We start from the raw sequence: 57,671 nt of genomic DNA, 5'->3' as shown, positions 1-57,671 counted from the left end.
TAATACTACTTTTGATGAATTACAATAAAAATTTTTATAAGTTTATCTTTTTTATTATTGTATTGTGGTTAGTATAAATACAAATGTCTGCAGCTATTTTCATTGCTTTTTTAGCTTTATCTTCAAGCTTCAAACCTTTTACATCATCTAAAGCCTTTGCAGCTGCAAGTGCATAATTACCCCCTGATCCAATTGCAGCAAGCCCATCTTCAGGCTCTAAAACATCACCATTTCCAGATAAAATTAATGTACTTTCCTTATCTGCTACTATAATCATAGCTTCAAGTCTTCTCAAATACTTATCTAATCTCCAATCCTTAGCTAATTCTACAGAAGCTCTCATTAAATTGTTTGAGTATTTCTCTAGTTTTTCTTCTAATCTGCTAAATAGCGTAAATGCATCAGCTGTAGCTCCTGCAAATCCAGCAACAATACTGTCGTTAGCCAATGTTCTAATCTTATTTGCAGTATTTTTTACTACAGTATGGCCTAAACTAACTTGTCCATCACCAATGATAATAACTTGTTTATTATCCCTGATACACAGGATGGTAGTTGCATGCCAAGTAGGTTTTTGACTATTATTTAGCATAATTAATAAATATTTTATTTTATTGCAGATTAAATGCTCTTGATGAATTTGTAAATAGAATTTACAGCTTATCCATCCAATTCTCTCTAACTTTAATAAATAAGTACAAATGAACCTTCTTATTTGTCAATTTTTCAATTCCAGCTTTTGATCTAATACTAATTTTTTTAATATTCTCCCCTTTTGTACCTAAAATTATCTTTTTTTGACTTGCCTTTAATACAGTTATAACCTGATGAATAGTGATTACCTCTTCCTCCTCTTTCCAAGATTCTGTTTCAACTTTTAAATTATATGGAATTTCTTTATTTAAAAGTTTATATAGTTGTTCAATAGTTATGTCTTCAGCAAGCTGCTTAACGCTTCTATCTGTAATATCATCTTCATTATAATGCCAAATTCCACTAGGTGACTTGCTAATTAAATACTCTAAAAAATCCCCAACACCTTTATAGTTTATTGCTGATATCATAAATATATTATCGAACCCTTTATCATTTGCTTTTTGTGCTAAATTTAATAATATTTTTTTATCTTTCACTAAATCAATTTTATTAAAAATTAATATAAGTTGTTTTTTAGAATCAAAATAAGTCGTATCAACTAATGCATTCTCTAAGCAATTTTGTTTAGAAACATCAATAACTATACAAATAAAATCAACATTTTTAATTTCCTGTAATGACTTTTTTGTAATAGATTTTTCTAATCTGTATTTAGGATTTTTTAAGTATCCTGGTGTGTCAATAAATACTAATTGAGTATTATTTTTCGTAATAATGCCCTTAATGTTATCTCTAGTTGTGTGAACTTTATGCGTCACAATTGATATTTTTTGATTAAGCAATGCATTAAAAAGCGTAGATTTACCAGAATTAGGTGCACCTATAAAGCAAGCATATCCTATTTTCTTACTCATTTAAATTACAGTTTATAAAATTAAGCATTTCTTTTGCTGCATTTTGCTCAGCTTCCTTTTTGCTTTTTCCTTGTGCTTTAAATTTATATTTATTTTTAATAGATACTGAAATAGTAAAGACAGGACTATGAGCTTCACCTTCTTTTAAATCAATTTTATACTTAGGCAGTACTTTATATTTTTTTTGCACTATTTCTTGCAATTGAGATTTACAATCTCGTTTAAATAACTTGTCAGCATCTTTAAAAAATTCTGACCACCATTTCATAATAATTGTTTTTACAGTTTTAAAGTCACTATCCAAATATATTGCACCAATAATAGCTTCAAGAGCATTTTCTATATTATTAGGATTATTTCTTCCACCACACTGCTCTTCACCAGAATCAAGAACTATTTTTTCAGCCAAATTTAATTTTTCAGCTACTTTAACTATTGTTTTGGAGTTAACCAAATTAGCCAGAATTATTGATAACTGCCCTTCAGAATAATCAGTAAATTTATTATAAATAATATCTGCAATCACTGCATTTAATATACTATCACCCAAAAACTCCATTCTTTCGTAACTATCTAATTTATCTTTTTTTACTGCACTTGGATGAGTCAAAGCTATTTCAAGCAAATCAGAATTTTTAAATTTATAATCTTCTAATTTCACAAAATACTACTGTATAGTTTTAAAAGCTCTATTAGTTTGTAACTTTGTTATAAAATCTAACACCGAAAAATCTGAAGTCCAAAATAAAAATTTCGCCTTACCAAGCAAGTTATCTTCTGAAACATATCCTACTTTTTTTATAAATCTGCTATCAATGGAACTATCTCTATTATCACCCATAAAAAAATAATAACCTTTTGGTACTGTATAAACTGGAGTATTGTTATGGTCAAAATTATTATGATAACTTGATCTAATATGATCCATATAAATCTCATATTTTACTCCATTTGGTAGAATTTCTTCAAATATGTCTTTGGTATATTTAACCTTATTTTGCTCTATAATAATTTTTTGCCCTTTATATTCTCTTTTTACAGGCACTTCATTTATATATAACAGCCCCTCTTTAATTTGTATTTTATCTCCTGGCAACCCTATTAATCTTTTAATGTAATGCATACTCCTATCTGTTGGAAGCAAAAAAACTACAACATCGCCTCTTTTAGGCTTATTAAACATAAAAGTACCGCTGAATAAATTGAACCTATTTAACATAAATGAAAGTGAGCTATTATTATATCCATATGCAAATTTTTCAACAAAAAGATAATCCCCTACCTGTAACCCTGGCTTCATTGAGCCTGATGGAATTTTAAAAGGTTGATAGATAAATGTTTGAAAAATAAACGCAAAAACAAACGCAAATATAAGAGAATTAAATAGCTCTTTAATATTTTTAGATGAAAATATAGATCTTAAAAAATTAGTTAATGATTTATCCATGATTATTGTTTACATTCATATTTTCCAGCACATACTTTTGCCACAGGTATTCTAAAAGGTGAGCACGATATATAATCTACTCCTATCTGATTGAGAAATTTTATTGATGCAGGATCACCTGCATGCTCACCACAAATACCAATTTTTATTTTTGGATTAGATTTTTTACTATTTGTAATAGCAATCTTCAATAATTCACCAACTGTTTTTTCATCTATTGATGCAAAAGGATCTTTAGTAAAAATTCCCTTATCTACATAATCTCTTAAAAACTTACCAGCATCATCTCTTGATATTCCCAAGCATGTTTGAGTTAGATCATTTGTTCCAAAACTTATAAAATCCGACTCACTAGCAATCTCTCCAGCATTTATAACTGCAGCTGGCAACTCAATCATACTTCCAATTTTATAAGAAAATTTTGTTTGCAATTCTTCTTCCAATAAATTTGCAGTATCTTTAATAAGTTTTTTCATAATATCAAATTCTGACTTATTAATCACAAGTGGCACCATAATCTCTGGAGCAACATTAATTCCTTCTTTTATACACCTATGAGTCGCTCTTAAAATAGCTTTAACTTGCATTTGGTAAATCTCAGGATATGTCATTGCAAGCCTGCACCCTCTATGACCTAGCATCGGATTGATCTCTTTTAAAGAACTAATTCTATTTTTTATATCCTTAACATCTAGCGATGTTAATTTACTAATATACAATAGTTCTTCTTGATTATCTTGAGGTAAAAATTCGTGAAGCGGAGGATCTAATAGCCTAATCGTTACTGGCAGACCATCCATAACTTTAAATAATTGATAAAAATCTTCTTGTTGATAAAATAGCAACTTACCTAATATCTTTAAACGATCACTTTCTTTTAAAGACAATATCATTTCTCTAAAAATATTTATCCTGTCTTCTTGAAAAAACATATGTTCAGTTCTACATAAGCCAATCCCACCTGCATTAAAATGTCTTGCCATATCAGCATCTTTAACTGTCTCAGCATTTGCCATAACCTGCAGCTTAGAATGTTCATTGGCAATATTTAGTAAGTTTTTAAAACTACTATCTAATTTAGTTTGAACAGTACTAACTTTTCCTAAAAAAATTTCTCCACTTGAACCATTTATTGTTATTAATTCTCCTTCTTTTAATACCTGATTATTTATTTTAACAACATTACTATCATTATCCACTATTACTTCAAATGCACCTGTAACACAAGGCCTACCCATCCCTCTAGCCACTACAGCAGCATGCGAAGTCATACCACCTCTTGAAGTAAGAACTCCAGAAGAAGCATTAATACCGCCTATGTCCTCGGGACTTGTTTCATTCCTAACCAATATCACTTCACCATGTGCAGCCATTTTTTCTGCCTTAATTGATGATAAGGCAATTTTACCAAATGCAGCACCAGGAGAAGCAGGTAAACCTTTACTTAATAATATTTTTTGAGCTTTAGGATCAATAGTTGGATGCAATATTTTTTCTATTAATTCAGGCTCTATCCTCTTTAAAAGCTCTTCTTTAGATATTATGCCCTCATTTAGCATATCAATAGATATTTTTATTGCTGCAGATGCAGTTCTTTTTCCAGATCTAGTTTGGAGTATCCAACATTTACCATTTTCAATAGTAAATTCTACATCCTGCATATCTTTATAATTAAATTCAAGTTTACGAAGAATATTTTTCAACTCTTTATAAACCTTAGGCATAGATTCTTCAAGAGATAGATCGTTATTAAAACATTGTTCCTTGGATTTAATATTAATAGGAGCAGGAGTTTTTATTCCAGAAACTATGTCTTCTCCTTGAGCATTAACAATATATTCACCAAATATCTCATTTACACCTGTTGACGGATTTCTAGTAAATACCACACCCGTTGCACAATCATTACCCTTATTGCCAAATACCATAGATTGAATATTAACAGCTGTTCCTATATTATTTGCAATATTATTCATATTTCTATATTTTATTGCTCTATCAGTATTCCAAGACTTAAATACAGCAGATATAGCTTGCCAAAGTTGTTCTAATATATTTTGAGAAAAACTTTGACCTGATACATTTTTGATTAATTTTTTATACTCATCAATAATTTCTTTTTGATCGCTTGCCGTAAGACTTTTGTCTTCCTCAATATCTAAAATAACTTTTTTATTATTTAAAATTGCTTCAAATTTAGACTTATCTAATCCAAGAACTACATTGCTATACATCTCAATATATCTTCTATATGAATCATATGCAAATCTATGATTATTTGTAACTTTAGCAAGTCCCTCTACTGTTTCATCATTTAATCCTAAATTCAAGACCGTTTCCATCATACCTGGCATTGAAATTTGTGCACCAGACCTAACAGATACTAATAAAGGATTTTCTTTATTTCCAAATTTTAATCCAATTGTATTTTCTAGCTTCTTTATAGATTTTATAACTTGATCTTTTAAAAAAAGTGGCAATTGATTAGAATTTTTGCAGAATTCATTACAAATTTCTGAGGAAATTGTAAAACCTGGCGGAACAGGGATTTTCATTTTACTCATTTCTGCGAGCCCAGCTCCTTTATTGCCAAGTATATTTTTCAGATCATCACTCCCATCTGCTTTACCATTACCAAAATGATATATATAGTTTTTCAACGAATTTTTATCTTTATTCATTAATCTGGAGTATTTGTAGAAATGTCATCTAACTTTTCAGGAGCTATTTCCTTCATTTGCAATATCTTAGCTCTAATTTCATCTAAAGCTTCAGGATTTTCTTTAAAAAATACTTTAGCGTTCTCTTTACCTTGACCAATCTTTTGATCATTATACGAATACCATGATCCTGATTTATTAATTATATCTAGTGCAACACCTATATCAATTATTTCTCCTTCCTTCGAAATTCCTTCTCCATACATTATATCAAATTCAATAACTTTAAATGGTGGAGCAACTTTATTTTTAACAATTTTAACTCTAGTTTGATTTCCAATCACTTCTTCTTTGTCTTTAATAGCACCTATTCTTCTTATATCTAACCTTACTGATGAATAAAACTTCAATGCATTTCCTCCTGTAGTAGTTTCAGGATTACCAAACATTACCCCAATCTTCATTCTTATTTGATTGATAAAAAATAATATAGTGTTAGATTTAGATACATTAGAAGTTAACTTCCTTAAAGCCTGACTCATTAGCCTTGCTTGAAGCCCTACATGACTGTCACCCATGTCACCTTCAATTTCAGCCTTAGGCACTAATGCTGCTACACTATCTACTATAACCATATCAAAAGCCCCAGACCTTACTAAGGTGTCAGTAATTTCAAGAGCTTGTTCACCAGAATCCGGCTGAGATAAAATTAACTTTTCTGTATCAACCCCTAGTTTTTTTGCATAAGAAACATCAAGGGCATGTTCAGCATCTATAAATGCACATGTCCCACCTTTTTTCTGACATTCAGCAATTGCATGAAGTGTAAGTGTAGTTTTCCCTGAACTTTCTGGACCAAATATTTCAATAACCCTACCTTTAGGATAACCACCAACACCTAATGCTATATCTATACCCAAAGAACCTGAAGGAATAGACTCAATATTTTGCACCTCCATTTCTCCTAGCTTCATAATAGAACCCTTTCCATATGCCTTTTCTATTTGATTTAAAGCTACTTCTAGCGCTTTTTCTTTGTCCATAATAAACCCAAATTCTTGTATTAAACATTACTCAGATGCAGTATAGATAAACTATAAATAGTTTCAACAAATTTCTTTTTATTTTATAGATTCAGCATGATAAAATAATTGCTAACGAAGATTTACACTTTAAAAAATCAAAGCTAAAAAAATTTAGATAATTTTTAAGTATTACTGTTAACGAAAGGCTATATCAGCAGCAAGTATCTCTTTCATTTGTCCTTTTTCATACTCATATACTGCAAAAAGCCTGTCATTTTCTCCATTAGACTTTAACCTAAATGCACCTGTAATTCCTTGATAACCATCCGTTCTTTCAAGTTCTTCAAATTTGATTATAATACCATTATTCGCTTTATTGATTATTGCAGATAACAACATAATAGAATCATAAGCTATAGCAGCAATCCTTGGGGGATTATATTTATAATTATCTTTAAATCTTGATTCAAATTCATAAAATGCTTTATGAGGTATATCTGATATCCAAGCATTTTTAGTAATTACATTTTGAGTAAGTGGATAATTACTCCAATCTCCAATACCTAAAATTTTATATTGAGGATCACTTGAGCTGTGTAAGAATTGCAACTGATTCATTACTTTAATTAAATTATTATTTTGCTCTGGAAGAACTATGCTAGGATGTCCAAAACCAGGTATACTATTTGAAATATCATTTTTAACTGAACCCTTAATACTCAATATAGCCTCACTTAATGTAAACCTTCTAACAATTGGAACATCTGATGCTGTATATAAAGAAACTTTTTTTACATTATAATGTCCTTCTCCCGCATTATCTAGCAAATATTTTTCAACTAAATTTCCATATCTATTTTGTGGAACAATAGAATAAACGTTAGAATACTGTTTTTTACTAGCATAACCGATAACTTTTTTAACTTGTTGAAATAGAATAATGTCAAAAACATAAAGTCCTGGCATATTAGTTAAATCCATATCGTTGGAATACGTTAACATTATAAGATTATTCTTCTTTGCTTTTTCGTAAATAACCTCTGCTTGCTCCTTAAATATAGGACCAAAAATCATATCTGTATCATCAAAATTAGCGAGCTCTATTGCTTCTTTAGCACTAATCGCATCACTACCTACATCAATAGCTTTATATGTAATATTATCCGCCCTTAATTCATAAAGAGCCAATTGCATTGAATCTAAGATACTCTGACCTAAATATTGATACTTACCAGATAATGGCAATAACACAGCAATTTTAACTTCTAAGGGATTTTTTGATGGCATTGCAACAAGCTTTGGATTTTGTTTTGAATCTTTTTTATTAAAAAGAGAATCGAATTTATTTTCTAATGTATTGCAACTAACAAGTAAAAATAATAGGAATATACTTAAAATCTTTTTCATTTTACACACATGATATTATTTCTAATATAAGCTATTATATGATTTATAATATGTAAAGATTGTTTTTTATTTACATATAAATCTATATAAATTTACCTTGAATATGATATAATCAATTGTTAAGTTACAATAAAAATTACAATAATTAAAAATGGATAGTAAAATTGCTTTCACTAATATGCTTTGTAATGGTGTGATAATGGATGTGATGAATGTAGAACAAGCTCAAATTGCAGAGCAAGCAGGAGCCGCAGCTGTTATGGCTCTTGAAAGAGTTCCTGCTATAATTGTTAAAGAAGGAGGTATTGCAAGGGCAAGTGATCCTGCTATGATAAAAATGATACAAGGAGCTATTTCAATTCCTGTTATGGCAAAATGCCGCATAGGGCATATTACAGAGGCAAAAATCCTTGAAGCATTAGAAGTTGATTGTATTGATGAGAGTGAAGTATTAACTGTTGCAGATAAAGAAAATCATATTGATAAGATAAACTTTAATATACCTTTTGTTTGTGGATGTCGCAATTTAGCAGAGGCTTTGAGAAGAATTCAAGAAGGTGCTGCATTGATTAGATGTAAAGGGCAAGCAGGAACAGGCAACATCCTAGAAGCTGTTTATCACCTTAGAACAGTCAAAAAAGAAATATATAGTTTAAAAGGTCTAACTTACTGTGAAATTAAAAGAAAAGCAGAGGAAATTGGAGTTGATTTATCTCTGTTAGAAAAAGTTTGTAATGATCAAAAATTGCCTGTTCCTTTTTTTGCAGCGGGTGGAATTGTAACTCCAGCAGATGCTGCATTATGTATGGAATTAGGATCTGAATCTATATTTGTAGGAAGTGGTATTTTTCTCAGTGAAAACCCTGAAAAAAGAGCAAAAGCAATAGTTGAAGCTGTAAATCATTGGAACGACCCCAAAAAATTAGCAGAAATATCAACTAACCTCGGAGAATCTATGAAATGAAAACTATAGGTGTTTTCTTTTATCAAGGTGCTGGAAACTTACACGTCCAAGCTTTACAAAAGCTTGGTTATTTATCTTTAAAAATATTTGCAAATACAGATTTTTCAGCATTAGATGGCGTAATTCTGCCTGGTGGAGAAAGTTCAGTCCAGTACGATTACTGCATTAATAACAACCTTGACAAAAAAATCAAAGAATTTGCTTTAAGTAAAAAACCTATACTTGGCACTTGTGCGGGAGCAATACTACTATCTAAATATAAATCAAGCCAAGTAAATGGTTTGGGCCTTATTGATATCAATATACAAAGAAATTACTATGGCAGGCAAATTAATAGCAAAATAGAAAGAACTGATTCAGACAATAAAGCATTTATGATTCGTGCACCGAATATTACTGAATGTGGAAAAAAAGTTAAAATTTTAGATACATTAAATGATAATCCCATTTTTGTTAAACAAGATAATATATACTGCACAATTTTTCACCCAGAATTACTTACATTTGATTCAAAAAATCCAATAAAACAAATTTTCAAATAAAGTCACTCATTATGAATAAATTTTTCTTATTTAAGTTTCTATAATGATCTCGTTCTCAAATTTACATGTATAACTTTAATACGATACCAAGTTCCTAAAAAGCAATTATTTTATTATATTGCTAATAAGTTGATTTATTCGTAATTAATTTTAAAATAACAACTTGTCTTGTAACAATAATTAATAATACCGACTTTGATCAATTTATTCACTAACTGTATAATGAAAAAATCTTAAAATTTTAAAAAAATTAATAACTTTATTTTATGTGTAATAAAGCTAACTATAATATTTTTGCAATAGGTATTTTAATTTTAACCAAGATAATTGAGCACTTCACTAAGATTAGATAAATTCATCTGTGCAAATATAGAATTTTCACCGTGCTTTACAAGAAACCTACGTTTCTTCATATCATAGCTTTTTATGTAATTAAATTCTTGATTAGAAAGATTAAATGTATATTTAAATTCTTTATCTAACATTCTATTAGATAAGTATAGCTGAGAAGCAAAATAAGGCATAACATCTGCAAGACAGCTATGTGCGTTCTTATCATCTATATTTTCTTGCGTTAAAAGAAGCATAGCATTATTGTTTGTTAATTTTTCTAACCAGACTCTAAGCTGATTTTGAAAAGCGTATGCCTCAAAAATATTATGCGAATGATTTATTATAACTATAGCTTTTTGACCTGTTAGAAATTTTGGTAACTTTGCAAGCAATAAACCTAAAAAAGGTCTAAATAATTCTGAGCAATTGCCTATAGCAGAAAGATCAATCCCTAAGTATTTATTATTTTTAAAAACAGCATCTCCACCTTCATTAGATTGGAAAAATTTACTAAAAAATTCAGATTGGAAAAATTTCTTATAATTTGTTTTTATTGTTAAGTCATTTGAGGAGCTAATAAATTCATCTATTTTTTTTATTTTTTCTTCATAATTATCGATGTTGATTAATTCTTTTGCAAGATTTGTAAATTTTTCAACATACTCTTTGTTATTTGATCTATAATCATCATTATGAGCGCAAATTTTAAGCAATAAATCAGCAAACCATTCTATCTTACCATCATAATTAGCTAAATCTAATAAATCAATTTTTATTGGAGATTCTTTTTCTTTTTCTAATTTAATTGCAGTACCGTTAATTGCTTCTAAAAATTTCCCACTCCTTCCTTCTAAATCTATATATATAATCTTTATGTCAAATTTTAATGACTGGGATAATAAAAAATGGGTTAATGTTGTTTTTCCAGTTCCTTTAGGGCCGACAATAATGGTATGGCCGCTATTTTTATAATGGAAGTTAAAATTATAATATCTTCCTCTCAGTGTTTTTAGTATTGTGACTGGTTCCCCCCAAATACTTCCATTATAATTTCCCATATCTTTTGAATGAATATTGGTAAATGAAGCTGAAAAACATGTCGGCAAATAAAACGATCTATTGCTATAGTATGTATTACCTGGGAGATTAAAGTAAAAAACAGATTGTAAATTAAAATCTTCTCTAATAGATTTTATTCCTAGATTATCTATTTGTTCAGAGACAATTTTTATCTCTTGATTTAATAAATTAAGATTATCAGAATATAGTATAATATTGGTTTGAGACGAGCAATAATCGTTCGTCTCTCCTTTATCTGCATTTATAACATCATTGATATATAGTTCTTTAGATATTTCTAAATTTTTTACACTTTTTAAAGTTTTTTGGTAATGTTCTAGATCTTTTAAAGCTTTTTTATTTGATACAAATGTAATTAATTCAGAGATAATAAGTTGAGAATCACATTGTGTTATTGATTCTAGAAACTTCGAGTCAATAGAACTTTTAAATTCTACTGAATATGCTGCAACATATTTTGTTTTATTATCATATTTATTATATAAAATATTAAAATCTGTACTAATTTTAAAGTCTGATAGTAATTGTGAGTAGTCATATGGCTCAACTTTTATTTCTTTTTTCTCAAAATGGGTTAAATAATAATAAAATGATAAAGGTTCTGAATAAATGTTATTTTCCTTTTGTTTTATTGAAAGAATTTTTGAAGAGTAAATACTTAGTTCATTTTTTATATTTTGCGTAATAACATTTAATTTATCTAATGACTTCTCTATGTGTTTTTTATATTTTTGCTTTAAAGTGTAAGAAAATATCGAAGATAAAAAATCTGCTATATTAAATAATTTTAATTGTGGGCCTTTTTTTATTAAAGTTATATACAAAGTATTAACAAGTTGATGGTCCCAGTTATTTTGTTTACACCACGCATTTTCAACTAAATTTACTATCTTTTCTGGACCAGCATATGCATTTGGCATAATGTTCTTATAATCTCTTATAATATGAATATGAACAGCTATATCAGGATCTTTTATATACTTTGAAATAGCAGTTCTTATATCATCTCTTAATATTCTGTCTTGTTGATCAGAATCTTTATTAATGAATCCTTGAACTTCAATAATTTGAATTAAGTCAGCATTTTTTGTCAACAAAGTGTCATCATTAAAATGACATGCTATTTGTATCAAATCAGATGCTTTACTATTATAAAATCTAGTCTTTTGATGACCTTTTATTTCCACTTTAATTAATACATATAATCATTTATATAGATTTATTTATTTCATATATACGCTCAGATTTCAATTATATAAGGTAATTAAGTCAAAAACATTATGCAATTTTAAATGTTAATCTATATAAATTTTTAAAGATAATTAGTTTATTTCAAGAACTCTATGTGCTAATGTAAGCATTTATTAAGCTGAGTTTTATGTAAAGATTAAAAGCTATGAGTTTAAGCGATAACAAAAATATTAAAAATATATCAGTTAATTTTGGTCCTCAACATCCAGCAGCTCATGGAGTACTTAGGCTTATTTTAGAAATGGATGGTGAAGTTATAGAGCGCGCAGATCCACATATAGGTTTATTACATAGAGGTACAGAAAAATTAATTGAACATAAAACTTATCTTCAGGCCGTTCCATATTTTGATAGATTAGATTATGTATCTCCAATGTGTCAGGAACATTGCTTTGCACTTGCTGTTGAAAAATTATTGAAGTGCAAAATACCACTTCGAGCAAAGTATATTAGAGTTTTATTTAGTGAGATAACCAGAATTTTAAACCATTTATTAAATATAACAACTTATGCACTTGATGTGGGTGCAATGACACCATTACTTTGGATGTTTGAAGAAAGAGAAGTGATGTTAGAATTTTACGAAAGAGCATCTGGTGCCAGGTTTCATTCAGCTTATATTAGGCCTGGAGGAGTTGCAAAAGATATAGATGATAAATTATTAAGTGATATATCGAGTTTTTTTGAAAAATTTCCTAAAAAACTATCTGATGTAGAAACATTACTTGATGAAAATAGGATTTTTAAACAACGACTTGTAAATATTGGTATAGTTACAAAAGATCAAGCCTTAGATTGGGGGTTTTCTGGCCCTATGATAAGGGCGTCTGGTATTCCATGGGATTTAAGAAGGTCTCAGCCGTATGAAATTTATGAAGAATTAGATTTCAAAATTCCAATAGGTAAAAATGGTGATTGTTATGATAGATACTTAGTTAGAATGCAAGAAATAAAAGAATCACTTAAGATAATTAAACAATGTCTTAAAAAAATGCCTAAAGGTGATGTGAATTCAGGAGATAAAAAAATGACTCCCCCCACTAGAAAGGATATGAAAAATTCTATGGAAGCATTAATTCATCATTTTAAATTATTCACTGAGGGCTATAATGTTGGGCCAGGAGAAACGTATACAGCTGTTGAAGCTCCAAAGGGAGAATTTGGTGTATACTTAGTTGCTGATGGAAGTAATAAGCCTTATAGATGCCATATTAGAGCTCCTGGTTTTGCACATTTGCAAGCACTTGAAAACATGAGCAAGGGCCATATGCTTGCGGATGTTGTTGCTAATATTGGCAGTATGGATATTGTATTTGGAGAAATAGATAGGTAAAAAATATGTCATCTATGTTTAAAGAATGTAAATTTGATCAACCAAAATCTTTTAAGTTTTCAGAAAAAAATCTAAAAAAGGCTAATGAGTATATAAAAAAATATCCTGATGAAAAACAAAGGAGCGCAGTTATGCCTTTATTGTATTTAGCACAGGAACAACATGATAATTGGATTCCATTTGCAGCTATGGATTATATTGCTGAATTGCTTGATATACCTGCCATACAAGTTTATGAAGTTGCAAATTTTTATACAATGTTTAACAAGCAACCTGTTGGTAAAAATTTAATTCAGGTATGCAGAACTACTCCTTGTATGCTAAGAGGAGCAAAAGATATTACACAAACTTGTAAAAAAAAGTTAGGAATAGAATTAGGAGAGACAACAAAGGATAATAAATTCACACTCGTTGAAGTTGAATGCTTAGGTGCATGTGTTAATGCTCCATTAGTTCAAATCAATAATGATTATCATGAAAATCTTACTCCTGAATCTATGAAGAAAATAATTGATAAGCTTAGTAAAAAATAAATATACTTGCTAACACTTAATCTATATAATTGGTCCTTAAATAATTAGGGATAAATTATGACAGACACAAGGTTTTATAAGCTTTTGAATTTAATACAAAAAGGTGATAATGAAAAAATATTATCATATGCTGCCCAATATCCAGAACTTTTAGAAATAAAATCTTCTTAATTCAGTTATAACACTCCAATTTGCATTACAATTGAAAAAAAAAGTTATGATTTAACTGTTGAGCTAGTAAAGCTCAATCCAGGTGCTTTATCTGAGAGTTGTGGAGGATATAGTGATGATAATGCTGTTACTAATTTAATAATATGGCAAAAAAATTTAGACCTTGCTTATGAATTAGCAAAAATAAATAAAGCAACAGTGAATTCTAGGATTTTGTATTACTTCATTAAACATGAAGATATTTCAGATGAAAAAATTGTAGAATTTGCAAAGTTAAATCCTCCAGCACTTGATGAAGATGCACATTTTAAAGGTAAACCTATAGTTAGTGCTATGAAGGATAGTAAAACAGAACTTGCAGATACGCTAATAGAAGTTTTAGATGAGTATTAAAATTCTCATATAGAACATCCTGATTTGTAGATATAGATTCTACGTAGATTAATAATTATAAATATGGCATTATTGATAGCAAAGTTATAAAATATTTAATGCTATGGTGCAAGATAATGAGTTAACTCTAAAACAAAAAATAGCTGCGATGTTGATGTTTGGCTTTCGAGGGTCAAATGTTGAAAATCAAGGTGTGGTTGAGATAGTGAGTGATATAACTAAATTAGGACTAGGAGGAGTGTTATTATTTAATTATAATGTTGAGTCTCCTAACCAATTAACTTCTTTAACCAGCGCTCTCAAACAAGCAGATCCAAAAATATTAATAGCTGTAGATCAAGAAGGAGGAAAAGTTCAAAGGTTAAGTTCAAAAAATGGGTTTAGGAGTTTTGATACAGCAAAAAAAATTGCAAAAAATTATAGTCTTGAAGAAGCTTATAGCACTTACTTTGAGATGGCAAAAATACTTAAAAATTATGGTATTAATTTCAATTTTGCTCCTTGTGTTGATGTAGATACTAATCCTACTTGCAGTGTAATTGGAGGATATGAAAGAAGTTTTAGTGATAACCCAGAAACAGTAATTCATTATTCAAAACAATTTATAGATGCTCATAAAGAGCATAAAATAGTTACTACTTTAAAACATTTTCCAGGTCATGGTTATGCTAGAGGTGATACTCATCAAGGATTGGTTGATATGACTAATTCAGCAAATCCAAATATTGAATTAAAACCATATCAGGAACTATTTAAAGAATCTTCGTATATAGCAGTAATGACCGCTCATATTAAAAATTATAATTTAGATCCTGAAGGTTTACCAGCAACTATGTCTAAAGAAATAATTACAGGCTTATTAAGAGAAAAACTTGGATTTCAAGGTGTAGTTGTCACTGATGCTTTAGAAATGGGTGCAATAAAAGCACATTATAAATTAAAAGATGTAATATGCCATGCAATTAATGCTGGAAATGATATTTTAGTTTTTACTAGAAACTCTGCTGCTTCCCCTAATTCAGAAGAAAAAGATTTATGGGATACAAGTCCTGAAAAAGTTATTAATATTATTGAACTAGCAATATCAAACGGTGATATTTTAAAAGAAAGAATAGATGAGTCATACGCAAGAATAATTAAACTTCAAGAGTTAATTAATACAGAACAGATCTGTGAATATGAATTATAATATTTTTTATTCAGAATAAATACATATAAATTAAAAAAATTTTAGTCAGGGGTTTACAAATTTAATTATAATAATTACCCTTACACTATAAATTAATCTACTGAGGTAAGATTATGAATGTAAAATTTATAAATAATAAATTTACGTTATCATTTTGTTTATTATTAATATCGGTATTTTTCTTAACAGCTTGTGATATTGTTAACAAAGGGCAATTACCAAGCAAATATGTTGATGATGTAGTGCTAACAACAAAAATTAAGTCAAATATTCTTACTACAAAGGATATTAGATCAAATGATATTCATATTGAATCTTATAATAATACTGTACAAATTACAGGATTTGTTAAAGATAAAAAGACTTATAACAAAGTATATGATATTGTAAGGAATACTGAAGGAGTAAAAAAAGTAGTTAATAACTTAATCATTAGAAAATAGTAATGGGAAACAATATTTCAATAAATAAAGAAGATCTAAACAAAAATTACAATGTATTATTAAAATTATTAGCTTCTGAATATGTTTTATACCTTAACACTCTTAGTGCTCATTGGAACATTACAGGAAGCAGTTTTGCAAGCATTCATGTACTATTAGAAAAACAGTATGAATCTATTAAAAATATAATAGATGATACAGCTGAAAGAATAAGGATTTTAGGATATAAAGTGCCAGTATCTCATTCTAAATATTTGCATGATGCTGAAATTAATAATATATCGGAAAGTTTAAATTTTATAGATACTGTAAAATCTTTATGTAAATCTTATGAAGATATAATTAATTTATTACGTCAAAGTATCAAAGAAATAGAAAAAACTGATGATTTTGGAACTGAAGATTTATTGGTAAGTACATTAAAAGAGCACGAAAAAAGCTTATGGATGCTTGATAGTCATTTACAAAAATCAGCTTAAAATTATAAAATTGAGCTTTAAATGAAAATTACTCCTATAATATTAGCAGGAGGCAATGGATCGAGGTTATGGCCTCTCTCTAGAAAGAATCATCCAAAACAATTCCTTGAAATAAAAGATGGAATAAATTTTTTTCAAAATACAGTAAAAAGAGTCAGTGATAATAATATATTTAATGACCCTATTATCATTTGTGGACAAAGTCATAGATGGCAAATAGAAGATTCCTTAAAAAAAATAAATATAAATAAATATCATATTATTTTAGAGCCAACTTCTAAGAATACAGCTGCTCCAATTATTGCAGCAAGTTTATTTTTGAAAGAAGAAAATAGTAAAATCCTTATATTGCCTATAGATCATATGATAAAAAATGAAGATCGTTTTATAAATAATGTAGTTGCTGCTGTTGAGAAAGGGAATGATTTTATAGTTACATTTGGTATTAAGTTTAACAAGTGCAATCCATCGTTTGGCTATTTACAAAAAGGCCAGGTAATAGAAAATTCCAACTTAATGAAAGTATCAAAATTTGTTGAAAAACCAGAAAATATTGCTTCAGAAGCAATTACTTCAGAAGAATATCTTTTGAATACAGGAATTTTATTAACTTCTCCTAAAACTTTAATTGATGAGATAAATTTGTATGAAATAGATTTGTTAAAATATGTCAAAGAATCTCTTGATAATGCCAAAGTAAACCAGAATGTAATAGAACTTGAAAAAAGTAATTATAGTAATTGTAAAAGCATTTCTATTGACTACGCATTATTAGAAAAGAGTGAAAAATTAGCAGCTTTTCAAGCAACATTTGATTGGGCAGATATTGGATCATTTTACTCATTTGATAACTTAATTCATAAAGATGCTAATAACAATAGTGTAAAAGGTAATGGAATATTTATTGATAGCAAAAATTGCTACATAAATTCAGAAAAATTATTTACCGCGGTAATAGGCCTAAAAGATGTAAAGATTATTTCAATAAAAGATGCAGTTCTTGCTTTTCATAAAAATGATTTTGCTAAAATTCGAAATGTATATTCTCTTTTAGAAAATCAAGAAAATAGTGATTTAATAGATGGGAATATAGAATATAGGCCATGGGGGTATTACGAAAACCTAGTTATTTCAAGGGGATATAAAATCAAAAAAATAATTGTAAATCAGGGGGGCAAATTATCTTTGCAAAGTCATGACTTTAGATCCGAACAGTGGACTGTTATAAAAGGTATCGCAACTGTTACAATAGATGAAAAAGTTTTTCAATTAACTAAGCATCAATCTACTTTTATACCTGTTAAAGCTAAGCATAGATTAGAAAATTGTCATGATGAAATTTTAGAAATTATAGAAATTCAAATTGGTGAAAAATTGATAGAAAGTGATATACATAGGTATGAAGATATATATGAGAGAGTTTAAAATATATTATATTATGGTCTATTGCAAACAGCAAAAGAGGTTAAAAATTAATAAAAGATATTTGACTTGGAGTCTGTCATATAATTTGTACAACAAAGTCAAAACAAATATCTCAACAGCATGATATAAGGCAATCACAAATTTATAAAGAAACAAACAGACCTATACTTGTCTTCAAATCCTTCATAAGTACTGCCAAGACCATTACAGGAATAGAGGCATATGATTAAAAAAAGACTGCTTGCTAACAACGATAACTATAAAGTATACAACGGAAAAATAATTTGGTATTGTATTAAAATTTAAAGCACAACATTTTTTAAGTCAAAAAAACGAAGCAAAATTATCATTATTGATTTTAAGATTTAGGAATGCCTAAAACAATTAGTATTGCCTAAAAAATACGAAAACAGCTAGCTATAGTATTTATGCAACAAAGTTCATTAAATTGGTTATATCTAGATTTAAATAGTTATTTTGCCACTATAGAGCAGCAAATCAACCCATCTTACAGAAATAAACCAGTTGCGGTAGTGCCATGTGATACTGATACAACATGTGCTATAGCAGCTAGCTATGAAGCTAAATTAAAGGGAGTTACAACAGGAACTATTATTAGAAAGGCAAAAAAACTAATTCCAAATTTAATATGCATTCCTGCTAAACACCAACTATATATGGAATACCACAATAAAATATTACAAGAAATAGATAAGCATATTCATATAGATTATGTGTTATCTATAGATGAGTGTGCTTGCAAAATTACTGGAAAATATAAGGGTGAACAAGAAGCAGTTAAACTTGCAAAAAATATTAAGCATGGGATTATTAAAAATGTAGGTGAATACATAAAATGTTCAATTGGAATTGCTCCAAATAGATTCATTGCAAAAATAGCAACTGATATACAAAAACCAGATGGTTTGATAGTACTCAAAAGTGCTGATATACTACAAACCTTATGCTCCTTATCTCTAAGAGATTTACCAGGAATAGGAAAAAATATACATGCAAAATTATTGTATAATGGTATTTCTACAGTAGAAGATCTATATAAGCTTGATTCATCATCCCTTAGAAGAGCTTTCGGTAGCATTTTAGGCGAGAGGTATTGGTATATGCTAAGAGGAATAGAATTACCTGATATTGAGACAAAAAGCAAATCTATTAGTAATAGCCAAGTTCTTCATCCAAATTTGAGAAATGCTAATTCTGCAAGAATAATAGCTCATAGGTTATTGCTAAAAGCAGCAAGTAGATTAAGAAGGTTAAACTACTCTTGTAAAGCAATAATCATAAGTATAAATACAACAGATAACAAACGTTATAAAAGTAGAATTAAATTTACAAATTTATCTGATAGCATATCTCTATCAAATAAAATGCTTGGTAATTGGAATGAATTAGTAAATCAAAACAAAATTAATGTAATAAAGAAGGTATCAATAACATTAACTAATATTGATATAAAAAATTATAAATCAAGACAAGGATGCTTATTTGATGAAAATAATGATTGTCATATTTATAAAAAGAAAAAAAGAGAAAGAATTTCTAAAATTATAGATAAGCTAAACGCAAAATATGGTAAAGATACAGTATGTATAGGCGTGTTGCCTATTGATAGTAAAAAATATCATACTGGAACTAAGATCGCATTTGGAACAGTTCCAATATCACAGGATTTTAACGAGTAATATCACTAATACCATCATAGGATTTTAGTGTTTCAACGCTTCTATTGCTTTTTTAAAATCACTACTGTTATGTGTATATTTTTTAGCAATAATAGATAACTTATTAATTGTGTTTGGATTTGTATCATCTACAGAGCTTAAGTTTTTTGGTATAAGTGGGTCTAATCTAAAATAGTTAGGAAATAGTTTTTGCCCTTGTATAGCATCTGAAATTGCATCTGCATGTATGATTAAGTCTACAATATTTGGCTTTGATACAACCCATCCAGTAAAACCATAATTTAACATATTGTTTATTTTTTCTGAATCATCTAAATTCATACGCCCTGGCCCTATACTTATAATTAAAATATCGTCTTTTTTTAAATGTGGCTTTATTTCTATAAGTTCTGCTATACCTGTCATTAAAGGGTTTGCATCAAAAATTCCTCCATCTATATCATGCATTATAGAACCATCTTTTTTAACAGTAATCTTTGGAGCAAAAAATATTGGAGCAGAGGCTGTAGCACCAACTGCATCTCTTAAATAGTAATCTAAATTTGGATCTTTTTGTGCTTTAAAGGTAGACCAAATATTTGGTTTGCCAGTATTTAAGCTGAATGAAAGAAGTGTTATTGGCTTTAAAGTATTAGTTAAAGTATTATTTTTAAATTCATCTAAAAATATTTTATCCATAATTTTTCTATCATAAATTGGAGAAAAAATTCCAAATGAATACCAATCTCTATCAAAAATTATATTCATATATTTTTTATAAATTTTTGCAACTTCTGTCACGTTATAAATTGGATTACCATTATCATCTTTTAAATTCAATAATGAAGCTATTATGCCTCCTGCAGAACTTCCAACAAAATAATCAAAAACTTCGCTAATTGGTTTGCTCAATTGTTTTTCTAATGCACATAATATTTCTAGAGATACAACTCCATTAATCCCTCCACTATCAATACTTAAAATTTTGTATTTAAAATTTTTCTGTGAATTGGTAACATTTAATGATTCATCTGCATAGGATAAATTATTATTAGCTAATATAAGTAAGATAATAACTAAGATAAGTAGTTTTTGTTTTATTTTGACCATATTAAAAAATAGATTATACTTTATTATTAATTATTATTTCAAAATTGGAACTAAAATTTTATTTTTAGCAATGAAAATTTTATAAGAACTTGGTATTCAAATAAATTTGTTATATGCTTTTATTAAATAATATATTTGAAAGTGAATACTTACAATGAATGATTTTAGCAATGCTTTCAGAAACTTCGTTTTAGCAACTTTACTGGGCTTATTTTTATTTATTCTTAGCTTATATTTTTCATCTCTTATTGTAACTTATGCAGTATATAAACAATTAAGTCTAGACTTTGCTTTGTCAACTCAACCTTTCAATGCATTATATGGTTTAATAATATTTTGGATCAACAATTTCCAGGCTATTAACTTAGAATATGATGATTACCTTATTGCTAAAATTACTGGTTCAATATTAATTCCAATGTTCATAATAGGTTTTTTAACATGGAAGTATAAATCAGCAATTTATGAATTAAGACCATACAGGAAAAAGGAATCTGTACATGGTGATGCAAGGTGGGCTACAGAAGAAGATATAAAAAAGGCTAATCTTAGAGTTAAAAAAGGAATGCTGCTTGGAGAAGATAAAAAAGGTTATTTAGTTGCAGATGGCTATCAACATACATTGCTTTTTGCTCCAACAGGTTCTGGTAAAGGTGTAGGTTTTGTAATACCTAATTTGCTTTATTGGGAAAATTCTGTTGTTGTTCATGATATAAAATTGGAAAACTATGAGCTAACATCTGGTTGGAGGTCAAAAAAGGGACAAGAAGTTTTTGTGTGGAGTCCTGCTGATCCTGATGGTAATACTCACTGTTATAATCCTATTGATTGGGTTAGTAGTAAGCCAGGGCAAATGGTAGATGATGTCCAAAAAATTGCTAGCCTTATAATGCCAGAGAAAGAATTTTGGAATAATGAGGCTCGTTCATTATTTGTTGGTGTAGTTTTATATTTAATAGCTGATAAAAATAAGATCAAATCATTTGGGGAAGTTGTGAGAACCATGAGAAGTGATGATGTAGTATATAATTTAGCTGTGGTTCTTGACACTATGGGAAATGAAATACATCCAGTTGCATATATGAATATTGCTGCATTTCTTCAAAAAGCTGATAAAGAGAGATCTGGTGTAATTTCAACTATGAACTCTAATTTAGAGCTTTGGTCAAACCCATTGATTGATACTGCAACAGCTTCTAGTGACTTTAACGTATTAGAATTTAAGAAAAAGCTTACAACGGTTTATGTTGGATTAACTCCAGATAACTTAAAAAGACTACAGCCACTCATGCAAGTATTTTATCAGCAAGCAACTGAGTTCTTATCAAGAAAGTTACCTAGTGATGATGAGCCATATGGTGTTATGTTTATGATGGATGAGTTCCCTACACTTGGTAAAATGGAGCAATTTATGACAGGTATTGCTTATTTTCGTGGTTATCATGTAAGATTGTTCTTAATTATTCAAGATACTCAGCAGCTTAAGGGGATATATGAAGAGCATGGTATGAATTCATTTTTATCAAATTCAACTTATAGGATTACTTTTGCTGCAAATAACTATGAAACTGCCAATTTGATATCTCAATTATGTGGTAATAAAACAGTTGAACAAGTATCTCAGAATAAGCCTAAATTCTTAGATTTTAATCCTGCTTCAAGATCTCTTAGTGTTTCTAATACTCAAAGAGCCTTATTGCTTCCGCAAGAAGTTATTAATTTACCGCGTGATGAGCAAATCTTATTGATTGAGTCTAGTCCACCAATAAAATCTAATAAGATTAAATATTACCAGGATAGCTTTTTTAAAAAAAGACTATTACCTCCAATACCAATACCTCAACAGGAGCCATTTGATATGGAAAAGTTAAGAGCTGGTTTTGCAAGTAATAAAGATAAAGGTGAACAAAAAAATGTTGATGCTCAGGCTAGTAATAATAATGCACAACCTCAAAAGGTTTTAACTGACGATAAAAAAACACATACTGAAGACACTAGTGATAAGATAGAAGATGAGGTTTTTAATTAATTGATGAATTTTCAGGAAATTGCAAAATCAATTAAAGGTATTGAAGATAACTCTATTAATATAAAAAAGGATTATGTATTTTTTGCTTTAAATGGTGAAAAAACCCATGGAGCAAAATTTATTAATGATGCCATTAAGAATGGAGCAAAATTTGTTATAACTGATAAAAAATATACAAAAAAATTAAATAATAATGATGTAAAAATTTTGCAAGTAGATAATCCCAGAAAGTATTTAAGTAAGCTTTTATCAATTTTTTACAGAGAAAAACCAGAAGATATAGTAGCTGTAACTGGTACAAATGGAAAAACTTCTGTAGTGAATTTCTATCAACAGATTTGTGATTTATTAAAATTTAAAAGTGCTTCTATAGGTACATTAGGGCTTATTAATTCTAATAAAGAATATAAATTTAAAGAAAATCTTAGCCTTACATCTCCAATGCATATTCAATTACATAAGCTATTAAAAGAACTATACAATAATAATATTACTCATGTTGCAATAGAAGCATCTAGTCATGGAATAATTCAACATAGGTTGGATAATATTGCTTTTAAAGCTGTTGGTTTTACTAATTTTTCGCAAGATCATCTTGATTATCATTTTACTTTAGAAGCATATTTTAATGCTAAACTCAGAATTTTTAATGAAATTCTTCAAGAAGGTAAATATGCTGTTTTAAATGCAGATATAAATGAATTTGATACAATTCATAAAGTTTGTAAGCAAAGAAATATCAAAGTTATTGAGTATGGTAAAAAAGCTAGAGATTTAGAAATATTATCAAGTAAAGATGGCCGTTGGGAAGTTAAAATTTTTGGAGAAAGATATTTTCTTGAGACAAAAATTAAAGGAACTTTCCAGTTATATAATATTTTATGTGCAGTAGGGCTTGCTATAGCATGTAATTTACCCATTGATAAAATTATTCATAATATAAGTAATATTAAACCTGCAAGAGGTAGGTTAGAATTAGTCAGTAATTATAATGGTTCTCAAATTTACGTTGATTACGCACATACACCTGATTCACTTAAAACAGTCCTGCAAACTTTAAGAAGTATATGTACAGGTAAACTTCATGTGCTATTTGGTTGTGGTGGGCAACGAGATACTAGTAAGAGATTTTTAATGGGAAGTATTGCAAAAAAATTGGCAGACTATGTTATTATTACAGATGATAATCCTAGAGAAGAAGATCCTAGTTTGATAAGAAAGCAAATTTTAAAAGCATGTCCAAAAGCAAAAGAAATTGATGGTAGAGAAAAGGCCATAAAATATGCAATAGGCAATCTGAAAAAGAATGATATTTTACTTATAGCTGGTAAAGGGCATGAAGATTACCAAATTATAGGAAAGAAAAAAATACATTTTAGTGACTTTGAACAAGTTAAAAAATGTTAATATTTATTATTAAAAATTAAGTGAAAGTTTATAGATCAGAATTTAAAAACAAAACTAAGGTTTTAATGTCAGTCTCTGGTATGGGATTTGGTGGTACAAAACAAGTGTTTTTAAATTATATCAATATCATTGAAAAAATGGGATGTGACTTGACTTTGCTTGTTAGAAAAAATTCTGCAACTCACAAAAAACTAATTGAAGGATTTCCACACCTTATTAATAAAATTATATTTATAAAGTACTTTAGAATTGACTTACCTTTTTTTAGAAACATTGCCATTTCAGAGTATAAAAAAATATATAATAAACATAAACCTGATATAATAATTTGCCATAAAAGTATAGATGTATATTTTAGTAAAATAAGTCAAATTCCCTCAAAAATTATTGGTATTGCACATGGTTTTATATCAAAAAAATTTATGTATTATATCAAAAATGCTGATACAATTATTGCTGTATCTAAAACTGTATCCAACTATCTAAAAGTTTATTTACCTAAAAGTAGAATTGAACTTTTATATAATTTTATTCCTATATCAAGTAATACTAAAAAGAAAAATAATATTATACCTCTAATTGGTACAATGTGCGTATTTAGAAGAAAAAAAAATATTCCAATGCTGATTAAAGCTGCATATTTATTAAAAAGAAGAGGTATAAAATTTAACTTAATTATTGCAGGTGGAGGACGTCAAAGAATAAATATTTTTTTTCATATTTTACTATATGGTCTAACTAAAGAAGTTAAATTAAAAGGCTGGATTAAAAATAAAAAAGAATTTTTTTCAGGTATTGATATTTTTGCAGTAACTTCAAATACAGAGAGTTTTAATGTAAGTATAATTGAGTCAATGTCTTATGGAGTGCCTGTTATATCTACAAAATGTGGCGGTCCAAATGAAATAATTGAGAATGAAAATATTGGCTTATTAACAAATATTGGTGACGCACTAAAGTTTTCTTATGGATTAGAAAAACTTTTATGTGATGAAAAATATAGGGAAAATCTATCTAATAATGCAAGATTACATGTAGTTAAAAATTATTCTGAAGAATATGCTATTAAATGCCTTGAATCAATTTTTATTAATATTGATAAATTTAAGTAGTTTAATTAGTTCCCTAAATTATCAAATGCTGTTGTTTTATTATCATACCTTAAGCTAAAATTACCAACAGGCCCATTTCTTTGTTTTGCAATAATAATTTCCGCTATATTTTCTACTTTTTCCATTTTTTCTTGCCACTCTAGTAATTTTTTTTCGTCTGTTGCAGGAATTTTTCTACTTAAATAATATTCCTCTCTATAAATAAACATTACTATATCAGCGTCTTGTTCTATGTTTCCACTTTCTCTTAAATCAGATAAAAGCGGCCTTTTATCCTCTCTTGATTCAACAGCTCTAGATAACTGAGATGCAGTTATAACTGGAATATCTAATTCCTTAGCAATTGCTTTCAATCCTTGAGATATTTCTGCTATTTCTTGCACCCTATTTTCTTTATTTCTACTTGTACTACTTATTAGTTGCAAATAATCAATTACTATCATTCCTATATTATGCTGTCTTTTCATCCTTCTTGCCTTTGTCCTAATTGCAGATATTGTTAGTGCTGGTGTATCATCTATAATTATTGGTATTTCCTCCAAATTAGAAATTTGTTCTGAGAGATTTTTAAATTCTTGTTTATTTACTTTTCCTACTCTAATTTTTGAGCCATCTATTTTTGTTTCCATTGCAAGTATTCTAGATGCTAATTGTTCAGCTGACATTTCTAAAGAAAAAAAACTTATAGATTTTTTAACTTTGCTTTTACCTTCTTTATACTCTTTTAAGAATGTTTTTGCTGCTCTTAACGTAATATTTACAGCTAGAGCTGTCTTTCCCATAGAAGGTCTTCCTGCTATTATTATAAGATCTGAATTCTGAAGTCCTCCTGTATATTTATTTAATTCTATATAACCTGTATCACATCCACTTATTTCCTTATTGCTCTTCAAAGATTTTTCTATTCTTTCTAATGCACCTTTTACTGATTCTTTTATGCTGTAAATTTTATTATCATAATTTCCACTACTTGCTAAAGTGTACAATTCATGTTCCAGATTTTCAATTAAATTTCCTGCTTCTTCATCTACTTTTTCCTCCTTTGCTTTTATTATATAATCTTCACCTAAATCTATTATCTTCCTCCTTAAATATGTATCATATATATTTTTTGCTAATGTTTTTATATCTGTATTTAATTGAGCTGATTCCACTAATTTTAATAGATAATCATAACTATTTATTTGTGCTTCTTTAAATATTTCTTCTTTTAAGAAATAATTTTTTAATGTTATTGGATCTGACACTAGTCCTTTATTCATTAATATATTTATTCCTTCATATATTTTAGAATGTAATGGTAAATAAAAGTGTTCCTTCTTAATAATATCTCCTATTTTATTCATGTTTTCGTTATTATTTAATAATAACCCTAATAGATTCTGTTCTGCTTCTGTATTATGTGGTCTGAATACTTTAATAACGTTTTCTTTTTTATCTATCATATGACTTTACTATATTTATTAATTCCTCTACTTTTTCTACTTTCGCTTCTGGTAAAATGCCATGACCTAAATTAAATATAAATCTCCCTTTAGAAAAAGTATCTAAAATTTTAATCACTTTATTTTTTAATTCATTAGTTTCACTACAAAGTATTACATTATCTAAATTTCCTTGTATTACTGCATATTTTTGTAATTCTTCTCTTGCCCACTCCATAGGAATTGTATGATCTATTGCTATTATATCAGGATTTACCTTATCTATAAATTTCTTATACTTAACTCCTGCACCTCTTGGAAAAGTATTCACTATTATTTCTCTTTTATATTTTCTTATTTCATTAACTATATCTATTGTTGGTTTTATAACTAAATCATCAAATTCTTCTTCTGCTAATATTCCTGCCCAAGAATCAAATAACTTTATAACTTCTACTCCACTATCTATCTGTCCTTTTAAATAATTAATAGTTTCTATCTTTATTATATTAATTATATTTAAAAACCTTTCCTTATTATTAAAATAATATTTTTTTACTTCATTAAAATCTTTTGATCCCTTTCCTTGTATTATGTAACTAGCTACAGTAAAAGGAGATCCTGCAAATCCTATTATTGCTTTATCCTTATAATTTTTATTTATCTCTTTATTTACTTTATTTATTCCTTCATAAACTTTATTATATATACTTATATCTCTTTTTATTTCCTCTAATTTGTTAATTCTTTTATTAGTATCTTGTTCTAAAAAAACAGGTCCCGAGTTTTTTATAAATTCCAAACTTAATCCCATAGCATAAGGAACTATAAGAATATCTGAGAAAATTATTGCCGCATCTATATTGAATCTTTTTAAAGGTTGTATAGTAACCTCTTTCATAGAGTCACTATTCAAACACATATCTAAAAAAGAATTATGTTTATTTTTTACATTCCTATATTCTTTTAAATACCTACCTGCTTGTCTCATAAACCATATAGGTATAGATTTATTTAATTTATTATGTACTTCTTCTATAAAAATCTTTTTCATAAATAATATAATTTATTTTTTAGTATTTATAATATTAGTTTGTTAGTTTAGGTAGTTTAACACTAACTAACATTTATTTCTATTAAGTATGGCATAAAATAACCTATTAAGATAATTAAGGAGTTATAAACAATTTAATAAAATTATTTAAATAACTTTAGTAAAAGTTTATAAGTAATTTATTAACATTAAAATAACATTATTATTAACAATTTTTTATTTTTTAGTATTATAGTAATTATAATTAAATTCTGCGCCAAATATAAATATAATACTACAAAAATAAAAATATAATAAAGCAATAATTACACCCACTATACTTCCATATATTACATTTAACTGTGAAAAAGTTGATATATAATACTTGAATATCTGAGTAAACCAATTCCAAAATATTAGAACTAAAAATATGCCAGGTAAAGTATTAGAGAATTTTTGTTTTTTATTTGGTAAAAAATAGTAAAGAAAATATAATAAGAAAAATCCATAGCATAGTATTATTATATCTCTTAATAATTTAGTTTCTTGTTCAAAAGAAATATAGTAGTAATAATTAGTTATATTAAATCTGATAGCAATATCAGAAATTAAAGAAGGAAATATTCCAAAAAAGAACATAATTAATATGGTAAAAAATATTATTACAATAAATTCTACTATACTTATAAACCTTCTAAATAAATAAGAAGGAGGCTTAAAAATCCTATTAGATTTATTTAAAATAGTTCTTATAGCCTCAAATATTGAAGAAGCAGTCCAAATTGCACTAAAAACTGCAAGTGTTAATAAACTATGTGGAGGAGTTTTTGTTATTTCAGTAATAGTAGGCTTTAAAAAATAAATTAAATTTTCAAATGTCATATTAGCACTATTAGCTATAGAGTTGATAATTTGTTCAGATAAATTTATAGGTATAATGAAGGTAATTATAGCCATAAGAAAGAACAAAAACGGAAATATAGATAGCATTAATAAAAAAGATAAATATCCAGCATGTTCTATTCCATCATGATCTACAGTATCTTTAATAGATTTCACAAAGCATCTAAAAAATTTTTTTATAAATTTAAAGAATATATTAAAAAAATATTTCATCTCTAACTAAATTGTTTTGAATATAGAATAATCTTAATGTATTTAACATTAAATTTGCAACAGTAAGTGGACCAATTCCACCAGGAACTGGAGTTATAAATGATGCCTTGTTTTTAACATTATCAAAATCTACATCTCCTATAAGTTTATTATTTACTCTATTAATTCCCACATCTACTACAAATGCATTATCTTTTACCCAACTTTCTTTTACTAAATTGGGTACACCAGCTGCAGATATTAGTATATCTGCATTTTTACATTCGTTTTTAATGTTTTTGGTTTTTGAATGAGTGACTGTGACAGTACAGTTTTCTTTAATTAATATAGATGACATAGGACGTCCTACGATTATAGATCTACCTATTATTACTGCTTTCTTACCAGATAGATCTTTAATATATTTCTTTAAAATATATAATATACCTTGAGGTGTACAAGGTATAATTTCTGATTTCCAATGATTTAATAATCCTGTATTTAAAATTCCAAAACCATCAACATCTTTTTTATAATCAATAGATTTAAATACAATATATTCATTTAAATTATTGCATAAGGGTAATTGTACTAATATGCCTGTAATACTAATATCATTGTTTAAGGAAATAATTAGATTATGTAATTCATCATTAGTTATTTCTTTATATATATTTATCAATTTTGTATTTATTCCAACTTTTTTTGCGGCTTTTAGTTTGGCTTTTACATAAATTTCGCTAGCAGGATTGTCTCCAACTAAAACAGTTGCAATTTTTGGTATAAGATTAGTTTGATTAAATTTTTCATTAACTTTATTTTTAACTAACTTAAGTATGTTTTCGGCAAGCAATTTACCATCAATTATATTAGTCATTTATTTTTTGGTATACCTTTTGTAGTAGAATGCTCAAAATGTAAAGCTTTATTTGGATTTATATAACTATAAATGCTATGACAAGCTCTAGCTGATTCAGCAAATCCAGTAAGAATTAGTTTTAATTTTCCAGGATAATTACAAATATCACCAACAGCATAAATTCCTTTTAAATTTGTTTCCATAGTTGCAGGATTAACTTCAATATGATTATTTTTAATGTTTAAATTCCAATTATTAAGAGGTCCTATATTCATAGACATACCAAAAAAGGGAAGTAAATAATCTGATTTAATAGTTTTTGTATTATTATCTAAATTTATTACTTCAATACTTTCTAAAACACTATTTTTACCTGTTATTTTATGTAATTGATATGGTGTAACAAGTTCAAGATTACCATTTTTAGATAAATTTTTTATTTCCTCAACTGTTTTAGGAGCTGCTCTAAAATTATTTCTTCTGTGTATTATATAAACCTTTTTTGCAAAATTTTTTGCTAATATTACTGCCCAATCTAATGCTGAATCTCCACCTCCTGCGATAGTAACAATTTTATCTTTATATATATTTGTATTACTTATATGATAAAAAACACTTTTGTTTTCGAAAGATTCAATATTATTTAAAGGAGGTTTTCTAACTTCGAATGTTCCAGCACCGGCTGCTATAATAATTGATTTAGTTTTAATAATATTTTTTTCTGTTTTAATTTTCCAATAATTATCTTTATTAATAATGTCAGTACATGTTTGATTTAAATATTTTTTTGAATTAAACACATTTGCTTGTTTAGAAAGATTATCTATTAAATTTTTTGCTGTTATAGAACTAAATCCAGCTATATCATATATAGGTTTTTCAGGATATAAAGCACTACATTGGCCACCCATAAAATTTAATGAATCTATAATACACGTCCTCAAGCCAAGCATACCTGCTTGAAAAATAGAAAATACTCCTACTGGACCTGCTCCAATTATTGATATATCGTATATAGTAAGCTCTTTAAATAATTTTATTATGTTTATAAATAATATAATTGATTTAATTGTTCAATAATATTAATAGTAATTGTACGTTATATTTTTATAATATTACTAGTTTGTTTATTTAATAAGTCAATTATATCTAATTTTTTATCTTCTAAAGATATGTCATAAGCTGACTTATTATATATATCCTTTTCAAAGGGATTGACGTTATTATCAAGAAGTATTTTTATAGTATTTAATAAGTTTTTGCCTAAAGATGGATAATGAAAATCAACTACTCTTCTTATAATATTTTGCCCTAATTTATTTTTTAAATGTAGGTCGCACTTATGTTTTATTAGAAATTTTAATACTATATTATTTCCTATTTCAGCTGCTCCAAATGCAGCATTTGATCCTTCTACTGATTTTACATTAATATCTGGTTTATAATTGTATATCCAAAATTTCATTAAATTAAATGCTTTTACTAAATAATGGATGGGTGCTCTTCCATATAGATCTTTACCATTAATATTTCCTCCAAAATTTTTTAAAAGAAAATTATCTCCAAATTCTTTTATTATAAAATTAAATATGTTTTCATCTTCGAATTCTGAAATAAATAGAAAAATGTTACAATGATAAATTTGAGCCTTTCGTTTTAAATCGTTATATTTAAATTTATTTATAGTATCCATATTTAGTAAATAAATTATTTATATATACTATAAGTTGTAAACTAAAAATTTTTTAAAACAAGTATTTTTTATTTTTTCCACCTGTTGTGAAACCAAAACCATTGTTCAGGGTGTTGCTTAATCCACTTTTCTAGTATTTGATTAATTTTCCTCATTATAGTATGTTTTGTGTCTGAGGTGTTAATGTCTAATGGTTTACAAAACGTAGCTTTATATTTAACTTCTCCTACTTTTACTATATATGCTGCAATTATAGGTATATTGTACTTTAATGCTATATTAGCCGGAAGTGCAGTAGTCATAGCATTTTTATTAAAAAATTTAACATTAATCCCATCACTAATTTTTTGATCAATCATTATTCCCACAATTTCATTATTATTAATTGCTTTTAGAATCATTTTAACGCCAAATGTGCCTTTTGGAATCAAATTTATATTATTTTCACTACGTATTTTGTTTATTAATTTATTTATGTAAGGGTTATTAGATGGTCTATATACAAGGTTAAGCTTTGTATTATATTCCTTTGCTATTCTTCCTATAAGTTCCCAATTACCTATGTGCCCTGACACTATTATTGCTTTTGATCTAGGAAAATATTTTTTATTTGTAATAGTAACTCTACTAAAAAATTCAATCTTATTCATTAAATTCCAATGTGGTAATTCTCCAATTATAGATCCAAAATGTTTCCAAGTATTCTTTATAATTCTTTCTCTACAATTTAAAGTTGTATTGGGTAGGCACATTTTAATATTTTGTTTTGCCACATTATTTTCTTTAAAAAACTTACTTAATAATATTACTAAATTGCCAGCTACTTTAGATGCTAATTCTATTTTTAATATTCTAAAAATATAATAAAAAAAATAGACTATAAGTGCTTCAATTAAATATAGAATCCTTTTTATATGATAATGTAGTTTCATTATTATGTATGAAATTTATCACCTGATATTAGTGGTCCTAATAATTTACCACCGAGTATATGTACATGAAAATGTTCTACAGTTTGCATTCCGTGATTTCCATGATTTGTTATTAATCTATAGCCTAAATCAACGATTTTTTGATTATTAGTTATATTTTGTATTGATTTAAAATATGATGTAATATGTTCTTGAGGTGCATTTAAAATAAAATCATTGAAAGATTTAAATTTTCCTTTTGGAATAGCAAGTAAGTGAACAGGTGCTGAGGGTTTTATGTCATGAAAGATTAAAGTGTAATTGTCTTCATAAATTTTATTGCATGGTATTTCACTTCTTAAAATCTTAGCAAAAATATTGTTTTCATTGTACATAATTTAAAAGGTAATATATTTGTTGGGATTTTCTGTTGCCCGGTAATCCCAAACCGCGCTAATTGAAAATAAGGCCTATGCAGCTAGTGCGAAAGCATTATTATTGTTAGCAGGTACAAACTTTTTGTTTGCAATTATAATATGATCATTTACAGGAATCACCCTGAGTAAAACTACTTCTTTGAATGCTTGTCGAAGCTAATTTCGTCCCCATTTAGCTTATAATTAAATTTGGTGGAGACGTCGGGTACCGCCCCCGAGTCCAATACATCTATTATAAGTAGACTTTATTACTATAGCTATATTAGCATTTCAATTGTATCACTTAAAAATTTCAATGAAAACAAATAATTATATCATAGTGATAATAAAATAAACCAAAGTAGAGTGAAAATTATTAAGATTAAGGTGTAAAATTAATAGTTATAGCTTTATTTGCATATTTTTTACAGCTTTCAGGATCTAAATTTAATGGAGAGCTCTTATGAGTTGCGTTTAAACAACTTTCTAAGCATGCTTTATATTGGGAGCCAGAGTTAATATTAATAGGTTCTCTATGTGTAATATTACAATTATAATCAATCCATAAAGTAATGGTAATTTTCATTTCTGCCGTACAAGGTGTTTTTATCCAATGTTCACTAATTTGTTCTTTAATTATTAATTGTTCTTCTTTACTTAAATCAGCAGGAGCATCACTTATTTCAAAGGTTTTGTTAGATGTAGTTAATTTTGAAAAAATATCTTCTTTGAAAAGATCATTTTTCCCACTTTTTTGAGTAGATTTTTTAATATTTTTAGGTATTGCCTTTTTTGCATCTTTAATGGATTTTGATTTAACTTTCTTTGGTTTTTTAATAGGTTTTTCAATATTTTTAATTGGCAGATCTTTTTTAGGTGGAGATTCTTTATTATTATTTTCTTTTATATTTATTTCATTTTTAGGTTTTGTTAAATTTTGAATAGAGGGTTTAGAAGCCTCTTTCTTTTCATTATCTTTTGTAATGATTTTCTTTTTTATATCTTCAGTAATTTTAGTAGCTTTATTTTGTTGATTTTTCTTGGGTTTATTTGAAATTTTAGAACTAATTTTAACAGAAAATTTTTTATAAGTTATTTTTTTATCTTTTTGCCAAAAACTTAAGTTACTTATCAATATAAAAATAATAATTGAATGAAGAAATAAGGATAAAAAAAAATTTTTATACATTAATTAATCGTGTTCTTCGGTTACTAAAGTTACATTATCAATGGAAGCTTGTTTTAAGATGCTAAAAACACCAAGTATATTTCCATAATTAACATCTTTATCACCATAAATCATAACATTAACATTAGGTTCTTCATTTATTATAGATTGCACTTTTTTGACTAATTCACTTTTTTTAACCATCATTTCTTGTATGTAAATATTTGAGTGCTTATCTATTGTAATATTTAGATGATTTGATTTTGGGGTAAAACTTTCTTGAGAATTTGGTAAATCTACATCTATTCCATTTTTAATAATATGAGAAGTTAACATAAAAATTATCAGTAATACGAGCATAACATCTACAAATGGAGTAACATTGATTTCTGATTTTATTTTATTTTTATATTTACGAGATATATGATTTAAAAAATACTTTTGCATAAAATACACATATTTATTATATATCAATATTATTGATGAGTTTTATGAATGAATGACGAAATTCAGTATTTAATTTATCTAAATTATTATAAAATTTATTATTAAATACTAATGCAGGTATTGCTACAATTAAGCCCATTGCTGTAGCTAATAATGCTTCAGCAATGCCTGGTGCTACAGCAGATATGCTTGCGTTTTTGACAAAAGCAATAGATTGAAAGCTATTCATAATACCCCATACTGTACCTAATAAGCCTATAAAAGGTGCAGAGCTTGATATACTTCCTAAAACATAAAGCTTATTTTCAATTTTATTATTAATTTCAAATATTCTTAGCTCAATATCGTTTAAAAGGGCATCTTTATTAACTACATTATTTTTTTGCTTAGCTGAACATATTTTATTATAAATTATGATAATTATTTCTCCGAATATGTTTAACTTTTTTATTTTTGAAAAATGTTTTTCTTCTATATGATTAATTGAAAAATTACTGTCTAAAAGTAATTTATTAAATATTTTAAATTCTTTAATAACAGATTTTAATAATGTGAATTTTTCAATTGCTATTGACCAAGAGTAAATTGACATTAGCACTAATATCAACATTATTATTTGTACGAAGAAATCTGCTTGTAATAACATATCCATAATTGATAATGATTTTGAATTTGATTGATTGGCAATATCAATTATAGTAGATTCACTAAATTTTTTAACGGGAATTTTTTCCATAACTTAATTCAAATTGTTAATTTATTTTGGCAAAGTAATGTTACTAAATAATCGAATTCATCCATATTATTAAATTTGATAACAATACTATTTTGTTTGTCACTTATATTAATTTTTGTATTAAGGTTTAATGCTTTTTGAATTTTTCTTTCTAAATTGATAAGCTCTGCATCTTTAACCTTCTTAGTAATTTTAAAGTTTTTTCTATTTTTTAAAATTTTTTCTGTTTCTCGGACGTTTAAATTATATTTTTGAATAATTTTAATTAAATCATCAGGATTTTTATGATTTAATAATAATCTTGCATGACTAGCTGATAATTTGTTTTCATGTATTAGTTTTTGGAATTTTTCTGGTAAATTGAGCAACCTTACTAAATTAGCTATATAACTTCTACTTTTTCCAATTTTAATAGCTAAATTTTCTTGAGTATAGCCTTTTTCATCTAATAATATTTTATAAATATTGGCTTCTTCTAGTGGATTTAGATTTTCTCTTTGTATATTTTCTATTAATGAAATTTCTACATTTTGTTTATCTATAGTATTTTTAATTATTGCAGGTATAAATTTTAAGTTTACTATTTTGGCAGCTCTCCATCTTCTTTCTCCAGCAATAATTTGATAATTATCTTCTGAATTTTTTTTAACTAAAATTGGTTGTAATATACCATATAATTTTATTGAATTTGATAATTCTATTATTTCTTCATTATTAAAGCTTTTTCTTGGTTGAGAGTTATTTGCAATAATTTTATCTATAGGTATATTAACTGTTAAACTAGATTGATTGTTTATAAAATCTAATTTGTTTGGTATTAATGATGATAATCCTTTGCCTAAGGCTTTAAATTCATTTTCTGTCATATTATTTTTGTTTATTTAATATTTCTTGAGCTAACAATATATATGAAATTGAACCAGAGCACTTGCTATCATAAAGCATTACAGGTTTGCCATGAGATGTTGCTTCTGATAATTTTATATTCCTAGGAATAATTTGTTCATATACTAAGTCACCAAAATTTTGTCTTACATCCTTAACAATTTCTTTACAAAGCTTGTTTCTTCTATCATACATAGTTAATAAAATTCCTTCTATAGTTAATTTTGAATTTAAGCCTGATTTAATATAATTAAATATATTAATTATATTTACAATTCCTTCAAGTGCAAAAAATTCGCATTGTAGAGGAATTAAAATAGAATCAGATACTGTTAATGCATTTATAGTTAATAAACTTAATGATGGAGCGCAATCAATAAGAATATAGTCATAATTTAGTATGTCATCTACATAGTCAAGTTTTTTCTTTAGAAAAAATTCTTTATTTTTTAATGTAGATGCTTCAGAATCAAATGCTGATAAATTTGGTTCAGAGGATATAATATCTAGATTATCTATTAAAGTATTTTTTATTACATTATTTATGCTGATATTACTAGTTAAAAAATTATAAACAGTACTATCATTTTTATTAGATGGATTGATACCCATTCCTGTAGTTAAATTACTTTGAGGATCAAGATCAATTAGTAAAATTTTTTTTTCGTATACGCTAAGTGCTGCTCCTAAATTAATTGTTGTTGTTGTTTTGCCAACCCCGCCTTTTTGATTGATTATGGATATTATTTTACATTTATTATCAAACATCTTGTGGCTTTTTTAGATAAATTATAATAGCAATTAATGCTGATGGCGTCATTCCTTGAATTCTTTTTACGTCAGCTATTGTCTGAGGCGATGTGTTTTTTAATTTAGTTCTTATTTCGTTAGAAAGGCCTTTTATTTCGTCAAAATTTAGTATTTTAGGTATGATTACCTCTTTATCTTTTTTTAAAATTTCAATATCCTTAAGTAATCTTTTTTCATAATTTTTATACAAATTTTCAGCATAAATTTTTATTAAAATTCTATTATCTGTTTTAGCAATTTCTGAAAAATAGCTTTTTATTTGATGAATATAATCGTCTGTATTTTTAAAATTCCAAATAAATTGCTTAGATTTAATTAAATCTTCAGTCTTGTTTTTTTCTGTACAAATATCTTGATAATTTTTTAATTTTTTAGCACTTATAAGTCCATATTTTTTACCTATTTCTGTTAATCTTTCAGTGGCATTATCATTTCTAAGTTTTATTCTATATTCTGCGCGTGAAGTCATCATTCTATATGGTTCTTCAGTTCCAAAATTAGTTAAATCATTGATCATCACTCCTATGTAAGAATCACTACGCGATAAAATTAATTGTTTCGAATTTAATTTTAGTGCTGCATTTGCTCCTGCGATAACTCCCTGTCCAGCAGCTTCTTCATAACCTGTAGTGCCGTTTATTTGTCCTGCAAAAAAAAGATTGCTTATTTTTTTACTTTCTAAAGTTTCTTTTAATTCTCTTGGATCTATAAAATCATATTCAATAGCATATCCCCACCTTGTAATTTTAGCATTTTCTAATCCGCAGATAGATCTAACAAACTTTTCTTGTACATTTTTTGGTAAAGAAGTTGATATACCATTTGGATAAACTAAATCACTTTCAAGTCCTTCAGGTTCCAAAAAAATCTGATGACGTTCTTTATCTTTAAATCTCATAATTTTATCTTCAATTGATGGACAGTATCTAGGTCCATTTGAAGAAATTTTTCCAGAATAAATAGCTGATTTATGAAGATTATCAAGTAAAATTTGATGAGTTTTTTTATTAGTATATGTTATGTAGCAAGATATTTGCTTCTGTAATGTATTTTGAGATAAATCTGAAAATAAATATGGATTTGTATCTCCTAGTTGTTCTTCTAAAATCTTCCAATTAATAGAGTTTTTATTTATTCTAGGAGGGGTTCCTGTTTTTAATCTACCAACCTTAAATTTATAATCTTTTAATTTTTTAGCTAATGTTGTAATGGATTTTTCTCCATATCGACCCCCTGAATAATTTTGTTCGCCAATATATATTTTTCCATTTAAAAATGTTCCTGATGTTATAACTACAGAATTTGAATAAATTTTTACTTTATCGCAAATTACACCTATAATTTTATTATTATCTATAATAATATCATCAACTGTATTGTATAATATATTTAAGTTAGGATAATTTTCTATAATTTTTTCTATATTCAGCTTGAAGAGATCTCTATCTGCTTGAGCTCTTAAGCCCCATACTGCTGGGCCTTTGCTTCTGTTGAGCATTTTAAAATGTATGCCTGATCTATCAATTGCTTTGCTCATTATTCCATCTAATGCATCAATTTCTCTTACAATTATACCCTTTGCTACTCCACCAATTGATGGATTGCATGATAATTGTCCTAAGTCATTTTTTGATTTAGTTATTAGACATGTTTTAGCTCCAATTCTACATGATGCAGCAGCGGCCTCAATTCCAGCATGCCCTCCACCAATAATAATTACATCATAATCTTTTTTCATAATCTTTAATATGTTTCACGTGAAACAATCTATTTATATCATTTTCCTATACAAAAACTACTAAAAATTTTATTAAATATTTCTTCTGAATTAATTTCACCCAATATAGCTCCTAATTCTTTTGCTGCATACCTTATTTCTTCAGATTTAATTTCCAAATTAACTGCTTTTAAAGCTTTATTTAAATAAGCTGCAGATTTTTCAAGTTTTTCTTGATGTCGAATATTTGTAATTAAATTTGTACCAGATAAAGAAATAAAATGATTTAATATTTTTATTATAGTATTTGAAATTAATTTATGGAATTTATTATTTATAAGTGAAATATAAAGTATATCTTCATATTTGACAAAAATTTTGTTAAGTTTTTTCTTAAATATATCTTTTTTATTCAAATTGATATCTAACAGATCATTTTTATTAATTAATATTAGTATTTTTGTATCAAAGTTTACTAATTGTTCTATTGTATAAAATATATTCAGATCATTTAAATTATTTGCATCAAGCATTATAATTAAAATATCTGCATTCTTTATTGTTTTTTTGCCTTTTTTTATACCAATATTTTCAATTTTATCTGAGGTTTCGCGTATACCTGCTATATCATGTAAAATTACTGGTATTCCAGATATTTCAATTTTGGTTTTTACTACATCTCTTGTAGTGCCTTGTATATCTGAAATAATTGATGTATCTGATTTAGATAAAAAATTCATTAAAGTTGATTTTCCAACATTTGTTTGGCCAGCTATGCAAATGTTAATCCCAGTCATTAATTTATTAGAAAATTTAAAATTTTGTATACTTGCATTAAATTCATTTATTAACTTTTTTATCTGATCATTTAATTTCTTAATCTCCATATTGTTTAAAAGATCATCAGGAAAATCAATGTAAGCTTCAGAAATAGCAAGCAAGTTAATTAAATTATTGCGCCATGATAAATAACATTGCTCCAGCTCTCCATTATAATTTCTTATAGCAATTTTTCGTTGAAATTCTGATTCAGCGTTGATTAATTCTATAAGTGATTCAGCTTTATTTAAAGATATTTTATTATTTTCAAGTGCAGTTCTAGTGAATTCTCCATTTTGTGCAAGGCGCAAAAAATTAAAAGAACTAAGTTCATTAAAAATAGAGTTAATAATAGCCATTCCTCCATGAGTTTGTAATTCTAATGTTTCTTCTCCAGTATAACTATTATTTTTAGAAAAATAAATTACAATAATTTCATCAATAATTTCTAAATTTTTATTATATATTTTGCCCAGGGTTGCGACTCTTTCTTTGGGGTGTTTTTTAAAATTTAAATGTTGTAAAGTTTTTAGTGCATTCGGTCCAGAAATTTTTATAATCGCTATCCCAGATTTTCCATAAGGAGTAGATAATGCATAAATAGTGTCTTTATAGGACATGATTATCTATATTATGGGTAAGTGCAAAGCTAAAAATAGTATTTAAATTTTTTAACGCCTTAGATTCATATTTTGTTCTGAAAAAACTTGTATTAGAAATTTTCATTTTTTTTATTGTTAAACAATTGCTTTGTAAGACATCATATAATATGTTTTCTGCATAATTTAAATGATCAGTGATTATAAATAAATTTGAAGAAAATTTTGTTGCTATAAATTTCAAAAAATTTGTGTTTATTAATCGCCTTTTAAAATGTTTCTTTTTTGGCCAAGGATCTGGGAATAATATATATATATTATTAAATAACTTATTAGGAATTTTATTTAATAGATCGCGTGCATCATCATTAAAAATATAAATATTATCTACGTTATTTTTTTCAATTTTGCTAAGTAATTGTGCAATTCCAGGATTATAAACTTCACTGCCTATATATATATTATCTTTATCTCGTTTTGCTCTATAAAAAATAAATTCACCTGATCCAAATCCAATTTCTAAATTTAATAATTGGTTTGTGTTTAACATATATTCTATATGATTTTGAAATGAAAATTTGCAAAGTGATTGATAAAATTGATTATCAGTTATGATTTTATTTCTTCGTGATCTATAAGATATATATTCAAATTCTTTATTCATGTTTTTTTAAAAAATATATTACTGCTAAAATTATTAAAATAATAATAGCATTTAAATAAATTTGAATAGGGTATGAATATATTATATATAAAGATAATATAATAGCAATAATAGGAGGTATAGGCATTAAAGGACAATAAAATCCTCTTATTAATTTTGATTTAGTATGTCTCATAATTATAGTTGCTAAACAAATTGATATTACCGTTATAATAATAAAAAAACTACTTAACTTCACTACATTATGCAAGTTAGTTGTTGCTGCAAGTATAGCCATAGAAAAGCCAATTATCATTGTAATAATATGTGGTATTTGATTTTTTGAATGAATTTTAGTAAAAACATTTGGCAATAATTTATCTTCAGACATGCTTAAAAGCATTCTTGTAACTGTATATTGGCTAACAATTATCACAGAGCTTAAGCCGGCAAGTGCTCCAAATTTTACTATGTAATTAAGCCAAGGTAGACCTATGTTATTAACTGCTAATGCTAATGCCTGTGGAGCATTTAATTGCTTATATGATATCAATCCTGTCATTACTGCAGAAGTTACTATATATATAATTGTAACCAAGATTATTGTAATAATTATACCTAAAGGTATATTCTTTCTGGGATTTTTTACTTCTTGAGCTGAAGTACATATAGAATCGAAGCCATTAAATGCTAAAAATACCATAGAAACTCCAGCAATTATTCCAGAATAACCATATTTTCCAAATTTTCCTTGATTCTCAGGAATATAAGGTATCCAGTTATTGATATCTATGTAAAATATTCCTATAGATACAAAGCAAAGCAGTACTGATAATTTTATAATAACTGATATAGTAGTAATAATTGAGGATAATGATATACCCCTATAAAGAATGAATGCTGATATTAGAGAAATTGCAAATGCTGGTAAATCTAGATAAGAATAAAAATGTTTATTATCTAGCATATATTTTGTTCCTGTTGGAGATGTGAATTTTTGTGAAATATTGAAATTAAAGGTATTAAGAATATCTATAAAATAACCAGACCATCCTACTGCTACAGAAACTGCTCCTAAAAAATATCCAATAGCCGATATAGAACCAATAATCCAAGCAGGAAACCTTCCAAAAGTAACATATATATATGAATAAGAGCTTCCAGAGGTTTTTAACATTGAAGCAAATTCAGCATAACATAAGCCTGCACATATGCAGACAACACCACTTAAAGCAAAAGATAATGTAATGGCTGGCCCAGCATGCATGCTAGCTGCAATACCAGTTAAAACAAATATACCGGCTCCAACTATTACACCTATACCTAATGATACTATTTGTAATAAAGATAAACTTTTTTTTAATTTATTATTCTGTAATACTTTTAAATTTATTTGTTTAACAGATTTTTTTTTAAAAAGGCTTTTAAAATTATTTTTTAAAATTGCTTTTTTGTTTTCCATAAAATAAATAGTAAATTGTACATATTATTAGACAAATTAGTGCATATTTTACAGTTATTAAAGGGTACGTTAGTAAAATTTGCCCAGTTAATATTATCGCTAATATAGGCACCCAAGGCACTAATGGACATTTGAAATTTCTTTTTAAATTCGGTTGAGTATACCTTAAAAGTATTGTGCTAAAACATATTATGATAATAGTCAATAATATAAAAAAAGTGCTTAATTTTACAAGTTCTTCTAATTTTACAGTTGCGCTAATTAATCCCATTAAAAGCCCTACTATTGTTGTAGCAATATAAGGGGTATGAAATTTTTTGTGAATCTTTTTTAAGAAGTTTGGCAATAACCCATCTTGTGTTATTGAGTATATCATTCGCACTATTGCATATTGGTGAACTAATATTACTGATGTTATAGCAGTTACAGCACCTAATTTAACAAATATTAAAAATATAGGTGTATTCATTTGTTTTGCTGCAATTGCAAATGGTTGTGATGTATTTAAATCTTTATAACTTACAACTCCTGTTAAAACTGCGCTTACTAAAATATATGTTAAAGTAGCTATAATAATTCCTCCAATAATTCCTATTGGTAAATTTTTTTGAGGATTTTTTGCTTCTTGTGCAGCAGTGCAAACAGAATCAAATCCGTTAAATGCTAAAAATACAATAGAAACCCCAGCGATTATCCCTGAAACCCCGTATTCTCCATGGGTACCAGTATTTTTTGGTATAAAAGGAGTCCAATTACTTAAATCGATTTTAGTTGCTCCTATGATAATAAAAAGGAGTAATATTGCCATTTTAATAAATACTATTATTCCATTTACAACAGAAGATCCTTTTGTGCCTCTTACTAAAATAAACATAGTTATAACAGAAATAACAAAGGCTGGAGCATTAAAAAGTGCTTTTTGAATTTTTCCAGTTATGTCAGTATATTCGTATCCAGTTATATTAGTAAATTTAACGGGTAAATAAATGTGATAATGTTCTAATAGACCTATGAAATAACTTGACCATCCATTAGCTACAGATGCTGCTGATAAAAAGTAAGCAAGTATAGATGAGCAACCTATTAGCCAAGCTGGTAATTCACCAAGTGTGGCATAAGCATAAGTATAAGAGCTTCCTGAAACTGGTATCATTGAAGCAAATTCAGCATAACATAAGCCTGCACATATGCAGACAACACCACTTAAAGCAAAAGATAATGTAATAGCTGGGCCAGCATGATGAAATGCTGCTGATCCAGTTAGTACAAATACACCGCCACCTATAATTGCTCCAATTCCTAATAATATTAATTGTATTGGGCCTAGACTTCTTATTAGTCCTTTAGAAGCGTTAGCTTCTTTTTTTAAGCTCCCAAAAGATTTTTTTCTAAATAGTTCTTTAAAATTCATTTTACAGTAAAATTATTTTCTAGTAATGAAAGGCAATATATTAGCTGATATGAATATAGAGGAATAAGTACCAAATGCAATACCAAATGTAAGTACTGCACTAAAACTCTCTAAGCTTTCTCCACCAAAGCACCACAATGCAAGGCAAGTTGCAAATGTAGTTAAAAAAGTCATTATAGTTCTTGATAAAGTTTCATTAATGCTTTGATTAATTATATTGGAGGTAAAATCAGTAGTATTATTAGTAGATAAATTTTCCCTTATTCTATCGTAAATTACTACGCTATCATTTACTGAATACCCTATAATTGTCAGTATTGCTGCTATTGAAGTTAAGTTAAACTCATATCTTGTGAAAATAAAAAAACCAATTGCAGCTGTTAAATCATGAATTAAAGCTAGTATAGCGCCTATGCTAAATTTCCAATTAAATCGTAATAAAATATATATCATTACAACTAATAATGAGCAAATAAATGCATAAATTGCTTTCTTAACTAAATCATTAGAAATTTTTGGTCCCACAAAATCAACTTTAGTAAATAATGCATCTTTATCTAATTCTATTATCTCAGATTTTATTTTATCTGCAGTTTTAACATTAATGTTATTATCATTAATATTTTGCAATCTAATCACTAAATTTTGTCCAGATTTTTGAATAACTAATTGGTTATATTTTTCTATTAAAAGATTTTTTAATTTGTAAGGAATTTTTGAAGATACTTCTATTATAAGCCCACCCTTAAAATCTATTCCTAAATTTAAGCCTGCATATATATAGCCAATAATAGTAGCAATAGTAAAAATAATGCTAAATAAAAAACCATAATTCTTATAAGAATAAAAATCTATAAATTTTAAATTCATGTTATTTAAACTATCATTTTTTTTTATTTCAATTATAATCTATACGAATAAAATTATGCAGACTTTAAAAGAATGCAAAAATATAAGCGCTGACCACAAATCAGGTAAAAACTATATAATAGTCTTTTAAATGTCAAATTATGATTTGAATTAATTTTATATAAAAGTAATCAGTTGTAACGAATTAAAAAATTATAAGGAGAAGAATAAATGTTAAAAAAAATATTAATTGATGCGTTTTATCCAGAAGAAACTAAGTTTATTTTGATAGCTGCTGATGGTAAGCTTGAAGAATTTTATTACCAAAATTTTAATACTAAGCTAATTAAAGGGAATATATATTTAGGTAAAGTTAGTAGAATAGAGCCATCTTTACAGGCAGCTTTTATCGATTATGGGAATGATAAAAAAGGATTTTTATCTTTTGAAATGATTCATCCAAAGTATTATCAAATACCAGTAGGAGATAAGGAACAATTATTAAATAAAATTAAAGAGAATAAATCTAATTATAATGAAGATGATTCTTCGAATGCTTCTGAGTATCCAGATAAATTTGTTAGTGAATTATATGATAATTATAAAATACAAGAGGTAATAAAAAAAGATCAAATAATACTAGTTCAAGTTGAAAAAGAAGAAAGAGGTAATAAAGGAGCTTTTTTAACTACTTATATTTCATTATCTGGGAGGTACTGTGTTTTTTCACCTAATTCATTTAAAAACAATATAGGTATTTCTAGAAAATTAGATGATGAGGAAGAAAGAGAGAGGTTAAAAAAAATATCTAGTGAGTTATTAGAAAATTATAGTGAGTCAAGTCTAATTCTTAGAACTGCATCTGCTCACAGAACTAAAGTAGAAATTAAGAGGGATTTTGAGTATTTAATTAATATTTGGGAAAAGATAAAGAATTCAGCTGTTTCATCTTTTGCTCCATCTCTTGTTTATGAAGAAGGTGATATATTAATTAATAATATAAAAGAGCATTATACAAGCGAAGTGGAAAAAATAATTGTTTCAGGTAATAAAGCTTATAAAAAAGTTTCTGATTTTTTAAAGATTTTTATTCCTAAAAATATTCAGAAATTAGAAGAATATTCTAATAAAGTACCTATATTACATAAGTATAAGGTAGAAGAACAATTAAGTAATCTTTATTCGAATGTTGTAAAATTAAAATCAGGGGGATATTTAGTAATTAATACAACAGAAGCGATGATTTCTATTGATGTTAATTCTGGAACTTACACAGAAGAGTATAGTATAGAAAATACTGCTTTGAATATTAACCTAGAAGCAGCAGTAGAAATAGCTAAACAAGTTAGATTTAGAGGGTTATCAGGCTTAATTGTGGTAGACTTTATTGATATGCTTGAATTGCAAAATAAAAAATTAGTTGAAAGGGAGTTTAAAAAAGCATTTTGGAATGATAAAGTGAAAGTCCAGATTGGTAGAATTAGTGAATTTGGTCTATTAGAGATGTCTAGGCAAAGAGTTGGGAAAAGCTTTATAGAGGCAAATTCAAAGATTTGTCCAACTTGTTTAGGGAAAGGTAGGATAACGTTAAATAGTTCAATTGCTACTCTGTTAATAGGTAAGCTTACATTTTTGCTTTCAAGGAAAAAAGCCAAAGTAGTAAGTATAATAGCTGCTAGCGATATTATAACTTATCTAATGAATAACTTTAAAAATGAATTAAGTTTTTTAGAAAATTCTTATAATATTCAAATTCATTTAAGTATTGATGATATAATTTCTCCTGAAAACTATAAAATTATATTTCATCAAACTTCTAACATAGCTACTGTAAAGAATCGTAGATACAATAGACCTGAGAGTTTTTTACTAAATGATTTAGATAATATTGGAAATAAAGAAATTTTTAATAATTTTGAAGAGAATATTGTTGAACATGATGGCAACATTAATGATATAAAAATGCAATCAAAAAGGCCGCTAAAAACAAATTTTAGAAAAAGGAAAAAAAATAGGAATAATGGTATGAAAAATACAAATAAACAAAATAACGATAACTCGTCTATTTTTAAGAAAATTTGGACGAAGGTAACATCTTAAAGTGAAAAAAGAATTAGAAAATAAGTATGATAGTAGTTGGTATCTTTTTAATAGGTTATTCAAAAATTACATAAGGCCACTAAGAAAAAGATTATCATTAGCCTTATTATGCATGTTGGTTTCAGCATCTGCTACAACTTTCCTTGCATGGGTTGTTCAGCCAGCTTTGGATTATGTTATTGTAGGTAAAAATTCTACAATGCATTATTTGATACCTATAGTAATGATTTTAATTTTTATTATAAATGGGGTAGCTTCATTTTATGACTCTATAATTATGAAGCGGGTGGGGCAGCAAATTTCATCAAACATACAAATGGAGCTATATGAACATCTAATATATGCAGATCTTAAATTTTTAGCAAAACATCCATCTGGAAATCTCATATCTAGATTTACAAATGATATTAATATTCTAAAAAATTCAACAATAGAAATCTATACTAGTATTATTAAAGAGTTTTTTACTTTGGTTGGATTAGTTATATTGATGTTTAAACAAAGTTTTAGTTTAACATTAATTATTGTTATTTTTTTTCTTTTGGCATTTTATCCAGTAATAAGGTTAGGAAAAAGAATGAAAAAAATTTCTAAAAATATGCAAGAAAAAATGGGAGATTTTACAGTTAGATTAGATGAAACTTTTCAGAATATTAAATTAATTAAGTCTTATTGTAGAGAGGAATTTGAAATTAATAGGGCAAAAACTATTATAGATAAATTTTTATCTATATTTAAAAAAGCAGCATATGTAGAATCATCTCCTTCGGCAATAATGGAAATATTAGGAGGCTTAGTAATAGCAGTATTAATTTTTTACGTTGGTTTTCAAGAAACTACTTCAGGTGAATTTTTATCTTTCATAACTGCACTACTTTTAGCATATAAACCTTTGAAGGCTTTATCTAGGCTTAATGCATTAATGCAAGAGGGATTAGCTGCCTCAAGAAGGTTGTTTATAATGCTTGATGTAGAACCAGAAGCTAAAATAGATGAAACTCAGGCTATAACTGATTTGAAAATGTATAATATTAAATTTTCTGATGTGTTTTTTTCTTATAAACTTGGACAAAATATTCTTAATGGGATCAATATTGATATTAAACAAGGTCAGACAATTGCATTAGTAGGCGGTTCTGGGGTAGGAAAAACTACTGTTTTAAATTTACTTCAAAGATTGTATAATGTAAGTAGTGGAGATATTTGTATAGGTGATATAAATATTAATGATATTAGATTAGATGTTTTAAGAAAGAATATAGCTTTTGTGAGTCAGGATGTTAACCTATTTGATGATACAATAATGGAAAATATTAGATATGGAAAACTTGATGCAACAGATGAAGAAATTTTAGATGCATCTATGATTGCAGCTGCACATGAATTTATTACTGAACTTCCAAATCAGTATAATACTAGTATTGGACAAAACGGAGTTAAACTTTCTGGTGGGCAAAAACAAAGGCTAGCAATAGCAAGAGCTGTACTTAAAAATGCCCCAATTTTACTTCTTGATGAAGCGACAAGTTCTCTTGATGCTATTTCTGAAAAAAAAGTGCAAATGGCATTGGATTATTTGAAAAAAGATAAGACTACTATTGTTATTGCTCATAGGCTTTCTACAATAGAATCTGCAGATGTTATTTTTGTGTTATCAGATGGAAAAATTGAAGAGTCAGGTAATCATGATGAATTAATATTGAATTCCGGAGAATATGCAAGATTATATGAACAATATAAATCAAATGCTAATAATAATTAAAATTTCAAAAGATGCTGACTTGTAGTAATATTTCTGCAGTTAGGAACAAAAAATTATTATTTTCAGGTTTAGGATTTACCATATTTAATGGCTCTTGCTTATTTATTAGAGGTAAAAATGGGACTGGTAAAACGAGTTTACTGAAGATAATAGCCAATTTAATTCCTAAAAACTCTGGTGATATTTTTTATAATTCTGTTAATATAAAACTAGCTTTAAGAGAATTTTATCAGTTAATTTTTTATATTGGTAAAACTGATGTATTAGATGAGAGTTGTACTGTACTTAAAAATCTTGAATTTTGGGGCAAGCTTTATGATCAAGAAATGAATATACCAGCATCCATTAGAACTTTTGATTTAGAACCATATATTCATACCAAGGTGTATAAGTTATCTCAGGGGTTTAAGCAAAAAGTTTTATTATCTAGACTTTTGTTATGTAGTGCTAAGATTTGGTTGTTAGATGAGCCATTTAATAGTTTAGATTACCAAGCGAAAGATATATTAGTTAATCTTATAAAAGCAAGATGTATGCAAAGAGGTATAGTAATAATAGTAGATCATGATCAAAATATTAAAATAGAAAATATGTCAGAGATAAATTTACAAGATTTTTGTAATGACCAGTAATTTAAAATTTTTAACCGCGCCAATTCATAAGGTTTTTTTATTAATATTTTTTAAGCAGCTAAAAGTTTTCTTTGAAAATAAGCATCTAGTTTTCACAAGTATATTTTTATTTATATCATCTCTTTGTATCCTAAAATTTTTACAAGGAGATTTCATTAACTTTGAAACGTTTAAGGTTATTGAAATATTATTAATTATTTATTCGATAAATTTATCCTCAGAATTAATACTGTTAAATGACTATAAAAAAGGGTTATTTGAACAGTTTATATTAACTGGCATTATTTTAGAATATTTTATAATATCAAAAATTATTGCATCTATTCTATTTTATGCAGCTTTATATACATCACTTACAATTTTATTTGATCTGATGTCTTACGGGTTTAATAATTATAATATTTTGCAGTTAATACTTATTAAAATTTTTACAGTTATTAATATAGTTGTAAATTCAATTTTTTCTTCCTCTTTCCTTCTAAGCTTTCAAAAAAAAGTTTCTCAAATATTAATATCAATATTTGTTAATATACCGACGATAATAATCAGTATATTATGCTATATATCAAATGATTGGTTGCATATACTACTATTAGGGGCTATTTTTTGTTTAACAATAGCTATAACAATTATAGTATCTAGTTATTTAGTTAAAATTTCTATAGAGGATAACTAATTATTCATGAATAATTTTCAAGAATCAAATTTTTAAAAGCATTTCCCCTTTCTTCAAAATTTTTCCATTGATCAAATGATGCACAACATGGGGACAATAATATAGTTCCGCTTTTAACGGTATTTTTAATTTCCTGGATAGAATTCTTCAAGTTATTGCAAATAGAATAAGGTATTTTATTTTTTTTTAATAAGGGAATAAATTTTTCATAATCTTGTCCGATAAGGTAGCAATGTCTTACTTCCTTTAAGCTTGAATTGAGTCCTTCAAGATTTCTTTCTTTAAAAATACCTCCTGCAATCCAGTGTATATCTTTAAATGAGCTTAATGCTTCTTTAGTAGAGGCAATGTTAGTTGCTTTACTATCATTTACAAATGATAATTTTTCAGTTTTAAGAAATAATTCCATTCTATGTGGCAATCCAATAAATGTACTAAAATTCCTTATAATTTGTTTTGAATTCAGTTTTATTACTTTTGCAATAGTATATGCTATTGCAATGTTTTCTGCATTATGTACACCAATTAGACTACTCGGTAAATCTAGGTTAAATGCTTGATTTTCAAAATAATTATCATAAAGCTTATCTTTAATTACAGAAACACCTTTTTTGAGAAGTTGTTGATTAGATGTTGGAATTATTGTTTGATTTCTTTTTATTATAAGTTGGTTATAAATATCTTGATTAATGTGATTATTAAGTGAAATGATTGCAAAATCATTATGTTTTTGATTGTTAAAAATTCTTAATTTTGCATTTTTATAATCTTCAAAAGACTCATATCTATCTAAGTGATCTGGAGTTATACTCAATAATGCGGCAATATTAAATTTATAATTGAGCATTAAATCAAGTTGGTAAGATGATAATTCTAAAATATAATGTTCATTATTATTATTGAAATTTGGTAAGTTAAGTGCAGGAATGCCAATATTACCACCTAAGGCAGACTTATAATTATTGGATTGTATAATATGATTTGTAAGAGAGGTTGTTGTTGATTTGCCATTAGTGCCTGTAATACCTATGTAATTTGCTTTGGGACAAGCTTTAAATAAAAGATCAATATCAGTTACTATAGGGATATTATGTTTTTGACATATAGTGAATATTTTATGTGGATTAGGGTATTTATAAGGTATACCAGGACTAACGATAACAAAATCTAGCTTTTTAACATCAATAGGGTCTATGACATCAGAAAAGTAAATTTTTTTATCACTAGAAATATCATTTTTTAAATCTAAGAATCTTTGCTTATTGTTATCCCATGCAGTTACTTGAGCATTTGTATTAAGTAATGCCTTAAGGCAACCTGTGCCAGTTTTTCCTAATCCAAATATTCCAATTTTTTTGCCATTAAATTCGCGAAGATTGATCATAAAACACCCATAAGCTTTGATTCGCTAACGTCCCATGCATTTTCTACATACTTGAAGTTACCATATCTATCTAATAAAAAGCAATCAAATCTCATATTAAAATTATGAAATTAATTGTGTTGAGCTAAAAAATACATTGCAGTCTCACAGCTCCTAGTTTTTTGTTTGTTTAAAATAATATCATAGTTAGGTAATTTTTTTCTATTTTTTACTTCTACGAATATTAGTAGATTTTTCTTATAAGCAATTAAGTCAATTTCACCATATTTAGTTTTATATCTATGTTTAAAAATGGTATATCCAATGTTGCTTAGGTAGGTAATTGCAATGTTTTCAGCATCTATTCCTCTTTTGTGATTAGATAAATTTCTTCCCATTTTTTAAAAAGTGTAAATTTACTGCCTATATGTTCTTATGTTTTCAGGAATAGGTGTATCTTTAGTTGATCTATATGGGTTAATATCAATGCCTCCTCTTCTAGTATATCTGCCATATACTTCTAAATTAGTTGTTTTACAATTTCTATATATATCCATGTAAATTTTTTCAATACACTGTTCATGAAATTCATTTAAGTTTCTTAGTGAAATAATATAATTTATTAAACTTGAATAATTAATTTTTGCACCGGAATAATTTATTATTAGAGTTCCCCAATCAGGTTGCATTGTAACTGGACAATTAGATTTTAACAAATGAGTATATATTTTTTCATCTTGAACAATGGTTTTATCAGTTATCTCTATTTTGCAATTATCAAGTTTTTTGTCATAATAATTATCAATGTTTTTTCCCTCAGGGTTTTTTAAAGTAACTTCTGTATTAATGTCTTCTAATTTAACTATAACATCGGTGCTTAATTTATGAGATAAATTTTGTTCTATTGTGGTTTTTACATGCTCTTTAGATTTAAAAATAGTGCCATTAAATGAATTTAAATACAATTTTAAAGATTTTGACTCAATGATATACTCAGACCTGCATGAATAAATTATTTCGGAGGTAGCAATATCTGGTCTTCCATCAGGCCTGAGCCAAGAAATTTCATATGCATTCCAAATGTCATATCCGTAAAATGGAATATTATTATTATCTATACCAATTTCATTTCTCTTATCCACTCTTGGAATGGCAAATAATAGTGAGGGATTATATTTATCAGTATAAATAGATTTCTTACCAAGTGCTGAAGAGTTAACATGCATGTTATTTGTGTGAAATATATTTTATAGGGTCATCTTTGCCAAGTTCTTTAAAAGCTTGCAATCTCAAAATACATGCATCACATTCTCCGCATGAATATCCATTTTCATCAGGATTATAACATGATAAGGTCATAGAGTAATCTATTTCAAGTCGTAAGCCTTCTTCAATAATTTGAGCTTTGTTTAACTGTATAAGTGGAGCATGGATCTTTATTTTTTCTCCTCCTACAGCTCTTGATGTAGCTAAGTTTGCCATAATATTGAATGCTTCAATATATGCAGGCCTGCAATCAGGATATCCGCTGTAATCTAATATATTAGCTCCAATGAATATGTCATTAGCTTGCAAAACTTCTGCATATGCTAGAGCATAAGATAAAAATATGGTATTTCTTGCAGGAACGTATGTTATAGGTATTTTGCTTAAAATTTCTTTTTCTGAGCGATTTTTAGGAACATCTATATTATCTGTAATTGCAGAATTTCCAAATGTTTTTAAGTCTATTTTAACTATTTTATGTCCTGCTTCAGGTGCAATAGAATTTTTGACTTTGCGAGCGGATTTTAATTCTATTAATTGCTTTTGACCGTAATCAAAACTCATGCAATATGGGGCGTAACCTCTTTCTTTTGCCAGTGCAAGTGTTGTAGAAGAGTCTAACCCACCACTTAATAATACAACAGCATTTTTCATATTTAATTCCTTTTTAAGTTTTTAAACCCTATTAAATCTCCTTTTTCAATTATTTCTAAGAAAGCTCCTCCACCAGATGAAATATAAGAGAAATGATTTTTTAAGCCAGACATTTTAGCGACTGCTACAGCATCACCACCCCCGATTATGCTGACTAAATTATTATTTTTAGTGTGGTATGCTATAGTTCTTGCAGCATATAAGCTACCAATAGAAAAGTATTGTTCTTCATAAAACCCTATGGGACCATTCCAAATTAAAATTTTGGAATTTTCAATTATATTTTCTAGGTTTATACAACTTTTTATACCTATGTCTAATATACAATCTTCTTTATTTATATCTTTTATATTTTTTATAAAAATTTTATTATTATTTTTTCCAACAAAATCATGTGGAAGAACTATCTTTTGTTTATAATTTTCATAGATATTTTTAGCTTCATTAAGGTATTCTTCTTCGAAATATGATTTTCCAACTTCATAACCTAGAGCTTTTAAAAAGTTATTTGCCATTGCTCCAGCAATAAATATGCGATCAACTTTATTTGCTAAATGATTTAATACTTTTATCTTTGTTGAAATTTTTTTCCCACCAATAATTAGTGTCTGAGGCTTGTAATTATCATTATAAATTAAACTTAGGCTTTTTAACTCCTCCATTAACGATAAGCCAGGATAAGAAGGTAAAAAATTAGTAATTGCACATATTGAAGAATGCTCCCTATGGCAACACGAAAATGCGTCATTTATATAGATATTTGCATATTTGCTTAATTGTTTAGCAAATTTAGTATCATTTATTTGTTCTTCAGGGTAAAATCTTAGATTTTCTAGTAATACTATTTCGTTGCTTTGTAGGTTATTTACCTGCTTAATACTATCACTGGATAAGATGTCATTTATAAAGAGAACATTTACTTTTAAATACTCTTGCAAGTATGGAATTAGTTTTTTTAGTGAAAATTCCTCTTTGTATTCTCCATTAGGCCTGCCAAAATGACTTGCTAAAATAATTTTGCAATTGTGTTTTAATAAAAATTTTATTGTTGGAATAATATTATTAATTCTAGTATCATCTAATAATACGCCATTATTATCAAATGGCACATTAAGATCGCATCTTAAAAAAACCTTCTTACCAATTATATCGTCTTTGCATATATCTTTAAAACTAATATTTTTCATGTTAATTTTAGTTATAATTTAGCTATAAAATTTGCAACATCAAGCATTCTACATGAGAACGCCCATTCATTATCATACCAAGAAACAATCCTACAGAAATTTTTATTTACTACTTTTGTTTCATTAATATCAAAGATTGCACTACTAGTTGAGTGATTGAAATCTATAGAAACTAATTTCTCCTCAACAATATCAATTATATTTTTATAATTATTATTTGCATTTTCTTTTACTATATTATTGATATTTTGTTCAGAAGTTTCTTTGTTGGATATGAAGCTAAAATCAATCATTGAAACATTTGGTGTAGGAACTCTTATTGCAGCACCATCTAATTTGCCGTTTAAATGAGGTATAATTAACCCTATTGATTTAGCAGCTCCTGTTGATGTTGGAATCATTGATAATGCTGCAGCTCGAGACCTTCTTAAATCTTTATGTCCACCATCAATAATACGCTGATCATTAGTATATGAATGAATTGTAGTCATAAAGCCGCTTTTTATTCCTAAATTGTCATCAAGGATTTTGGCAATAGGTGCTAAACAATTTGTAGTACATGAACTAATTGAAATAATTTTGTCATTATTGAAGAGGGTATTGTGATTAACACCAAAAACAACTGTTTTATCAGCATCTTTACATGGTGCTGAGACTATAACTTTTTTTGCCCCTTGCTTTATATGTATCGATGATAATTCTTTATTATTGAATTTTCCAGTACACTCTAAAATTAGATCTGCATTGTATTGTGCCCAATTAATATTATTTAAATTGTGTTCTTTAATTATTTTAATTGATTTTCCTTTTATAATAATCTTATCTTCTTCAATTTGATCGATAAAGTTAAAAATTCCATGTAATGAGTCATATTTTAACAAATGAAGTTTTGATTTTATGTTGGATGCGCCAAAATTTACAGCTACCAAATTTAAATTTGGATAATCACCTTCGATATACCTTCTTAAAACATTTTTTCCTATTCTTCCAACGCCATTTATTGCAAAGTTAGTTTTATTCATTAAATATATAGTTTATATAATTTTACGTCTGTTAATTTAAATGTTAACTTCAATTATTGCAAGTAGGCATTTATTAATTCAATCAAAATAAATGATTAAAAATAATTCTTCTTCGTTAAATATTCAAAATATTGCATCTGATCCTAAAAACAATGTTTATCTTGCTGCCTCAGCTGGGACTGGGAAAACAAAAACACTTGTTGATAGAATATTAAAGCTTCTGCTGAATAATGAGAAAATAGAGCATATCTTATGTCTAACATTTACTAATGTTGCTGCTGGTGAAATGATGCAAAGACTTAAAGATGAATTGAAAAAATGGCATTTAACTAATGATAATAAACTAAAAGAGTATCTGCTAATATTGCTTAATGATAAAGTTACTAATAATCAAATCTTAAGAGCTAAAGAGCTTTATAATCACTGTTTAGATAACTTAGATAAATTTAGAATTCAAACATTACATTCTTTCTGTGTTGATCTGTTAAATCAATTGAAGTTTTTAGATGAAGATAACATAGATGATTTAAAGATTATTGATGATTATTCAAGAAAAAAGCTTATTGAAAATGCTTTAGATATGGTGATTAATTCATCAAAACATAAATTAGAAGTTGATATTGCGTTAATAAAAGTTTCAGTAAAATATGATTATTATAGTTTATTAAATTTACTAAAGGACGTTCTTTATCAGAAACAAAAAGTATTTGAATTTATAAATTCAAAAGCTTCAATTAAGGATTTAATTAATGAGCAATATGAATTTTATAATACAAAAAGTGTATCAAAAACTGAATTATTAAACAAATTTTTTAATAATACGGATACAGAATTTAGAAACGTACTTAATATATGTGAAAAAGATGATGTATTAAATATTATTTTTAATTGGATCGAAGGAGATAGTGGCTTTAAAGAGGATAATTTTCATGATTATCTCAATTGTTTTTTAACTAAAGCTATGCTTCCTAGAAGCAGAATACCTTTTGACAAAAAAATAAGAGAGGATAATCCAGATTTAATTGAGCAATATAAGGCTGAACAAATCAGAATAATCGAATTTTTAGAGAAAAAATCTTCACAAGAGCAAGCTGAATTAATGCAAGCTATTATTATTATTTTAAATGAAGTTATTATTGAATATGAAAAATTGAAACATAATTTTGGTTATTTAGAATATGATGATTTGATAATAGAAACATTAGAAGCACTAAATAAAGTCCAGGATATTGAAGCATTTTTATATTCTTTAAATTTAGCATTTAACCATATATTAATTGATGAAGCGCAAGATATAAGTAAATTTCAGTGGGATTTAATCGAGAAAATTATAAGAAGCATTTATAGTTATAATTCATCAATCTTTATTGTAGGTGATTATAAACAATCAATTTATGGGTTTCAAGGTGCTGATCCAGAATATTTTTTACAAGTTAATAAATTTTATAAAACTGAATTTATTAAATTATCTAAATCATGGGACTATTTGGAGTTAAATTACTCATTTCGCTCAAAAAAAGAAATACTTTACGGTGTCGATCAAGTTTTTAATTCTATTAGTTTTATTGATAAACTTAAGCATATAGCAATAAAAGAAGGTAAGGGGATAGTTAAGATTATAGAGCACTTACCCAATAGCAATAAAGTAGTTAAAAAAGATGAAGGTTGGAAAATACCAAAAAAAGATGATGAATATATAAATACTAAATTTTTAAATTCACAAGAAATATCAAATTTTATTATTAACTTATTAAATCAAAAAAATACAAGTGAAAAAAAGATTCCTAAGGACATTATGGTCTTATTTAGGAAAAGGTGTGAAAAAATGAAATATTTGAAAGATAGTTTAAAGCAAAATAATGTTCCAGTATCAGACTCTTGTAAAATAAATTTTAGTGATGATCTAATTATTCTTGATTTACTTGCTATCGTTAAATTCTTCTTATTGCCTGAGGATAATTTGAATTTAGTTAGTTTATTAAAGTCAGTATTTTTTAAATTTAGTGAGAAGGATATTTTTAAATTATCATTTGATAGAAATAATCAAAATATCTGGGATAGAGTTCAGATTTTTTATCCAGAAGTTGCTAAAGAGTTAATAAAATTTAAATGCGATTTTGAAGAAGAATCATTACATGGTTTTTACAATAAGTTGCTATATAGTTATAAATTTATAAAGAATTTTTACCAAGAGTTTGGACGAAATTGTCATGAAATTATTGATATTTTTCTTGAGAAAGTTTCAGAATTTGAGAAATTATTATTAGGCAATAAACAAATTTTTATTGAGTGGATTCAAGATAATTCTGAAATTATATTAGACAATAGTAATTTGGATGGTATAAAGCTTATGACTGTTCATTCGGCAAAAGGATTGCAATCTCCTATTGTTATTTTAGCTGATGCTGGAGATTCTGAAAACATGCCAAATGAAAGTTATTTTTGGTATAAAAATAATCTCATTATACCTAATTTTAATGAATATAAGAGTAAAAAAATTCATCAAATT

Annotated in this window: 53 protein-coding genes and 1 other RNA gene (1 of these 54 cut by a window edge); 19 read left to right on the top strand and 35 right to left on the bottom strand. The window is 26.9% G+C overall.

The genetic code is table 11. The features are described from left to right. Positions 1 to 28: the end of a hypothetical protein gene (locus h2es_RS03290; protein WP_154511385.1), read on the top strand. It extends 563 nt beyond the left edge of the window; the window shows 28 of its 591 coding nt (coding positions 564-591); its start codon lies beyond the left edge, outside the window; the stop codon is at positions 26 to 28. Positions 29 to 34: 6 nt separating this feature from the next. Here h2es_RS03290 and hslV read toward each other — a convergent pair whose 3' ends face one another. The 7 genes from hslV to h2es_RS03255 form a co-directional block, all read right to left on the bottom strand. Beyond that, positions 35 to 592: an ATP-dependent protease subunit HslV gene (gene hslV / locus h2es_RS03285; RefSeq protein WP_126044507.1), complete on the bottom strand. Its 558-nt coding sequence runs from the start codon at positions 590 to 592 to the stop codon at positions 35 to 37. Positions 593 to 653: 61 nt separating this feature from the next. Then, positions 654 to 1,511 (bottom strand): GTPase Era, encoded by an 858-nt coding sequence (gene era / locus h2es_RS03280; protein WP_154511383.1) that lies wholly within the window; start codon positions 1,509 to 1,511, stop codon positions 654 to 656. Continuing rightward, positions 1,504 to 2,172 carry a ribonuclease III gene (rnc, locus tag h2es_RS03275; protein ID WP_126044505.1) on the bottom strand — a complete coding sequence of 223 codons (669 nt, stop codon included), beginning with the start codon at positions 2,170 to 2,172 and terminating at the stop codon, positions 1,504 to 1,506. The genes era and rnc overlap by 8 nt, the downstream gene beginning before the upstream one ends. 6 nt (positions 2,173 to 2,178) lie before the next feature. Further along, positions 2,179 to 2,958 carry a signal peptidase I gene (gene lepB, locus h2es_RS03270; protein WP_154511381.1) on the bottom strand — a complete coding sequence of 260 codons (780 nt, stop codon included), beginning with the start codon at positions 2,956 to 2,958 and terminating at the stop codon, positions 2,179 to 2,181. Between the two features lie 2 nt (positions 2,959 to 2,960). Next, complete coding sequence (gene ppdK / locus h2es_RS03265) at positions 2,961 to 5,639, bottom strand: pyruvate, phosphate dikinase (protein ID WP_230204246.1); 2,679 nt, start codon at positions 5,637 to 5,639, stop codon at positions 2,961 to 2,963. Further along, positions 5,639 to 6,661, bottom strand: coding sequence for a recombinase RecA (gene recA, locus h2es_RS03260; protein WP_154511379.1), 1,023 nt, complete (start codon positions 6,659 to 6,661; stop codon positions 5,639 to 5,641). Before recA ends, ppdK begins: the two co-directional genes overlap by 1 nt. 177 nt (positions 6,662 to 6,838) lie before the next feature. Beyond that, positions 6,839 to 8,050 (bottom strand): penicillin-binding protein activator, encoded by a 1,212-nt coding sequence (locus h2es_RS03255; RefSeq protein WP_154511377.1) that lies wholly within the window; start codon positions 8,048 to 8,050, stop codon positions 6,839 to 6,841. A gap of 151 nt (positions 8,051 to 8,201) precedes the next feature. On the opposite strand from h2es_RS03255, the gene pdxS reads away from it, so the two are divergent. Together pdxS and pdxT are read left to right on the top strand one after the other, a co-directional pair. Beyond that, positions 8,202 to 9,014, top strand: coding sequence for a pyridoxal 5'-phosphate synthase lyase subunit PdxS (pdxS, locus tag h2es_RS03250; RefSeq protein WP_154511375.1), 813 nt, complete (start codon positions 8,202 to 8,204; stop codon positions 9,012 to 9,014). Then, complete coding sequence (gene pdxT, locus h2es_RS03245; protein WP_154511373.1) at positions 9,011 to 9,556, top strand: pyridoxal 5'-phosphate synthase glutaminase subunit PdxT; 546 nt, start codon at positions 9,011 to 9,013, stop codon at positions 9,554 to 9,556. Before pdxS ends, pdxT begins: the two co-directional genes overlap by 4 nt. 314 nt (positions 9,557 to 9,870) lie before the next feature. Here pdxT and h2es_RS03240 read toward each other — a convergent pair whose 3' ends face one another. Next, positions 9,871 to 12,156, bottom strand: a complete 2,286-nt coding sequence (locus h2es_RS03240) for a VirB4 family type IV secretion/conjugal transfer ATPase (RefSeq protein WP_154511371.1) — start codon at positions 12,154 to 12,156, stop codon at positions 9,871 to 9,873. A gap of 209 nt (positions 12,157 to 12,365) precedes the next feature. On the opposite strand from h2es_RS03240, the gene h2es_RS03235 reads away from it, so the two are divergent. The 8 genes from h2es_RS03235 (at position 12,366) to h2es_RS03200 (ending at position 19,886) form a co-directional block, all read left to right on the top strand. Next, complete coding sequence (locus tag h2es_RS03235) at positions 12,366 to 13,553, top strand: NADH-quinone oxidoreductase subunit D (protein ID WP_154511369.1); 1,188 nt, start codon at positions 12,366 to 12,368, stop codon at positions 13,551 to 13,553. Positions 13,554 to 13,558: 5 nt separating this feature from the next. Continuing rightward, positions 13,559 to 14,086, top strand: coding sequence for an NADH-quinone oxidoreductase subunit NuoE (nuoE, locus tag h2es_RS03230; protein ID WP_126045139.1), 528 nt, complete (start codon positions 13,559 to 13,561; stop codon positions 14,084 to 14,086). Positions 14,087 to 14,455: 369 nt separating this feature from the next. Continuing rightward, entirely contained in the window at positions 14,456 to 14,650 is a 195-nt protein-coding gene (locus h2es_RS03225; protein ID WP_154511367.1) for a hypothetical protein, read from the top strand. A 103-nt stretch (positions 14,651 to 14,753) separates the two neighbouring features. Continuing rightward, positions 14,754 to 15,839 (top strand): glycoside hydrolase family 3 protein, encoded by a 1,086-nt coding sequence (locus h2es_RS03220; protein ID WP_154511365.1) that lies wholly within the window; start codon positions 14,754 to 14,756, stop codon positions 15,837 to 15,839. Between the two features lie 113 nt (positions 15,840 to 15,952). Beyond that, entirely contained in the window at positions 15,953 to 16,282 is a 330-nt protein-coding gene (locus h2es_RS03215) for a BON domain-containing protein (RefSeq protein WP_154511363.1), read from the top strand. A gap of 2 nt (positions 16,283 to 16,284) precedes the next feature. Then, the gene (locus h2es_RS03210; RefSeq protein ID WP_154511361.1) at positions 16,285 to 16,761 is read left to right on the top strand and encodes a Dps family protein; all 477 of its coding nucleotides are present in this window, start codon (positions 16,285 to 16,287) and stop codon (positions 16,759 to 16,761) included. Positions 16,762 to 16,782: 21 nt separating this feature from the next. Further along, entirely contained in the window at positions 16,783 to 18,186 is a 1,404-nt protein-coding gene (locus h2es_RS03205) for a mannose-1-phosphate guanylyltransferase/mannose-6-phosphate isomerase (RefSeq protein WP_154511359.1), read from the top strand. Positions 18,187 to 18,614: 428 nt separating this feature from the next. Continuing rightward, a complete protein-coding gene (locus h2es_RS03200; RefSeq protein ID WP_154511357.1) occupies positions 18,615 to 19,886 on the top strand; it encodes a DNA polymerase Y family protein in 1,272 nt (423 codons plus the stop codon). 24 nt (positions 19,887 to 19,910) lie between these two features. On the opposite strand, the gene h2es_RS03195 is transcribed toward h2es_RS03200, so the two are convergent. Then, positions 19,911 to 20,975 (bottom strand): patatin-like phospholipase family protein, encoded by a 1,065-nt coding sequence (locus h2es_RS03195; RefSeq protein ID WP_154511355.1) that lies wholly within the window; start codon positions 20,973 to 20,975, stop codon positions 19,911 to 19,913. Between the two features lie 154 nt (positions 20,976 to 21,129). On the opposite strand from h2es_RS03195, the gene h2es_RS03190 reads away from it, so the two are divergent. From h2es_RS03190 to h2es_RS03180, 3 genes are all read left to right on the top strand, one after another. Beyond that, positions 21,130 to 23,004, top strand: a complete 1,875-nt coding sequence (locus h2es_RS03190; RefSeq protein ID WP_154511353.1) for a type IV secretory system conjugative DNA transfer family protein — start codon at positions 21,130 to 21,132, stop codon at positions 23,002 to 23,004. Positions 23,005 to 23,007: 3 nt separating this feature from the next. Beyond that, the gene (locus h2es_RS03185) at positions 23,008 to 24,411 is read left to right on the top strand and encodes a UDP-N-acetylmuramoyl-L-alanyl-D-glutamate--2,6-diaminopimelate ligase (RefSeq protein WP_154511351.1); all 1,404 of its coding nucleotides are present in this window, start codon (positions 23,008 to 23,010) and stop codon (positions 24,409 to 24,411) included. Positions 24,412 to 24,476: 65 nt separating this feature from the next. Beyond that, the gene (locus h2es_RS03180; protein ID WP_154511349.1) at positions 24,477 to 25,523 is read left to right on the top strand and encodes a glycosyltransferase; all 1,047 of its coding nucleotides are present in this window, start codon (positions 24,477 to 24,479) and stop codon (positions 25,521 to 25,523) included. 5 nt (positions 25,524 to 25,528) lie between these two features. On the opposite strand, the gene h2es_RS03175 is transcribed toward h2es_RS03180, so the two are convergent. From h2es_RS03175 to secF, 20 genes are all read right to left on the bottom strand, one after another. Next, positions 25,529 to 26,968 (bottom strand): replicative DNA helicase, encoded by a 1,440-nt coding sequence (locus tag h2es_RS03175; RefSeq protein WP_154511347.1) that lies wholly within the window; start codon positions 26,966 to 26,968, stop codon positions 25,529 to 25,531. Next, the gene (gene hemE, locus h2es_RS03170; RefSeq protein WP_154511345.1) at positions 26,958 to 28,001 is read right to left on the bottom strand and encodes a uroporphyrinogen decarboxylase; all 1,044 of its coding nucleotides are present in this window, start codon (positions 27,999 to 28,001) and stop codon (positions 26,958 to 26,960) included. The genes h2es_RS03175 and hemE overlap by 11 nt, the downstream gene beginning before the upstream one ends. Before the next feature lie 216 nt (positions 28,002 to 28,217). Then, positions 28,218 to 29,039, bottom strand: coding sequence for a YihY/virulence factor BrkB family protein (locus tag h2es_RS03165; RefSeq protein ID WP_195909966.1), 822 nt, complete (start codon positions 29,037 to 29,039; stop codon positions 28,218 to 28,220). A gap of 40 nt (positions 29,040 to 29,079) precedes the next feature. After that, entirely contained in the window at positions 29,080 to 29,952 is an 873-nt protein-coding gene (locus h2es_RS03160; RefSeq protein WP_154511341.1) for a bifunctional 5,10-methylenetetrahydrofolate dehydrogenase/5,10-methenyltetrahydrofolate cyclohydrolase, read from the bottom strand. After that, positions 29,949 to 30,950, bottom strand: a complete 1,002-nt coding sequence (locus h2es_RS03155; protein WP_326845002.1) for an NAD(P)/FAD-dependent oxidoreductase — start codon at positions 30,948 to 30,950, stop codon at positions 29,949 to 29,951. The genes h2es_RS03160 and h2es_RS03155 overlap by 4 nt, the downstream gene beginning before the upstream one ends. 83 nt (positions 30,951 to 31,033) lie before the next feature. Next, positions 31,034 to 31,627, bottom strand: a complete 594-nt coding sequence (locus tag h2es_RS03150; protein ID WP_154511339.1) for an ankyrin repeat domain-containing protein — start codon at positions 31,625 to 31,627, stop codon at positions 31,034 to 31,036. Between the two features lie 68 nt (positions 31,628 to 31,695). Continuing rightward, positions 31,696 to 32,559 carry a lysophospholipid acyltransferase family protein gene (locus h2es_RS03145; RefSeq protein WP_154511336.1) on the bottom strand — a complete coding sequence of 288 codons (864 nt, stop codon included), beginning with the start codon at positions 32,557 to 32,559 and terminating at the stop codon, positions 31,696 to 31,698. A gap of 2 nt (positions 32,560 to 32,561) precedes the next feature. Next, positions 32,562 to 32,933 (bottom strand): HIT domain-containing protein, encoded by a 372-nt coding sequence (locus tag h2es_RS03140; protein WP_154511334.1) that lies wholly within the window; start codon positions 32,931 to 32,933, stop codon positions 32,562 to 32,564. Positions 32,934 to 32,953: 20 nt separating this feature from the next. Then, positions 32,954 to 33,281, bottom strand: a transfer-messenger RNA (tmRNA) gene (gene ssrA, locus h2es_RS03135). 55 nt (positions 33,282 to 33,336) lie between these two features. Beyond that, entirely contained in the window at positions 33,337 to 34,143 is an 807-nt protein-coding gene (locus h2es_RS03130) for a hypothetical protein (RefSeq protein WP_154511332.1), read from the bottom strand. A 3-nt stretch (positions 34,144 to 34,146) separates the two neighbouring features. Further along, on the bottom strand, positions 34,147 to 34,569 hold the full coding sequence (locus tag h2es_RS03125; protein ID WP_126044165.1) for a biopolymer transporter ExbD: 423 nt from the start codon (positions 34,567 to 34,569) through the stop codon (positions 34,147 to 34,149). Between the two features lie 16 nt (positions 34,570 to 34,585). Next, a complete protein-coding gene (locus tag h2es_RS03120; RefSeq protein WP_126044166.1) occupies positions 34,586 to 35,305 on the bottom strand; it encodes a MotA/TolQ/ExbB proton channel family protein in 720 nt (239 codons plus the stop codon). An 8-nt stretch (positions 35,306 to 35,313) separates the two neighbouring features. Then, complete coding sequence (locus h2es_RS03115; RefSeq protein ID WP_154511330.1) at positions 35,314 to 36,171, bottom strand: ParB/RepB/Spo0J family partition protein; 858 nt, start codon at positions 36,169 to 36,171, stop codon at positions 35,314 to 35,316. 1 nt (position 36,172) lies between these two features. Beyond that, entirely contained in the window at positions 36,173 to 36,958 is a 786-nt protein-coding gene (locus tag h2es_RS03110; RefSeq protein ID WP_126044168.1) for a ParA family protein, read from the bottom strand. Continuing rightward, positions 36,951 to 38,738, bottom strand: a complete 1,788-nt coding sequence (mnmG, locus tag h2es_RS03105) for a tRNA uridine-5-carboxymethylaminomethyl(34) synthesis enzyme MnmG (RefSeq protein ID WP_154511328.1) — start codon at positions 38,736 to 38,738, stop codon at positions 36,951 to 36,953. Before mnmG ends, h2es_RS03110 begins: the two co-directional genes overlap by 8 nt. 38 nt (positions 38,739 to 38,776) lie before the next feature. Further along, complete coding sequence (gene mnmE, locus h2es_RS03100) at positions 38,777 to 40,156, bottom strand: tRNA uridine-5-carboxymethylaminomethyl(34) synthesis GTPase MnmE (RefSeq protein WP_154511326.1); 1,380 nt, start codon at positions 40,154 to 40,156, stop codon at positions 38,777 to 38,779. Next, positions 40,146 to 40,799, bottom strand: a complete 654-nt coding sequence (gene trmB, locus h2es_RS03095) for a tRNA (guanine(46)-N(7))-methyltransferase TrmB (protein ID WP_154511323.1) — start codon at positions 40,797 to 40,799, stop codon at positions 40,146 to 40,148. The genes mnmE and trmB overlap by 11 nt, the downstream gene beginning before the upstream one ends. Next, a complete protein-coding gene (locus tag h2es_RS03090) occupies positions 40,792 to 42,240 on the bottom strand; it encodes an APC family permease (RefSeq protein ID WP_154511321.1) in 1,449 nt (482 codons plus the stop codon). Before h2es_RS03090 ends, trmB begins: the two co-directional genes overlap by 8 nt. Next, a complete protein-coding gene (locus h2es_RS03085) occupies positions 42,209 to 43,651 on the bottom strand; it encodes an amino acid permease (protein ID WP_154511319.1) in 1,443 nt (480 codons plus the stop codon). The genes h2es_RS03090 and h2es_RS03085 overlap by 32 nt, the downstream gene beginning before the upstream one ends. A 12-nt stretch (positions 43,652 to 43,663) precedes the next feature. Beyond that, entirely contained in the window at positions 43,664 to 44,521 is an 858-nt protein-coding gene (gene secF / locus h2es_RS03080) for a protein translocase subunit SecF (RefSeq protein ID WP_154511317.1), read from the bottom strand. A 210-nt stretch (positions 44,522 to 44,731) separates the two neighbouring features. Here secF and h2es_RS03075 point away from each other — a divergent pair, with 210 nt between their 5' ends. From h2es_RS03075 to h2es_RS03060, 4 genes are read left to right on the top strand one after another with little or no spacing between them, the layout of a single operon-like run. Beyond that, entirely contained in the window at positions 44,732 to 46,600 is a 1,869-nt protein-coding gene (locus tag h2es_RS03075) for an Rne/Rng family ribonuclease (protein ID WP_154511315.1), read from the top strand. Position 46,601: 1 nt separating this feature from the next. Next, on the top strand, positions 46,602 to 48,362 hold the full coding sequence (locus h2es_RS07875) for an ABC transporter ATP-binding protein (RefSeq protein WP_154511313.1): 1,761 nt from the start codon (positions 46,602 to 46,604) through the stop codon (positions 48,360 to 48,362). 11 nt (positions 48,363 to 48,373) lie between these two features. After that, on the top strand, positions 48,374 to 48,994 hold the full coding sequence (gene ccmA / locus h2es_RS03065; RefSeq protein WP_154511311.1) for a heme ABC exporter ATP-binding protein CcmA: 621 nt from the start codon (positions 48,374 to 48,376) through the stop codon (positions 48,992 to 48,994). Continuing rightward, a complete protein-coding gene (locus tag h2es_RS03060; protein ID WP_154511309.1) occupies positions 48,984 to 49,670 on the top strand; it encodes a hypothetical protein in 687 nt (228 codons plus the stop codon). The genes ccmA and h2es_RS03060 overlap by 11 nt, the downstream gene beginning before the upstream one ends. 4 nt (positions 49,671 to 49,674) lie before the next feature. Here the strand turns inward: h2es_RS03060 and murD are convergent, their stop codons facing one another. The 6 genes from murD to gap form a co-directional block, all read right to left on the bottom strand. After that, positions 49,675 to 51,054 (bottom strand): UDP-N-acetylmuramoyl-L-alanine--D-glutamate ligase, encoded by a 1,380-nt coding sequence (murD, locus tag h2es_RS03055; RefSeq protein ID WP_154511307.1) that lies wholly within the window; start codon positions 51,052 to 51,054, stop codon positions 49,675 to 49,677. A gap of 110 nt (positions 51,055 to 51,164) precedes the next feature. Continuing rightward, positions 51,165 to 51,431 (bottom strand): YraN family protein, encoded by a 267-nt coding sequence (locus tag h2es_RS03050; protein ID WP_154511305.1) that lies wholly within the window; start codon positions 51,429 to 51,431, stop codon positions 51,165 to 51,167. Positions 51,432 to 51,449: 18 nt separating this feature from the next. Next, a complete protein-coding gene (gene queF / locus h2es_RS03045; RefSeq protein WP_154511303.1) occupies positions 51,450 to 52,259 on the bottom strand; it encodes an NADPH-dependent 7-cyano-7-deazaguanine reductase QueF in 810 nt (269 codons plus the stop codon). A 1-nt stretch (position 52,260) separates the two neighbouring features. Next, positions 52,261 to 52,953 carry a 7-cyano-7-deazaguanine synthase QueC gene (gene queC / locus h2es_RS03040; RefSeq protein WP_154511301.1) on the bottom strand — a complete coding sequence of 231 codons (693 nt, stop codon included), beginning with the start codon at positions 52,951 to 52,953 and terminating at the stop codon, positions 52,261 to 52,263. Between the two features lie 2 nt (positions 52,954 to 52,955). Beyond that, complete coding sequence (locus h2es_RS03035) at positions 52,956 to 54,140, bottom strand: phosphoglycerate kinase (RefSeq protein ID WP_154511299.1); 1,185 nt, start codon at positions 54,138 to 54,140, stop codon at positions 52,956 to 52,958. 11 nt (positions 54,141 to 54,151) lie between these two features. Then, positions 54,152 to 55,162 (bottom strand): type I glyceraldehyde-3-phosphate dehydrogenase, encoded by a 1,011-nt coding sequence (gene gap, locus h2es_RS03030; protein WP_154511297.1) that lies wholly within the window; start codon positions 55,160 to 55,162, stop codon positions 54,152 to 54,154. Positions 55,163 to 55,253: 91 nt separating this feature from the next. On the opposite strand from gap, the gene h2es_RS03025 reads away from it, so the two are divergent. Then, positions 55,254 to 57,671 (top strand): UvrD-helicase domain-containing protein (locus h2es_RS03025; RefSeq protein ID WP_154511295.1); only part of this gene is annotated, 2,418 nt, incomplete at its 3' end.

The sequence above is a fragment of the Rickettsiales endosymbiont of Trichoplax sp. H2 genome, from assembly GCF_009690945.1.
In the GTDB taxonomy this organism is placed as follows: domain Bacteria; phylum Pseudomonadota; class Alphaproteobacteria; order Rickettsiales; family Midichloriaceae; genus Aquirickettsia; species Aquirickettsia rohweri.
This window is presented reverse-complemented; position numbering and strand designations above follow the sequence as displayed.

Excerpts from the sequence above, each read along its gene's own strand:
- hslV (WP_126044507.1), bottom strand. The coding sequence starts at position 592 with ATGCTAAATAATAGTCAAAAACCTACTTGGCATGCAACTACCATCCTG.
- era (WP_154511383.1), bottom strand. The coding sequence starts at position 1,511 with ATGAGTAAGAAAATAGGATATGCTTGCTTTATAGGTGCACCTAATTCT.
- lepB (WP_154511381.1), bottom strand. The coding sequence starts at position 2,958 with ATGGATAAATCATTAACTAATTTTTTAAGATCTATATTTTCATCTAAA.
- ppdK (WP_230204246.1), bottom strand. The coding sequence starts at position 5,639 with ATGAATAAAGATAAAAATTCGTTGAAAAACTATATATATCATTTTGGT.
- recA (WP_154511379.1), bottom strand. The coding sequence starts at position 6,661 with ATGGACAAAGAAAAAGCGCTAGAAGTAGCTTTAAATCAAATAGAAAAG.
- h2es_RS03255 (WP_154511377.1), bottom strand. The coding sequence starts at position 8,050 with ATGAAAAAGATTTTAAGTATATTCCTATTATTTTTACTTGTTAGTTGC.
- pdxS (WP_154511375.1), top strand. The coding sequence starts at position 8,202 with ATGGATAGTAAAATTGCTTTCACTAATATGCTTTGTAATGGTGTGATA.
- pdxT (WP_154511373.1), top strand. The coding sequence starts at position 9,011 with ATGAAAACTATAGGTGTTTTCTTTTATCAAGGTGCTGGAAACTTACAC.
- h2es_RS03235 (WP_154511369.1), top strand. The coding sequence starts at position 12,366 with ATGAGTTTAAGCGATAACAAAAATATTAAAAATATATCAGTTAATTTT.
- nuoE (WP_126045139.1), top strand. The coding sequence starts at position 13,559 with ATGTCATCTATGTTTAAAGAATGTAAATTTGATCAACCAAAATCTTTT.
- h2es_RS03220 (WP_154511365.1), top strand. The coding sequence starts at position 14,754 with ATGGTGCAAGATAATGAGTTAACTCTAAAACAAAAAATAGCTGCGATG.
- h2es_RS03215 (WP_154511363.1), top strand. The coding sequence starts at position 15,953 with ATGAATGTAAAATTTATAAATAATAAATTTACGTTATCATTTTGTTTA.
- h2es_RS03210 (WP_154511361.1), top strand. The coding sequence starts at position 16,285 with ATGGGAAACAATATTTCAATAAATAAAGAAGATCTAAACAAAAATTAC.
- h2es_RS03205 (WP_154511359.1), top strand. The coding sequence starts at position 16,783 with ATGAAAATTACTCCTATAATATTAGCAGGAGGCAATGGATCGAGGTTA.
- h2es_RS03200 (WP_154511357.1), top strand. The coding sequence starts at position 18,615 with ATGCAACAAAGTTCATTAAATTGGTTATATCTAGATTTAAATAGTTAT.
- h2es_RS03195 (WP_154511355.1), bottom strand. The coding sequence starts at position 20,975 with ATGGTCAAAATAAAACAAAAACTACTTATCTTAGTTATTATCTTACTT.
- h2es_RS03190 (WP_154511353.1), top strand. The coding sequence starts at position 21,130 with ATGAATGATTTTAGCAATGCTTTCAGAAACTTCGTTTTAGCAACTTTA.
- h2es_RS03185 (WP_154511351.1), top strand. The coding sequence starts at position 23,008 with ATGAATTTTCAGGAAATTGCAAAATCAATTAAAGGTATTGAAGATAAC.
- h2es_RS03180 (WP_154511349.1), top strand. The coding sequence starts at position 24,477 with ATGTCAGTCTCTGGTATGGGATTTGGTGGTACAAAACAAGTGTTTTTA.
- h2es_RS03175 (WP_154511347.1), bottom strand. The coding sequence starts at position 26,968 with ATGATAGATAAAAAAGAAAACGTTATTAAAGTATTCAGACCACATAAT.
- hemE (WP_154511345.1), bottom strand. The coding sequence starts at position 28,001 with ATGAAAAAGATTTTTATAGAAGAAGTACATAATAAATTAAATAAATCT.
- h2es_RS03160 (WP_154511341.1), bottom strand. The coding sequence starts at position 29,952 with ATGACTAATATAATTGATGGTAAATTGCTTGCCGAAAACATACTTAAG.
- h2es_RS03150 (WP_154511339.1), bottom strand. The coding sequence starts at position 31,627 with ATGGATACTATAAATAAATTTAAATATAACGATTTAAAACGAAAGGCT.
- h2es_RS03145 (WP_154511336.1), bottom strand. The coding sequence starts at position 32,559 with ATGAAACTACATTATCATATAAAAAGGATTCTATATTTAATTGAAGCA.
- h2es_RS03140 (WP_154511334.1), bottom strand. The coding sequence starts at position 32,933 with ATGTACAATGAAAACAATATTTTTGCTAAGATTTTAAGAAGTGAAATA.
- h2es_RS03130 (WP_154511332.1), bottom strand. The coding sequence starts at position 34,143 with ATGTATAAAAATTTTTTTTTATCCTTATTTCTTCATTCAATTATTATT.
- h2es_RS03125 (WP_126044165.1), bottom strand. The coding sequence starts at position 34,569 with ATGCAAAAGTATTTTTTAAATCATATATCTCGTAAATATAAAAATAAA.
- h2es_RS03120 (WP_126044166.1), bottom strand. The coding sequence starts at position 35,305 with ATGGAAAAAATTCCCGTTAAAAAATTTAGTGAATCTACTATAATTGAT.
- h2es_RS03115 (WP_154511330.1), bottom strand. The coding sequence starts at position 36,171 with ATGACAGAAAATGAATTTAAAGCCTTAGGCAAAGGATTATCATCATTA.
- h2es_RS03110 (WP_126044168.1), bottom strand. The coding sequence starts at position 36,958 with ATGTTTGATAATAAATGTAAAATAATATCCATAATCAATCAAAAAGGC.
- mnmG (WP_154511328.1), bottom strand. The coding sequence starts at position 38,738 with ATGAAAAAAGATTATGATGTAATTATTATTGGTGGAGGGCATGCTGGA.
- mnmE (WP_154511326.1), bottom strand. The coding sequence starts at position 40,156 with ATGTCCTATAAAGACACTATTTATGCATTATCTACTCCTTATGGAAAA.
- trmB (WP_154511323.1), bottom strand. The coding sequence starts at position 40,799 with ATGAATAAAGAATTTGAATATATATCTTATAGATCACGAAGAAATAAA.
- h2es_RS03090 (WP_154511321.1), bottom strand. The coding sequence starts at position 42,240 with ATGGAAAACAAAAAAGCAATTTTAAAAAATAATTTTAAAAGCCTTTTT.
- h2es_RS03085 (WP_154511319.1), bottom strand. The coding sequence starts at position 43,651 with ATGAATTTTAAAGAACTATTTAGAAAAAAATCTTTTGGGAGCTTAAAA.
- secF (WP_154511317.1), bottom strand. The coding sequence starts at position 44,521 with ATGAATTTAAAATTTATAGATTTTTATTCTTATAAGAATTATGGTTTT.
- h2es_RS03075 (WP_154511315.1), top strand. The coding sequence starts at position 44,732 with ATGTTAAAAAAAATATTAATTGATGCGTTTTATCCAGAAGAAACTAAG.
- ccmA (WP_154511311.1), top strand. The coding sequence starts at position 48,374 with ATGCTGACTTGTAGTAATATTTCTGCAGTTAGGAACAAAAAATTATTA.
- h2es_RS03060 (WP_154511309.1), top strand. The coding sequence starts at position 48,984 with ATGACCAGTAATTTAAAATTTTTAACCGCGCCAATTCATAAGGTTTTT.
- murD (WP_154511307.1), bottom strand. The coding sequence starts at position 51,054 with ATGATCAATCTTCGCGAATTTAATGGCAAAAAAATTGGAATATTTGGA.
- h2es_RS03050 (WP_154511305.1), bottom strand. The coding sequence starts at position 51,431 with ATGGGAAGAAATTTATCTAATCACAAAAGAGGAATAGATGCTGAAAAC.
- queF (WP_154511303.1), bottom strand. The coding sequence starts at position 52,259 with ATGCATGTTAACTCTTCAGCACTTGGTAAGAAATCTATTTATACTGAT.
- queC (WP_154511301.1), bottom strand. The coding sequence starts at position 52,953 with ATGAAAAATGCTGTTGTATTATTAAGTGGTGGGTTAGACTCTTCTACA.
- h2es_RS03035 (WP_154511299.1), bottom strand. The coding sequence starts at position 54,140 with ATGAAAAATATTAGTTTTAAAGATATATGCAAAGACGATATAATTGGT.
- gap (WP_154511297.1), bottom strand. The coding sequence starts at position 55,162 with ATGAATAAAACTAACTTTGCAATAAATGGCGTTGGAAGAATAGGAAAA.